At 72.1% G+C, this 57155-nt stretch carries 47 protein-coding genes and 7 pseudogenes (1 of these 54 only partly in view); 27 read left to right on the top strand and 27 right to left on the bottom strand.

Features of this window, described 5'->3' with window-relative positions; translation table 11 throughout:
* Positions 1-44: 44 nt before the first annotated feature.
* Together ABT154_RS22250 and ABT154_RS22255 are read right to left on the bottom strand one after the other, a co-directional pair.
* Positions 45-797, bottom strand: coding sequence for a hypothetical protein (locus tag ABT154_RS22250; RefSeq protein WP_351858571.1), 753 nt, complete (start codon positions 795-797; stop codon positions 45-47).
* A 118-nt stretch (positions 798-915) separates the two neighbouring features.
* On the bottom strand, positions 916-1584 hold the full coding sequence (locus ABT154_RS22255) for a beta-glucanase (protein WP_351858666.1): 669 nt from the start codon (positions 1582-1584) through the stop codon (positions 916-918).
* Between the two features lie 240 nt (positions 1585-1824).
* Between ABT154_RS22255 and ABT154_RS22260 the strand changes: the two genes are divergently transcribed.
* The 8 genes and pseudogenes from ABT154_RS22260 to ABT154_RS22295 all read left to right on the top strand — a co-directional run bounded on the left by ABT154_RS22260 (position 1825) and on the right by ABT154_RS22295 (position 8691).
* The gene (locus ABT154_RS22260; RefSeq protein WP_351858572.1) at positions 1825-2472 is read left to right on the top strand and encodes a TetR/AcrR family transcriptional regulator; all 648 of its coding nucleotides are present in this window, start codon (positions 1825-1827) and stop codon (positions 2470-2472) included.
* A gap of 164 nt (positions 2473-2636) precedes the next feature.
* Positions 2637-3410: an SDR family NAD(P)-dependent oxidoreductase gene (locus tag ABT154_RS22265; protein ID WP_351858573.1), complete on the top strand. Its 774-nt coding sequence runs from the start codon at positions 2637-2639 to the stop codon at positions 3408-3410.
* A gap of 54 nt (positions 3411-3464) precedes the next feature.
* Positions 3465-4505, top strand: coding sequence for an NAD(P)-dependent alcohol dehydrogenase (locus tag ABT154_RS22270; protein ID WP_351858574.1), 1041 nt, complete (start codon positions 3465-3467; stop codon positions 4503-4505).
* Between the two features lie 225 nt (positions 4506-4730).
* Positions 4731-5408: a hypothetical protein gene (locus tag ABT154_RS22275; RefSeq protein WP_351858575.1), complete on the top strand. Its 678-nt coding sequence runs from the start codon at positions 4731-4733 to the stop codon at positions 5406-5408.
* A gap of 498 nt (positions 5409-5906) precedes the next feature.
* Positions 5907-6281 carry a VOC family protein gene (locus tag ABT154_RS22280; protein WP_351858576.1) on the top strand — a complete coding sequence of 125 codons (375 nt, stop codon included), beginning with the start codon at positions 5907-5909 and terminating at the stop codon, positions 6279-6281.
* A gap of 477 nt (positions 6282-6758) precedes the next feature.
* Positions 6759-6861, top strand: a pseudogene (locus ABT154_RS22285) (GNAT family N-acetyltransferase); the annotation flags it as partial.
* A gap of 3 nt (positions 6862-6864) precedes the next feature.
* Positions 6865-7059: pseudogene (locus tag ABT154_RS22290) on the top strand (GNAT family N-acetyltransferase); the annotation flags it as partial.
* 765 nt (positions 7060-7824) lie between these two features.
* Positions 7825-8691, top strand: coding sequence for a GNAT family N-acetyltransferase (locus ABT154_RS22295; protein ID WP_351858577.1), 867 nt, complete (start codon positions 7825-7827; stop codon positions 8689-8691).
* Positions 8692-9067: 376 nt separating this feature from the next.
* Here the strand turns inward: ABT154_RS22295 and ABT154_RS22300 are convergent.
* Positions 9068-9320, bottom strand: a pseudogene (locus tag ABT154_RS22300) (transposase); the annotation flags it as partial.
* Positions 9321-9426: 106 nt separating this feature from the next.
* On the opposite strand from ABT154_RS22300, the gene ABT154_RS22305 reads away from it, so the two are divergent.
* Positions 9427-9939, top strand: a complete 513-nt coding sequence (locus tag ABT154_RS22305; protein WP_351858578.1) for a DinB family protein — start codon at positions 9427-9429, stop codon at positions 9937-9939.
* 7 nt (positions 9940-9946) lie between these two features.
* Here the strand turns inward: ABT154_RS22305 and ABT154_RS22310 are convergent, their stop codons facing one another.
* The 4 genes from ABT154_RS22310 to ABT154_RS22325 all read right to left on the bottom strand — a co-directional run bounded on the left by ABT154_RS22310 (position 9947) and on the right by ABT154_RS22325 (position 15292).
* A complete protein-coding gene (locus ABT154_RS22310; protein ID WP_351858579.1) occupies positions 9947-11080 on the bottom strand; it encodes an IS630 family transposase in 1134 nt (377 codons plus the stop codon).
* A 247-nt stretch (positions 11081-11327) separates the two neighbouring features.
* Complete coding sequence (locus ABT154_RS22315) at positions 11328-12710, bottom strand: amidohydrolase (RefSeq protein WP_351858580.1); 1383 nt, start codon at positions 12708-12710, stop codon at positions 11328-11330.
* Between the two features lie 334 nt (positions 12711-13044).
* A complete protein-coding gene (locus tag ABT154_RS22320) occupies positions 13045-14364 on the bottom strand; it encodes an amidohydrolase family protein (RefSeq protein ID WP_351858581.1) in 1320 nt (439 codons plus the stop codon).
* Positions 14365-14524: 160 nt separating this feature from the next.
* Complete coding sequence (locus tag ABT154_RS22325; RefSeq protein ID WP_502969563.1) at positions 14525-15292, bottom strand: GntR family transcriptional regulator; 768 nt, start codon at positions 15290-15292, stop codon at positions 14525-14527.
* Between the two features lie 186 nt (positions 15293-15478).
* Here ABT154_RS22325 and ABT154_RS22330 point away from each other — a divergent pair, with 186 nt between their 5' ends.
* A complete protein-coding gene (locus tag ABT154_RS22330) occupies positions 15479-16495 on the top strand; it encodes an aminoglycoside phosphotransferase family protein (RefSeq protein ID WP_351858583.1) in 1017 nt (338 codons plus the stop codon).
* Positions 16496-16641: 146 nt separating this feature from the next.
* Positions 16642-18381: a BCCT family transporter gene (locus ABT154_RS22335; RefSeq protein ID WP_351858584.1), complete on the top strand. Its 1740-nt coding sequence runs from the start codon at positions 16642-16644 to the stop codon at positions 18379-18381.
* 66 nt (positions 18382-18447) lie between these two features.
* On the opposite strand, the gene ABT154_RS22340 is transcribed toward ABT154_RS22335, so the two are convergent.
* From ABT154_RS22340 to ABT154_RS22355, 4 genes are all read right to left on the bottom strand, one after another.
* Positions 18448-19737 (bottom strand): sugar ABC transporter permease, encoded by a 1290-nt coding sequence (locus tag ABT154_RS22340; RefSeq protein WP_351858585.1) that lies wholly within the window; start codon positions 19735-19737, stop codon positions 18448-18450.
* The gene (locus tag ABT154_RS22345; protein ID WP_351858586.1) at positions 19734-20513 is read right to left on the bottom strand and encodes an ATP-binding cassette domain-containing protein; all 780 of its coding nucleotides are present in this window, start codon (positions 20511-20513) and stop codon (positions 19734-19736) included. The genes ABT154_RS22340 and ABT154_RS22345 overlap by 4 nt, the downstream gene beginning before the upstream one ends.
* A 102-nt stretch (positions 20514-20615) precedes the next feature.
* Positions 20616-21707, bottom strand: coding sequence for a sugar ABC transporter substrate-binding protein (locus tag ABT154_RS22350; RefSeq protein ID WP_351858587.1), 1092 nt, complete (start codon positions 21705-21707; stop codon positions 20616-20618).
* 123 nt (positions 21708-21830) lie between these two features.
* Positions 21831-22346: a hypothetical protein gene (locus tag ABT154_RS22355; protein WP_351858588.1), complete on the bottom strand. Its 516-nt coding sequence runs from the start codon at positions 22344-22346 to the stop codon at positions 21831-21833.
* A 299-nt stretch (positions 22347-22645) separates the two neighbouring features.
* On the opposite strand from ABT154_RS22355, the gene ABT154_RS22360 reads away from it, so the two are divergent.
* The 5 genes and pseudogenes from ABT154_RS22360 to ABT154_RS22380 all read left to right on the top strand — a co-directional run bounded on the left by ABT154_RS22360 (position 22646) and on the right by ABT154_RS22380 (position 27759).
* Entirely contained in the window at positions 22646-23035 is a 390-nt protein-coding gene (locus ABT154_RS22360) for an SRPBCC family protein (RefSeq protein WP_351858589.1), read from the top strand.
* Positions 22983-23669: pseudogene (locus tag ABT154_RS22365) on the top strand (SMP-30/gluconolactonase/LRE family protein); the annotation flags it as partial. The gene ABT154_RS22360 and the pseudogene ABT154_RS22365, both read left to right, overlap by 53 nt.
* A gap of 351 nt (positions 23670-24020) precedes the next feature.
* Positions 24021-25433 carry a family 2B encapsulin nanocompartment shell protein gene (locus tag ABT154_RS22370; protein ID WP_351858590.1) on the top strand — a complete coding sequence of 471 codons (1413 nt, stop codon included), beginning with the start codon at positions 24021-24023 and terminating at the stop codon, positions 25431-25433.
* Between the two features lie 121 nt (positions 25434-25554).
* Positions 25555-26859: a family 2 encapsulin nanocompartment cargo protein terpene cyclase gene (locus ABT154_RS22375; protein WP_351858591.1), complete on the top strand. Its 1305-nt coding sequence runs from the start codon at positions 25555-25557 to the stop codon at positions 26857-26859.
* 15 nt (positions 26860-26874) lie between these two features.
* Complete coding sequence (locus ABT154_RS22380) at positions 26875-27759, top strand: geranyl diphosphate 2-C-methyltransferase (RefSeq protein WP_351858592.1); 885 nt, start codon at positions 26875-26877, stop codon at positions 27757-27759.
* An 84-nt stretch (positions 27760-27843) separates the two neighbouring features.
* Here the strand turns inward: ABT154_RS22380 and rox are convergent, their stop codons facing one another.
* The gene (gene rox, locus ABT154_RS22385; RefSeq protein WP_351858593.1) at positions 27844-29274 is read right to left on the bottom strand and encodes a rifampin monooxygenase; all 1431 of its coding nucleotides are present in this window, start codon (positions 29272-29274) and stop codon (positions 27844-27846) included.
* A gap of 315 nt (positions 29275-29589) precedes the next feature.
* Here rox and ABT154_RS22390 point away from each other — a divergent pair, with 315 nt between their 5' ends.
* Entirely contained in the window at positions 29590-30714 is a 1125-nt protein-coding gene (locus tag ABT154_RS22390; protein WP_351858594.1) for a chitinase, read from the top strand.
* 14 nt (positions 30715-30728) lie between these two features.
* On the opposite strand, the gene ABT154_RS22395 is transcribed toward ABT154_RS22390, so the two are convergent.
* Positions 30729-31565 carry a dienelactone hydrolase family protein gene (locus ABT154_RS22395; protein WP_351858595.1) on the bottom strand — a complete coding sequence of 279 codons (837 nt, stop codon included), beginning with the start codon at positions 31563-31565 and terminating at the stop codon, positions 30729-30731.
* A 134-nt stretch (positions 31566-31699) separates the two neighbouring features.
* Here ABT154_RS22395 and ABT154_RS22400 point away from each other — a divergent pair, with 134 nt between their 5' ends.
* Both ABT154_RS22400 and ABT154_RS22405 read left to right on the top strand, forming a co-directional pair.
* Positions 31700-32761 carry a GlxA family transcriptional regulator gene (locus ABT154_RS22400; RefSeq protein WP_351858596.1) on the top strand — a complete coding sequence of 354 codons (1062 nt, stop codon included), beginning with the start codon at positions 31700-31702 and terminating at the stop codon, positions 32759-32761.
* A 311-nt stretch (positions 32762-33072) separates the two neighbouring features.
* Positions 33073-33196: pseudogene (locus ABT154_RS22405) on the top strand (DUF1684 domain-containing protein); the annotation flags it as partial.
* Positions 33197-33373: 177 nt separating this feature from the next.
* Here the strand turns inward: ABT154_RS22405 and katG are convergent.
* From katG to ABT154_RS22420, 3 genes are all read right to left on the bottom strand, one after another.
* Positions 33374-35563 (bottom strand): catalase/peroxidase HPI, encoded by a 2190-nt coding sequence (gene katG / locus ABT154_RS22410; protein WP_351858597.1) that lies wholly within the window; start codon positions 35561-35563, stop codon positions 33374-33376.
* A gap of 214 nt (positions 35564-35777) precedes the next feature.
* Positions 35778-37358 carry a mucoidy inhibitor MuiA family protein gene (locus ABT154_RS22415; RefSeq protein WP_351858598.1) on the bottom strand — a complete coding sequence of 527 codons (1581 nt, stop codon included), beginning with the start codon at positions 37356-37358 and terminating at the stop codon, positions 35778-35780.
* Between the two features lie 6 nt (positions 37359-37364).
* Positions 37365-39512, bottom strand: a complete 2148-nt coding sequence (locus ABT154_RS22420; protein WP_351858599.1) for a DUF4139 domain-containing protein — start codon at positions 39510-39512, stop codon at positions 37365-37367.
* 265 nt (positions 39513-39777) lie between these two features.
* Here ABT154_RS22420 and ABT154_RS22425 point away from each other — a divergent pair, with 265 nt between their 5' ends.
* The 5 genes and pseudogenes from ABT154_RS22425 to ABT154_RS22445 all read left to right on the top strand — a co-directional run bounded on the left by ABT154_RS22425 (position 39778) and on the right by ABT154_RS22445 (position 44435).
* Positions 39778-41256, top strand: coding sequence for a glutamate-cysteine ligase family protein (locus tag ABT154_RS22425; RefSeq protein WP_351858600.1), 1479 nt, complete (start codon positions 39778-39780; stop codon positions 41254-41256).
* Between the two features lie 86 nt (positions 41257-41342).
* Positions 41343-41558: pseudogene (locus ABT154_RS22430) on the top strand (trehalase-like domain-containing protein); the annotation flags it as partial.
* A gap of 215 nt (positions 41559-41773) precedes the next feature.
* Positions 41774-42343, top strand: a complete 570-nt coding sequence (locus ABT154_RS22435; protein WP_351858601.1) for a PadR family transcriptional regulator — start codon at positions 41774-41776, stop codon at positions 42341-42343.
* A gap of 55 nt (positions 42344-42398) precedes the next feature.
* Positions 42399-43364: pseudogene (locus ABT154_RS22440) on the top strand (acyl-CoA dehydrogenase family protein); the annotation flags it as partial.
* A gap of 249 nt (positions 43365-43613) precedes the next feature.
* A complete protein-coding gene (locus ABT154_RS22445; protein ID WP_351858602.1) occupies positions 43614-44435 on the top strand; it encodes a DUF4389 domain-containing protein in 822 nt (273 codons plus the stop codon).
* A 116-nt stretch (positions 44436-44551) separates the two neighbouring features.
* Here the strand turns inward: ABT154_RS22445 and ABT154_RS22450 are convergent, their stop codons facing one another.
* The 6 genes from ABT154_RS22450 to ABT154_RS22475 form a co-directional block, all read right to left on the bottom strand.
* Entirely contained in the window at positions 44552-44977 is a 426-nt protein-coding gene (locus ABT154_RS22450; RefSeq protein ID WP_351858603.1) for a DUF7144 family membrane protein, read from the bottom strand.
* 33 nt (positions 44978-45010) lie between these two features.
* The gene (locus ABT154_RS22455) at positions 45011-45466 is read right to left on the bottom strand and encodes an SHOCT domain-containing protein (RefSeq protein WP_351858604.1); all 456 of its coding nucleotides are present in this window, start codon (positions 45464-45466) and stop codon (positions 45011-45013) included.
* 114 nt (positions 45467-45580) lie between these two features.
* Positions 45581-46243, bottom strand: coding sequence for an HdeD family acid-resistance protein (locus ABT154_RS22460; RefSeq protein WP_351858605.1), 663 nt, complete (start codon positions 46241-46243; stop codon positions 45581-45583).
* 59 nt (positions 46244-46302) lie between these two features.
* Complete coding sequence (locus tag ABT154_RS22465; protein WP_351858606.1) at positions 46303-46503, bottom strand: DUF8691 family protein; 201 nt, start codon at positions 46501-46503, stop codon at positions 46303-46305.
* Between the two features lie 112 nt (positions 46504-46615).
* Positions 46616-48271 (bottom strand): MFS transporter, encoded by a 1656-nt coding sequence (locus ABT154_RS22470; RefSeq protein ID WP_351858607.1) that lies wholly within the window; start codon positions 48269-48271, stop codon positions 46616-46618.
* A gap of 182 nt (positions 48272-48453) precedes the next feature.
* The gene (locus ABT154_RS22475) at positions 48454-51324 is read right to left on the bottom strand and encodes a winged helix-turn-helix domain-containing protein (RefSeq protein ID WP_502969564.1); all 2871 of its coding nucleotides are present in this window, start codon (positions 51322-51324) and stop codon (positions 48454-48456) included.
* A 214-nt stretch (positions 51325-51538) separates the two neighbouring features.
* On the opposite strand from ABT154_RS22475, the gene ABT154_RS22480 reads away from it, so the two are divergent.
* Together ABT154_RS22480 and ABT154_RS22485 are read left to right on the top strand one after the other, a co-directional pair.
* Positions 51539-51985, top strand: coding sequence for a DUF6325 family protein (locus tag ABT154_RS22480; protein ID WP_351858608.1), 447 nt, complete (start codon positions 51539-51541; stop codon positions 51983-51985).
* A 56-nt stretch (positions 51986-52041) separates the two neighbouring features.
* Positions 52042-52326, top strand: coding sequence for an SHOCT domain-containing protein (locus tag ABT154_RS22485; protein ID WP_351858610.1), 285 nt, complete (start codon positions 52042-52044; stop codon positions 52324-52326).
* On the opposite strand, the gene ABT154_RS22490 is transcribed toward ABT154_RS22485, so the two are convergent.
* On the bottom strand, positions 52323-52874 hold the full coding sequence (locus ABT154_RS22490; protein WP_351858611.1) for an NADPH-dependent FMN reductase: 552 nt from the start codon (positions 52872-52874) through the stop codon (positions 52323-52325). The genes ABT154_RS22485 and ABT154_RS22490 overlap by 4 nt on opposite strands.
* A gap of 210 nt (positions 52875-53084) precedes the next feature.
* Between ABT154_RS22490 and ABT154_RS22495 the strand changes: the two genes are divergently transcribed.
* The gene (locus tag ABT154_RS22495) at positions 53085-53780 is read left to right on the top strand and encodes a phosphatase PAP2 family protein (RefSeq protein WP_351858612.1); all 696 of its coding nucleotides are present in this window, start codon (positions 53085-53087) and stop codon (positions 53778-53780) included.
* 48 nt (positions 53781-53828) lie between these two features.
* Here the strand turns inward: ABT154_RS22495 and ABT154_RS22500 are convergent, their stop codons facing one another.
* The 4 genes in view from ABT154_RS22500 to ABT154_RS22515 are tightly spaced (at most 7 nt apart) and all read right to left on the bottom strand, a layout consistent with a single transcriptional unit that may run on beyond the window.
* Complete coding sequence (locus ABT154_RS22500) at positions 53829-55148, bottom strand: glutamate-1-semialdehyde 2,1-aminomutase (protein ID WP_351858613.1); 1320 nt, start codon at positions 55146-55148, stop codon at positions 53829-53831.
* A gap of 7 nt (positions 55149-55155) precedes the next feature.
* The gene (gene rfbC / locus ABT154_RS22505) at positions 55156-55707 is read right to left on the bottom strand and encodes a dTDP-4-dehydrorhamnose 3,5-epimerase (protein ID WP_317878347.1); all 552 of its coding nucleotides are present in this window, start codon (positions 55705-55707) and stop codon (positions 55156-55158) included.
* On the bottom strand, positions 55704-56924 hold the full coding sequence (locus ABT154_RS22510; protein ID WP_351858614.1) for a polysaccharide pyruvyl transferase family protein: 1221 nt from the start codon (positions 56922-56924) through the stop codon (positions 55704-55706). The genes rfbC and ABT154_RS22510 overlap by 4 nt, the downstream gene beginning before the upstream one ends.
* Positions 56921-57155, bottom strand: the end of a protein-coding gene (locus ABT154_RS22515) for a glycosyltransferase family 2 protein (RefSeq protein WP_351858615.1). 713 nt of this gene lie beyond the right edge of the window; 235 of the gene's 948 nt are visible here — the last part of the coding sequence; the start codon falls outside the window, past its right edge; the stop codon is at positions 56921-56923. Before ABT154_RS22515 ends, ABT154_RS22510 begins: the two co-directional genes overlap by 4 nt.

Here is a 57155-nt window from a genome sequence, read left to right on the forward strand (position 1 = left end):
GGGCGGGCGGGCGGGGTACGGGTCGGCGTGCCGCCGCCGCTCCCTCAGACGGGCGAACCCCAGGCGGAGGTCAGCCCGTCCAGCCACGCGGGTGGCAGCTCGGCGGCGTCCCACTCCTCGTGCAGGGCCGAGGGCGTCGCCGCGAGCCGCTCCAGTACGGCGACGCTGGTGGGGGAGTGGACGAGGGAGTACCGGCCGTGGACGGCGATCGGGCTGCCGGGCCCGTACTCCGCGTACAGCCGCTCCAGATGGCCGTGGTGGGCCGACGCGAATTCGGTGAGGCGCCCCGGGTAGCCCGCCCGCTGACGGGGGCTCATCGTACGGAGGACGGCGCCGAGCACCTGCTCGGTGACCTCGGGGTCGAGGTCGGAGACGTCGCTGAACGAGAGGTACAGCGGCGTGACCGCGACCTTGGTCCGCTCCATCTCCGCCCTGCCGACGGGGGAGTGCTCGTCACCGGCATCGGACGACGGGCCCGCGGTGACGGCCCGGATCAGGGCCTGCTCGGCGAGGATCCCGAGCGCGTCGGCGGCGGTCCGTACGCCGTCGGCCCACCCGGACGCGTAATCCTCCCCGTTCCCGCTCTCCTTCCCCGTCTCCTGCGGGGGGTTCTCCCGGATCCCCGAGAGCTCCGCGTGGGCGAGGGAGAGGGCGCCGGCCTCGACGAGGCCGATGAGCTCCTCGGCGTCGCCGGTGTAGACGCCCGCGCGGGCGAGCAGCTGGAGGAGCGTCTTCTTGGCATTGATGACGCTGGCCGCGTCCAGCTGCTGCTGCCGTCCCTCGTCGGCGGTGTTCATGGGGGTCCTCCTCGTCGTACGGGCAGCGCGGTGCGCGGGCGCGGAACGCTCTCTTCGAGCCTACGCAACACCCGTTCCCGCGAAGCCCGCTGCCCCCTGCGACGCGCGCGACGACGTGTCAGTCGCGGTACACGCGCAACTCCGCGACCTCGTACGACATCTCCGACGCGTCGGCGTCCGGGGCCGGATGGTACCGGCCCGCGCAGACCGAGAGGTTGACGATCAGATGGGCCCGCCATGAACGTCCGACCCCCCGGCGGTCCTCGAAGACCCGCGCGCCGTTCACCCACCAGACGACGTTCCGTGAGCCGAAGTCGACCCGCAGGTCGACCCACGCCCCGGGGCGGACGGCCGGGTCACGGAAGTAGTGGTGGCGGCCCCGGATCCGGTTCGACAGTTCGAGCAGGTCGGGATTGTCGGGGTGGTACTCGAAGACGTCGATCTCCTGCCCGCCGTCGAGCCAGGTCCAGATCGCCGGCCAGGCGCCCGTCTCCTCGGGCAGGCGCACCCGGGCCTCCAGGACGTCACCCGCGCGCACGAGGAAGCCCTCCGGGCTGCCCTCCGTCGTGAGCAGCCCCGCGTCCCAGTACCCGTCGCTCCGGCGGGTCGCCCGGAAGAGCCCCGTCCGGCTGTACGTGGGGTCGTCCACGAGGTGGTCGAGTTTGTTGTCGCCCGGATTGGTCGGCCCGCCGTCGGGATAGGCCCAGGAACGGCCGGCGGTCCACTGCGCGGCGGAGGAGAAGTCGGCGTCGAGGACGAGGGTCCCGGGCGACCTGGGGCGCCCGATGCCGCCGGGGCCGGGGCTGGTTCCCGTGACGGGGCCGGATCCGGCACCGCGTCTCAACAAGCGGTCGAAGAGGTCGGACAGCACGGCACGCTCCTTCCGGTGGGGCAACCCCCACCATGCACTGCGCAGACCATCGAAAACGGTGATTGGCGACAAGTCGTCACGGGTCCGTCGTCCGTCGGGGTTACCCGAGTTATCCGGAATGTCCCACTGCGACATTAATAGATGTACGGTGCAAATATGAGCACGGAGCGAGAACGCCGAAGCCCGAGGCGCGGCCCGAAGGGGACGCGGACCCGCGAGGCACTCGGTGAGGCCGCGCTCCGGCTCGTTCTGGAGCGAGGAACGGCCGGCGTCTCCGTCGAGGACGTCACCGACGCGGTCGGAGTCTCCCGGCGCACCTTCAGCCGCTACTTCGCCTCCAAGGAGGAGGCCGTCCTCGACGGCATCCGCGCCGACTGCGTACGGATCAACGACGCCCTCGCCACCCGTCCGGCGCGCGAGACCCCGCTCACCGCCTACCGGGCGGCCCTGCGGGTCTGGCTCTCCGACCCGGCCGTCCCGGCCTGGCACCGCAGGACGGGAGTACGGGAGGTCTTCCGTCTCGCCGAGGACGAAGCACCCCTGCGTGCCGTGCTCGGGCGCATCCTCCTGGAGGGGGAGGCCGCCTCCGTGCGGCTGGTCGCCGCCCGGATCGACGCCGACGCGGCCCGTGACCTGCGGCCCGCCGTGGCCGTCGGCTCCGGCGCGGCGACGCTCATGGCGGCCACCCGCGCCTGGGTGACCTGCGGCGCCCCGGAAGCGCTGCCCGACCTGGTGGAGGAGGCCTTCGCCCTCCTCGCGACAGAGCCGCCACCGGGCGCGCTGTCACCGGCTGAGCCGCCGTAGGCCGAGATGTCACCGACGAATCCGCCCCAGGCCGGGCCGCCACCAACCGAGCCGCCGGGGGAAGGGCAGGGGTCAGGCGCCCCGAAACCCCTCCCACCCACCTGAATCGCCATCCCACCCACCCGAACTACCATCCCGCCCACCGCCCGCTTCCAAGGACCGAAATGACCCATTCCCCGACCACCCACCCCCAGGAGTTCGCCGGCCGGATCGCGCTCGTCACCGGCGGCGCCTCCGGTATCGGACTCGCCGTCGCCCGCCGTCTCGCCCACGCGGGTGCGGCCGTGGCCGTCGCCGACCACGACGCCGACCGCGCCACCGCCGCCGTCGCCGAGCTGACCGAGGACGGCGCCCGCGCCCTCGCCGTACGGATGGACGTCACCGACGACGCCTCCGTACAGACCGGCGTCGAGGCCACGGTCGCCGCCTTCGGCGGCCTTCACCTGGCGGTCAACAACGCCGGTGTCGCCGGCGCCCCCGTCCCGATCGTCGAGACCCCCGCAGAGGAATGGCGGCGCGTCGTCTCCACCAACCTGGACGGCGTCTTCTACTCGCTCCGCCACGAACTGCCCGCGATCCTCGCCTCCGGCGGCGGCGCCGTCGTGAACATGGCCTCCATCCTCGGCACGAACGGCTCCGCGGGCAGCGCCGCCTACGTCGCGGCCAAGCACGGCGTCGTCGGCCTCACCAAGACGGCGGCACTCGAACACGCCTCCCAGGGGGTACGTATCAACGCCGTCGGCCCCGGATACATCGACACGCCCCTCCTCGCGGGGATCGGCGAGGAGGCGCACGAGGCCCTGGTGGCCCTGCATCCGGCGGGGCGGCTGGGCCGGGCGGAGGAGGTCGCCGAGCTCGTCGCGTTCCTGCTCTCCGAGCGGGCGTCCTTCGTGCACGGCAGCTACCACCTGGTCGACGGCGCCTACGCGGCCCGCTGAGGCCGCCCGGCACCGGCCGGGACCGCACACGAACGAACTGGAGAGGAAAGCGTCATGAAGGCACTGCAGTACCGCACGGTGGGAGCCGCGCCCGAGGTCGTCACCGTCCCCGACCCGGAGCCCGGGCCCGGCCAGGTGCTCCTGAAGGTCGCCGCGGCCGGGGTCTGCCACTCCGACATCGCGGTCATGAGCTGGTCCGCCGACCAGCTGCCGTTCCCGCTGCCGCTGACCCTCGGACACGAGGGCGTGGGCACCGTCGCGGCCCTCGGCCCCGGCGCCGAAGGCTTCGCCGTCGGTGACGCCGTCGCCGTCTACGGCCCCTGGGGCTGCGGAACCTGCGCGATGTGCGCCCAGGGCAAGGAGAACTACTGCCTGCGGGCCACGGAGCTGGGCATCATGCCGCCCGGACTCGGCGCCCCCGGCGCCATCGCCGAGTACATGATCGTCGACAGCCCCCGTCACCTGGTGCCGCTCGGCGACCTCGACCCCGTGCGGGCCGTACCGCTCACGGACGCCGGCCTCACCCCGTACCACGCGCTCAAGCGGTCCCTCCCGAAGCTCGTCCCCGGCAGCACCGCCGTCGTGATCGGCACGGGCGGTCTCGGCCACGTCGCCATCCAGCTCCTGCGCGCGATGACCGCCGCCAGGGTCGTGGCCCTGGACGTCACGGAGGAGAAGCTCGCCCTCGCCCGCACCGTCGGCGCGCACGAGACGGTCCTGTCCGACGCGGCTGCCGCCGCCTCGGTCCGTGAACTGACCGGCGGCAGGGGCGCCGAGGTCGTCCTCGACTTCGTGGGGGCCCAGCCCACGGTGACGTCCGCCGGCGCGATGGCCGCGGTCGAGGGGGACGTCACCATCGTCGGACTCGGCGGCGGCGCGCTGCCCGTCGGGTTCGGGGCCCTTCCGTACGAGGTCTCGGTGACCTCCCCGTACTGGGGCAGCCGCGCCGAGCTCATCGAGGTGCTCGACCTGGCCCGTTCGGGTGCGGTGGACGTCCACGTCGAGACGTACAGCATGGACGACGGGCCGAAGGCCTACGAGCGGCTGCACGAAGGGCGCGTGAACGGGCGCGCGGTGATCCTGCCCAACGGCTGAACGCGACCCGTGCCGATTGCCCCGTCGAGCGTCTCGGATGCGCTGAATCCGAGACACTCGACGGGGCGCGTGCACAGACCTGTCCCGCAGGTCGACACGAACACGAACCCCTGATCGCCCTGGCGTCGACGAGGGCCACCACGGACCGCGCGACGCAGCCGCCCTCTCCGGCACGGCTGACGGCGACGTACGCAACGATCCCCGCTCCGGCTCGTTGGTCACGCCATGAAAGACGTCACCCCCCGCCGCCCGTTCCGCCTGCTGACCACAGGCGTAGCCGCCCTCCTGCTCGGGATCACCGGCGCGCAGAGCACATACGCGAGCCCTGTCCTCCCCGGATGCCCGGCGGCGGAGATCTTCGCGACGGACAACACCGCGATCATCACCGACCCGGACGACCCCCGGCTCACGACCCGGCTGCGCCACTTCGACCACGAGGTACGCGGGATCATCCGCGCCCACGGCGCCAGGCCGGGCGACTCGACGCTCCTCGACGGCGTCTTCTGGTCGGACGAGCTGAAGCAGACGACGTACGAACGCTCGCGGGAGTTCGACGTCAACCGGGTCGGCCCCGAAAGGCTGCGGGACATCGCGGGCATCATCGCGAAGCAGTACGACCAGGAGGCCGTGCTCACCTTCCGCTGCCTGCCCCGAACCTCGCCGGAGACCGACGCGGTCGAGATCGAGGTGCCCGGCGTCAGGGCGAGCGACCTGAGGAAGGGCCTCGTCGCGGACCCGGAGGCCCGGGGGAAGCTGGGCGGCGGCTCGGTGACGCTCGACGGACGGCTCGTACTGGTCGCGGAGCTCGCCGACCTGCCGGTGGCCCGGAGGTTCACGGAAGCTCTGGGTGCGGACTGGGGAGAAGCCCAAGTGCAGTATGGCGATCGGGAGTTCGTGGGCTGAGGGCTGAAGGCTGTGGGCTGAAGGACGGGAGCCGGGAGCTGAGGCCTGATCGGCTTCGGCTCGTGATGGCCGATGCCTGCTGTTGCCCCGTGACGGTACGCCGGTCCGGTGCAGGGAGACCCCGACCGGACCGACGAGCGAGGCGTCGACACGGAACCGGCCGGACCGGCCGGTGACCAAATAGGTGCCGGGGTCGGCGTTCAGCACGTCGCTGTAGCTCGTGTCGTCGGCCTGGCGGGACGACAGGGGGACCCGGGGGAGTGGCAAGGTCCCCTGCGTGCCGGGATACCGCCTTGCCACGGCGAGATCGGTGAAGTAGCGTCGCTCGACGTGAACACCGGACCGGCGCTTCGACGCCACGCACAGACGGGCCATCCGGTGGACGACTGATCGCTCTGCGGGTGCCGCGAAGGCACCCCGGCGGATCGGCGCGCGGACCCCCCAGTGCTCCAGCACTGAGAGTCCCTTTCAAGCCGAATCCACAGCGAGGTCATCCACATGGCAGTCAGCTTCAACCACACCATCATCGCGGCGAAGAACCGCGAGGAATCGGCGCGCTTCTTCCGGGAGTTGCTGGAACTCCCCGAGGCGCCGTCCTGGGGTCCCTTCCTCAACGTCCAGCTTGCCGACGGCGTACTGATCCAGTTCGCCGAGCCCCCGGTCGAGATCCAGATGCAGCACTACGCGTTCCTCGTCGACGACGAACTCTTCGACCGGGCGTACGCGCGGCTGTGCGACCAGGGCATCGAGCACTGGGCCGACCCGCAGATGAAGCGCCCCGGCGAAACGAACACGGGACACGGCGGCCGAGGCGTCTACTTCAAGGACCCGGCAGGGCACGCTTTCGAACTGATCACGCGGCCGTACCTCTAGAGCAGGCGGGGGTCCGGATCGGGTGAACAGTCGCGCCCGACGGACGGGTGGCCACTGAAGGCGGGGGCGTACGCCCCGGACCCGGCACCGGCACTGGTCGGCGTCTGCGACTGACTCATCCCGCAGACGCCGACCGGTCGGCCCGGGCACCATCGGAACACGACGTCGTGGGTGAAGCCGGAGGGCCGGCCGAGCCCTGTGCGGTCGAGAGCGGAAGCGAGTTCGGGCCGGGAGGTGACGTCCGGGCAAGTACCCGGTGGAGTGGTTGGTCACCCTCGCGCACGGCCCACTGGCCTGCTTCGCGCGCGCAGCGGATCTCGCCGGCGCCCAGAACCCGTGCTCCGCCGACGCAAGCCACATGCTCGCGCCGCCAGCCGAAGCGCACCGTCCGTACCGACCACGAAAATGAACGGTTCGGCCAGCTCCGCCGCTGATAGCTCAGCCATCTAGCCGCCGAAGTCATCCGCCGATGAGCGAAAACATGGCACGGCGCGGACTGCAGTGATCGGTGCGAACGCCATGATCTCCGAGCAGGACGCCACGGCGCTTCTGCTCGCAGCCGGCTACCGACGTGTCTACGGTGCGGATCAGCCGATGGGCATTGAACGATCTGGGCCTCCACCGCCTACGACTGTGCCACTCGGTGACCAACCCGGCATCGTGCAGAGTGGCGGATAAGGTCGGCTACTCCCTAGAAGGCACGATGCGGAGCGCACTGCTGCACGCGGACGGATGGCACGACGAGCATCTGCATGCCCTGGTACAGGGCGACATCTGAGCCTGTGGGGAGTGGTCACGGCATGATGCCGTGAATCGAGAACGCTGTCCGTGGCGCTCATCAGTAGCTGCGGGCGGTGCGAGACGCATGAGCTGGGAGTGGCGTGGGCCGTCTCTTCGACTTCGAGGACTGCTGGCGCCTCTCCGGCACGCAAACCTGGCAACTGACCGACGACGACGGCGGACAGGTCGTCCGACTCGCACCGACAGCCGTTCCCCGGTGACGGCCACTCACACCTCGACTCCTGAACCCCCAGCGACGCACGCGTGGTCCTTCTACGTGGACCGCGATCAGCACGACGAGTTGAAGCTGTTCTTCTTCCACGGCGATCCCGGCATCGGGAACACCTACGTGATGACGCGCGAGACAGGGGCCCAGGCATTCGTTGATCGCTGAGACGAACACCGTCGCCTCGTATCGGACCGCCGGCTTGTCGTAGCGCGTGGCGACAGCGCCGTGCCTCTTGAGGCGGTTGATCCCGCACCCGACCGCATGACGCTCGCGAGAGTCGGCCGGACTCAAGAGCGGCGGCCCGGCCGTCGCGGAAGCCGGGCTTCTGACGGTTGCGGGCCTGGTCGGCATGTTCGACGGCGAGATGTGACGTGGCGGTGAATCCGCCGCGCGAGCGTCCCAGCCCGTGATCACCGGGCTCGGTACACACGCCGCCGGGTGGCTCCTTCTGCAAGTTCGTAGGGCAGCTGCGGGTGCACTACTGGGCCGGATAACCGGTTGCGGACCCTCGGGATGGGGTGTCTGATCCCGGCTATGACGATTGTGCTGGGAACGCCGGCGTTCGACGGGGTGCGCGAGGTCATGGCCGCGCTTCGGGGATGGCAGTACGACGACGCGCCGATGCAATTGCATCCGGGGGACATCGGCTGGAACTACCGCTTCGGAACGGCCGAGACGGCCGCGGTGGTGCGGACCTGGAGCCGGGACGGACAGATCCTCGCGGTCGGGATCCTGGACTCGCCGAGGGTGGTGCGGATGACGGTCGCTCCGGACGCCTTCCGCGACGAGGGCTTGGCGCGGAGGCTCGTCGAGGACTTCTCGCTGCCTGAGCGCGGCGTGCTGCCGGAAGGAGCGGTGTCGATCGAGGCGCCGCCGGGCCTGCTGCTTCACGACCTGTTGACCAAGGAGGGCTGGGGCGTCGACGAGCCGTGGACGCCGCTCTTCCGCGACCTCACGGGGCCGGTGGAGGAACCCGGTGTGCGGATCAGGGCGATCGGCCCGGAGCAGGCGCGGGATTTCGCCGACGTCCTGCGGTCCGCGTTCAACACCTCGAGGCCTACGCGCGAGTACTGGCACGCGATGTCGACGGGACCGTTCTATGACGAGGCCCGCTGCCTGGGTGCCTACGACGACCAGGGCAACGCGGCGGCCGTGGTGACGGTGTGGTCGGCCGGCCCGGGGAAGCCGGGGCTGGTCGAGCCGATGGGCGTACACGAGGACCACCGTGGGCGCGGCTACGGCCGGGCGATCACCGTGGCCGGCGCGGCCGCGCTGCGGGAGATGGGCTCGTCGAGCGTCCGCGTCTGCACGCTGAGTTCCAACGTCGGTGGCATCGCCACGTACAAGGCGGCCGGGTTCGAGGCCCGGCCGGAGGTGCGGGACCGGATCCGGACCAACTGACAGCATGCGGCTACTTGCCAAAGAGGGCCTGGTTGCCCGGCGATCGCTGAATCGCGATTCCGGACTCCGGCCGCCTGTCGCCGGGCCACGCGCGATGGTGTGATTCAACTACCGGGCGCTCGTGCCGGCCGTGATTGGGGTCGGTGCGGAGTTTCGTGAAGTGATCCTGTCATTCAGGGGACGAAGCCGTGTTAGACGGGGGCGTCGGCGGCGGTGATGTCGTGGGCACGCTCCAGTCGCGGGGTCCTCGTGCCGAGCAGGCCGATCAGTGCCGACGCCCCGTGGAACAGAGCACCTATCGGCTCAGCCGGTTCGTGGCAGACACGGTGCTCGATTCGGACCGCGGGTCTGCTGGAGCACGTGCGGGTTCGTGACGATGCCGGCGTGCCCGGTTGATCGTGGAGTCGACCGAGACGGTCCGTTCCACCCGGCCCACCGCGTCGCCATGGACCCGGACGTGCTCCAGCCGACTCGCCCAGGTCCCGTCCGCTTCCGAGCGGTAGTACCGCTCATGGACGGTCTGCCACGGCCCGTACCCTCCGGGAGGTCACGCCCGAGCCCCGGCCCGCAGACGCCACCGCGCCGTTGACCATCTGGCGGTGGTCCCGCCACGGACGCCAACGCCCGTCTTGGTGATCACAACCAAATACGCTCCCTGGCGCCGCATCAGGCAACGTTCGCCCTGTAGTGAGGCCCCGCCTGCCGACGGCTTCGGACGCTGGCGATAATCAACCGATGAGCGCCTTCGATCGCCCTATGCCGCCCCTGAACGCCGACGAGCGCACGACGCTTGAAAGCTGGCTCGACTTTCACCGCACCACACTGGCCATGAAGTGCCAGGGGCTGGACGATGAGCAGGCCGCCGCGGCGTCCGTGCCGCCGTCCGGCTTCACGTTGACCGGCCTGGTCCAGCATATGGCGGAGGTGGAGCGGAATTGGTTCCGCCGCGTGTTCGCCGGGGAACAGGCTCCGCCCATCTACGACCCGCAGGCCGACCCGGATGGCCCCGACGGTGGTTTCGACGTGGCTGAGGGCGCCGCCCTGAGCGACGCCCTCGCCACCTGGCACGCGGAGATCGCCCGCGCCCGTGAGCACTGCGCCGAGCATGCTCTGACCGATACGGGTCGCTTCATGGAGCAGGACGTCAACCTTCGCTGGATCTACGTCCACATGATCGAGGAGTACGCCCGCCACAACGGCCACGCCGACCTGGTCCGGGAACGCATCGATGGCACTACCGGCGTGTAGCGCCGGATCACGCAGCGTTGGCCCTGTCGTCCATGGCGCGTAGGCGCTGGTTGTCGGCATGGCGGTTTCGCCAAACGACGTAGCGGCGGATCATACCGCCCTGCTCCTTGTGGCTGGCGTGCTCGGTGCCGTCGAGGATGAAGTAGCGCAGCGCGGTGAACTGGGCCTCGATGCGGTTGAGCCAGGAGCTGTTGGTGGGGGTGTAGGCGATCTCGACGTTGTTCGTAGCGGCCCAGGCACCGACCCGCTGGCATCTCTTCGTGGTCAGGTGCGGGGAGAAGTTGTCACAAACGATCGCGATGCGGACCTGCGGCGGGTAGAGGCTGCGCAGGTAGCGGCAGAACTCCAGGAACTGCGTCCGCCTCTTGACCGGCTTGATGTGCCCGTAGAGCTTGTCCTTGGCCAGGTCCAGGGCGGCGAACGGGTGTCGTACTCCGCCGTAGCGGTTGTAGGTCGCCCGGCGCCGTCGGCGAGGTTCACGGTCGGGGTCCTTGTCCTTGCCGGCGCGCTCGGCCCACTGCCGCCCCGGGTGTGGCATCAGGTTGAGCGGCCCGAACTCGTCCATGCAGAAGATGACTTCGGGTTCACCCTTGTCGGGTATGACCTCGGCGGCGGCGATCGCGTAGAGGTGCTCGACGCGGGCCTTCTTCGCCGCGTAGTCAGGGGCCTTGGAGGTCTTCCAGGTCTTCAGGCGTTGAAAGGAGACGCCCTCCTCGCGGAGCAGGATGCGCAGGCCCTCATGGCTGATGTCGTCGGCCACCCCCTCGGCGACCAGGAAGTCCGCCGGCTTGGTCAGGCTCCACGTCGAAAACGGCAGGTCGTGCTCGGCCGGCTTGGACTTCGCGATCTTCTTGATCTCGCGCCGCTCAGGCAGGGTGAAGGTCTTGGGTCGACCGCCCTTGTACTTCGGATATAAGGAGTCGAAACTGTCGGCGTTGAAATTGTGGATCACATCCCGGACCCGATCCGCGCTCGTTAACGTCACCTCGGCAATCTTCGCCACGGGCATACCCTGCGCGGACAGCAGGACCATCTGGGCGCGCCGCCAGGTCACCACCGACCCAGTGCCTCTGCGGATGATCCGCAACAGGCGCCGCCCCTCGTCGTCATCGATCTCGCGGACACGTACTCGTTCTGCCACCCGGGAAGCCTGGCGACACCGCGCCGTCCGGACCAGCATCCGAACGGCGCGTCACGTCACTACGGGGCAAAGGTCGTCTGATGCGGCACTAGCGAACTTGCCGGCGGTCGCGCCGCACCGCTCCGGTGTCTTGCCGACGAGCACGACCACGTCGTCGGTCCGGCCGTGGCTGCGGTCGCCGTCGCAGTTGGCCGGGCGCGGCCGGGCGGGCATTCGTGAGTGTGTCCGTCCGGCCGGCCTGGGTTCGTCAGTCGAGGAACTCGCCGTCGCGGGCCACCACGACGCCCCCGTGCACCACCATGTCCCGCCGGGGCATGTCCACGACCACCTGGGGCAGGCACTCGCCCCTGACCAGGACGAAGTCGGCCGGGGCGCCCGCCTTGAAGTCGGCGTGCGCCAGGCCCATCACGTCCGCGCCCCCGTCCGAGGCGACGTCGTAGCAGTCCTTCAGTTCCTCGTCCAGACGGACGTCCGTCACCCATCCGAGGATGTGCGCGCGGTGCACCATGTCGGCGTTCCCGAACGGGCTCCACGAGTCCCGCACCCCGTCGGAACCCAGGCCCACCCTCACCCCGTACTCCCGCAGGCGCGCGATCGGCAGCACCAGGGAGTCCGATGGCGCGACCGTCGTGAGGGCGATGTCCTGGTCACCCAAGTCAGCCGCTATCGAGCCGAGTTCAAGATCGCTGAGACCCGGAAGGCAGAACACGTGGCTGACCGTCACCTTGCCTGCGAGCGAGAGCGCACGGGTCCGTTCCACGATGCCACGCATCGCCCGCATACCCTTCTCGCCCCGGTCGTGCAGGTGGATGTCCACCCCGACGCCCTGCCGGTCCGCGATCCCGAAGACGATGTCCAGCTGCTCGTCGAGCGCCTGGTCGAAACCGATCGGGTCGATGCCGCCGATCATGTCGATCAGCCCCTCGCGCGCCGCCTGCTCCAGCAGCGCGGCCGTACCCGGGGTACGGGCGACACCGTGCTGCGGGAACGCGACGATCTGCACGTCCAGCGCGTGCCGCAGCCGCTCACGCGCCTCGGCCACGCCCTCCGCACCCGCCAGACCGTACGCCGGGGCCACGTCGGCATGGGCGCGCATCGCCCGCGTGCCACGGGACACCGCGTGGGACATCAGCCCGTACGCGCGTTCCGCGACGGGGCGCCGCTGGGCGCGGAACAGCTCCACGTCCTGGGCCACGTAGTCGGCGATGCCGCTCGCCGGCTTCCGCGACACCCAGGAACCGCCCCAGGTCGTCTTGTCGGGGTGGATGTGCGCGTCCACGAGCGACGGCAGGGCGATTCGGCCCCCGCCGTCGACGACCTTCGTGCCCCGAGGGGCCGGGCCGTCCGAGATGCGTCCGTCGACGACGACGAGGTCCGTGGCCTTTGCCGCGCCGAAGGGGCGAACGTTACGGAACACCACAGTCCGCCCCCTGCGCCCGGTAGCACCGGGAGCCGATCCGGCAGCGGTGGAGGTGGCGGCGGAGGCCGCGTTGGCGGGTGCGGCGGCGGTGGCAGCCGCCGTGGCCGTCGCACCGGCGAGCGCGGCGGCCCCGGCCAGCATCGTGCGGCGGGAGAGCGCACCGGAGGGGGAAGGGGAGGGGGAGGGGGAGGAAGGTGAGGACGGCTGCATGGGGACTCCTTGAGGGGACGGGCTGGTGGGGGAGCGGTTGAGAGATGAGGAAGGGGGCGTCGCACGGTGGTGGTGTGCGCGGCGACGAGGTGGGGGTGGGGTGTCGCCGTGTGTGGGGTCAAGTCCGATACCGCAAAAGAGGTTTGAGGCCGGGCGCACGAGTGCGCATAAGGGCAGGGGCACAGACTCGGAGAGCTGTGGCTGGGGGTTGCCACCACTGGGCAGGAGCCAAGTCCGCCCTGTGACCGGGTGGTTCGTGTCAGGGCGTGAAGCCGTCACCCAATTGGGGCCCTACGCACCTCGGCGAGCAGGTCTAGGTTGGACCGATCGCGCCTCACACCACCACCCCCGCCCGCACCACCCCCACCGGCTGCCTCAGCACCGTGACGTCGTTCAGCGGGTCGCCCGACAGCAGGATCGCGTCGCCCGCGTAGCCGCGGGCCAGGCGACCGGCCGTGTCTGCCAGGCCCAGGAGGCGGGCGGCGCCGGTCGTCGCGGTGCGGATGGCGTCGAGCGCCGGGAGGCCCGCCGCGTGCATCAGTGCGACCTCGCCGCCGATCGGGTCCACCGTGCCGCCGGACGAGTCCGTACCCGCGGCGAGCGGAACACCCAGCTCGTACGCGGCGAGGACGGCTCGCTTCAGTACCGGCAGATAGGTGCGGCCCCGTTCCGCGAGGACCGGGTCGGTCGACTCGGCGAGGCCCGCGATGGCGGTCAGCGTGGGGGTGAAGTACGTGTCCCGGCGGCGCATTTCGCGCAGGGTGCGCTCGCCGACGAAGGCGCCTTGCTCCAGGGACCGGATGCCCGCCGTGACGGCGTCGTGGCAGCCCTTCTCGCTGTAGCCGTGACAGAGGACGCCCTTGCCGCGCCGACGCGCCGCGGCGACGATCTCGGCGAGTTGGCCGTACGAGTACACCTGGGCGAGCGGATCCTGCTCGGGGAGTCCGGCGCGTTCGTTCACACGGGTCTTGATCACGTCCGCGCCACGGGCGAGATTGACCTCGACCACGCGCCGCAGGGCCTCGGCCGAGCGGACACCGTCCTTGAGCCGGGCGAGCGGGGTGAGGTCGGGGTCGGCGAGCACCGTGTCACCGAGATTCGGGGTGACGAAGACCCCGGCGGCCCTCAGACGGGGCGCGAGCGCCGGACTGTGCCGGGCGAGTTCGCGGACGGCGATGTCCTGGTAGAACGAGGTCGATCCGCTGCGCGCGCTCGTCGCACCCCTGACGACCGCGTCGCGGGCCTCCGCCGCGGTGCTGAGGTGGATGTGCGCGTCCACCAGACCCGGCAGGACCCAGCGCCCGTCCGCGTCGAGTACCTCGGAACCCTGCGGCACGCCGACACGGCCGCGACGGCCCGCCGCGCGCACGGTGCCGTCCACGATGACGACGACGGCGTCCTCGGTGACCTCACCGGTCGCCGGGTCCAGGAGGATGCCCCCCTGGATGACGAGGTTCCCGCCGCGCGCCGGGGCGCCGGCGGCGTGCTGGGCGGAGGTCGTCGCGTCGTCCCCCGAGGTTGTGGAGTCGGCCGACCCGGCCGAGGCCGCCGCAGGGCCTGCCGAGGCCATGGTGCCGGCGAGGGCAGCCGCTCCCGCGAGGACGCCGCGACGGGTCAACCTGCTGGAGGGCGGCGGAACTGCTTCGACGCACATGGGTGCTCCTTGGGGAGGGGGGCGACGGCTTCCCTGTTTTGTATACCAAGCCCAAGGTGGCGGACAAGGGTGATGGGCAGGAGATGCGGAAACACCCGTTCCATTCCCTTGGGATCAGCGTCGGCGCTACCTGGACACCCGTCTTGGTATACGAATACCCTCAGGCGTCTCCGGGGGCGTCGCCCGAGATCTCCGCTGACGCGTCCCCCGAGTCCGCCCCCGACGCGTCCCCGAAGAGGGAGCGCAGAGCCACGGCCCTGCTGTCCCGTACGTGCAGCAGCGTGCTCGCCGCCGCTGCCTCCGCGTCCCCGGCGGCGATGTGCCGGTACATCTCGGCGTGCTGGGCCCGCATGTGCGCGGGCTCCTCGCGCAGGCCGAACACCAGCCGCAGCTGCCAGCTCAGCTGCTCCATCGTCCGGGCGAGCAGCGGATTGCCCGACATGGCCACGACGCACTCGTGGAACGCCGTGTGCGCGGCCACCTCGCGCGTCCCCTCGTCCGCCGCCGCCGCTGACTCCGCCTGGTGGAGCGTGGCCGCGAGGACAGCGAGTCCCTGGTCGTCGCCCGCCGCACGCGCCCGTGCCGCGAGCCGGGACGCCTGGACCGCGAGCGGCTCCCACACCTCGTAAAGATGCTCCACGTCGAGGCGTTCGAGCCGTCGCACGCGAACCCCGCTGTGCGGGAGCAGTTCGAGGAGGCCCTCGGTGACGAGCGCGCGCAGTGCCTCGCGCACCGGTACGCGGGACATGCCCAGTTCCTCGGCGACCTCCCGTTCGACGAGACGCGCGCCCTGCGCGTACCGCCGGTCGACGATCCGCTGCAGGACCGCCTCGCGCGCGCGCGTTCCGAGCGACACCGGGGGCTGGGGCTGCGGCCGGCTCTGGGGCGGGGTCCCGGCCGGCGAGCCGTTCCTGCTTCTGTCCGCCACCTGTTCCGACCTCTTCCGTACGCGTTGGGGTGCCCGGGCCGAGGATACGTCGAGCCGACCGCGAGCCGTCTGCGAGCCGTGGGCATCGCGACACTCGCGCCCACTCCCACTCCCGGTCCGCCCACCTCCCCCTACTCCCGCCGAAATTCGCGTGCCCCCCACGCCCCCCGGTGGTCGAATCATCCGATGTCACATGAGATCTCCATGACGGTCGACCGGAGTCGGTTCGCGGACGCGGTCACCCCCTGGGAGGACGCGGCCTGGCGGGCCGCCGCCCTCGGCTGGTCCGAGCGGGAGCTCGCCCGGCACGGCCTGCGCGAGTCCGGACCCCGCGAAGTCCGGGTCAGGCCCTGGTCGGTCATCGTGCGGTTCCGGACCGGAGCCGGAGAACGGGACGCGGTGTGGTTCAAGGCCAGTGCTCCGGCCGCCGCGTTCGAGGCCGCACTCGGCGGCGCGCTCGCCGAGTGGGTGCCCGAGCACGTCGTGACGCCGTTGGCGGTGGACGCCGGGCAGGGCTGGATCCTCCTCCCCGAGGGTGGGCCCCTCTTCCGGCACGTCCTCGACGCGGGCGGCGCGGGTGCGGAAGACTGGACGCGGGCGCTCGGTCAGTACGCGCGCATGCAGCGGGCGCTGATCCCTTACGCGGACCGCTTGGCCGCCCTCGGTGTGCCGCGCGCCCGAACCGCCGCGCTGCCCATTCTGTTCGACAGCCTCGTCGAGGACAACGCGAGCCTGGACCCGGCCGCCCGGACCGCCTTTCGGGAACAGCGGCCCCGACTGCTCGACTGGTGCGCGGAACTCGACGCGTACGGCGTCCCGGACTCGCTGGACCACTGCGACCTGCACGACGCCCAGGTCCTGGCCCCCGCGCCGGGCCGCTTCTCGTTCTTCGACTGGGGTGACGCCCTTGTCGCCCACCCCTTCGCCAGCCTCCTGATCCCCGCGCGCGCCGTGCGGGAGCGGCACGGCGCCGCGTACACGCACCGGCTGCGCGACGCGTACCTGGACCCGTGGACCGGTCTCGGTCACTCCCTTCCGGAGCTGCGCCGCGCGGTGGCGCTCGCCACCCGCCTCGCCGCCATCGGCCGGGCGGCCTCGTGGTTCCGCCTCTTCCCCGGAACCCCGACGACCGGATGCGCCGAGGCGAGCGCCTACTGGATGCGTGAACTCTTCGCCCCGGCCCCCGTGTTCTGGTCGCCGTAGCCCTGAGGGGGAGGGTTCCGGTTCCCCGCCCGTCAAGCCCCGGAGGCCTGTTGATCCCTGGAGTTCGGCCCCGCCTGTGGTACTGCCTTGCAGAGACATCGTCATGTATGTGATGAAATGCCACATTGTCGCGAAAGGTGTCATCTGTGTCGCAGGAAGACGAGAGGCCGGACGGGCGCCGAACCGGTGCCGAACGGGGTGGCAGGGAAGGGCTGCCGGTCACGGCGGACCTCCCCTGCCGCCCCGATCACCACCATCACGCCCGCACCGACCGGATCGTGTTCGGCGTCAGCGCCGTCCTCACCGTGGCGTTCGTCGTCTGGGGTGCCACGGCCACGGACAGCCTGGAGAGTGCGTCGAGCAGCCTGCTCGACGGGCTGATCCGCAACGGCGGCTGGGCCTTCATGCTCGCGGCCTCCGGCTTCGTCGTCTTCGCGCTGTGGCTCGCCATCAGCCGCTACGGCCGGATCGCCCTCGGCCACGAGGGCGAGGGGCCGGAGTTCCGGACGGTGTCATGGATCGCCATGATGTTCAGCGCGGGCATGGGCATCGGCCTGATGTTCTACGGAGTGAGCGAGCCGCTCGCCCACTACGGCACTCCGCCGCCCGGCACCCACCCCGCCGACTCGGCGGAGCGGATGCGGACCGCGATGGCCACCACCCTCTTCCACTGGACGCTCCACCCATGGGCGATCTACGCCGTCGTCGGACTCGCCATCGCGTACTCGACGTTCCGGCGGCGCCGCCGCCAGACCATCAGCGCGGTGTTCGTCCCGGTGATGGGGGAGCGGCGGGCGTACGGCGGACCCGGGCGGTTCATCGACATCCTGGCCATCTTCGCCACGCTCTTCGGCTCCGCGGCCTCGCTGGGGCTCGGCGCGCTCCAGATCGGCAGCGGCTTCGAGGAACTGGGCTGGATGGAGAAGGCCGGCACCGGGCTGCTCGTCGCCATCATCGCCGTACTGACCGTGGCCTTCGTCCTCTCCGCGGTGTCCGGTGTGGAGAAGGGCATCCAGTGGCTCTCCAACATCAACATGGTGCTGGCGGCGGTGCTCGCCGTCTTCGTCTTCGTGGCCGGCCCCACCATCATCGTGCTCGATCTGCTCCCCACCTCCATCGCCGCGTACGTCGGTGACCTGGCCCAGCTGGCCGGTCGCACCGAGGCGACCAGCGGCCAGAACATCCATAGCTGGCTGGGCAGTTGGACGGTCTTCTACTGGGCTTGGTGGATCTCCTGGACGCCCTTCGTCGGGATGTTCATCGCCCGGATCAGCAGGGGCAGGACCATCCGCCAGTTCATCGGCGGGGTCATCCTGGTCCCCAGCACCGTCAGCCTCGTGTGGTTCGCGATCTTCGGCGGTACGGCGATGAAGCTCAGCGAGCGGGGCGAACTGGCGGGGGAGGCCACCCCCGAGGGGCAACTCTTCGCCGTGCTGAAGGAGTTCCCGACGGCCGGCGCGATGAGTCTGCTCGTGATGGTCCTCGTCGGGATCTTCTTCGTGTCGGGCGCCGACGCCGCATCGATCGTCATGGGCACGCTCTCCCAGCGCGGCGCCTTCGAACCCGCCCGCCTCGTCGTGGTGTTCTGGGGTGTGGTGACCGGGGCGGTCGCCGCGATCATGCTCCTGATCGGCGACGGGCAGGGCGACGCCCTCGCGGGCCTGCAGAACCTCACCATCCTGGTGGCGGCGCCGTTCGTCCTGGTGATGATCGGCATGTGCGTGGCCCTCATGCGGGACCTGCGTAGGGACCCGCTGATCGTGCGCGGCGAGGTGGGGGTCGAGGTCGTCGAACTCGCCGTGATCGCGGGCCACGAGCAGTACGACGGCGACTTCGAGCTGCGTATCGGCCCCGGCTCCCCGGACTCGGCGGACGACACACTCTAGGTGGCGTAGGAAGGGCCCGCCTGGCACGCACGCTCCGACCACCGGCCGCGCACCCCACCCCTTCCGTCACGCCCGCCCCGCTGCCTTCTGGGTTCGGCGGGACAAGGAGTCGACGACCACGGCGGCCAGCAGCACCGCGCCGGTGATCATGAACTGGACGGCGTTGCTGACGCCCATGATGTTCATGCCCGACTGGATGGACCCGATCACCAGCGCGCCGAGCAGCGCGGACCACACGGAGCCCCGGCCGCCGAACAGGCTCGTGCCGCCGATGACGGCGGCGGCGATGACGTTCATCAGGAGGTTGCCGCCGCCCGAGGTCTGGCTCGCCGACTGGATCTGGCCCGCCAGGAAGAGGCCGCCGATCGCGGCCATCGTCCCGGCGATCGAGAACACGGTCATCCGCACGAACGGCACGCTGATGCCCGCCCTGCGCGCGCCCTCGATGTTGCCGCCGACGGCGAAGATCCGACGGCCGTACATGGTGCGCCGGAGCACGAAGTCCAGGAGCACCAGCAGGATCAGGAAGATGAGAAGCGCGAGCGGCAGGCCCTGGTACCGGTTGAGGATGTACGCGGCGGCGAACGCGATCGCCGCGAGCACGACCGTACGCAGTACGATCTCGGCGACCGGCCGGAACGGCACCCGGGCCCTCCGGCGCCGGTTGGCGTCCAGCAGCGAGGCGGCCAGGAACAGTCCGACGCCCACGGCCGCCGCCACATAGGCGGCGGCCGGGCTGTGGTAGATCGTCGAGTAGAGCTTCGAGACGATGCTCTCGTTGGGGATGTTGACCGTGCCGCTGCTGCCGAGCACCTGGAGCATCAGCCCGTTCCAGGCGAGATTGCCCGCGAGGGTGACCACGAAGGCCGGCACGCCGACCTTCGCGAAGAAGAACCCCTGGATGAGCCCGACGGCCGCGCCGCCCGCGATGGCGACGAGCAGCGCCAGCCACTGGTTCATGCCGTTGATGACGTTGAGCACGGCGAAGATCGCCGCGCACAGACCACTCACGGATCCGACCGAGAGGTCGATCTCGCCGAGCAGCAGCACGAAGACGATGCCGACGGCGATCATGCCGGTGCCGACGATCTGCTGGCTGAGGTCGGAGAGGTTCTGGGCCGAGAGGAAGGTGCTGTTCAGGCTGCCGAACACCGTCCAGATGATGATCACGGCCAGGACGACGGGCAGCGAACCCAGCTCTCCGCTCCGCATCTTGCGGCGGAACTCGTCGACGTACCCCTTGATGCCCTCCTCGCGGACGAGGAGACGGGTGTCGACGGCCGGCACGGCACCGGACGCCGGTTCGCGGGAGGCGTCGTCGGTGCCGGAGGGGCCGCTGCCCCGGTCGCGTCTCATCGCTCTTCCTCCCGCTTACGGGCCTTGCGGCGGGTGACGGCGCTGTCGGTGGCCCCGGTGATGGCGGAGATGATCTCCTCGGTGGTCGTGGAGCGCTTGTCGAAGAAGCCGTTGTTCCGGCCGAGGCGCATCACCGCGATGCGGTCCGCGACGGCCATCACGTCCACCATGTTGTGGCTGATCAGGATCGTCCCGAGACCCTGCTCGCGGAGCCGCTCGACCAGGTCGAGGACCTCGGCCGTCTGCTCCACGCCCAGCGCGGCGGTGGGCTCGTCCAGAATCACCACCTTCGGCGACCCGATCAGGGAACGCGCGATGGCCACCGTCTGGCGCTGACCGCCGGAGAGCGAGGCGACGGGGATACGGACGCTCGGGATGCGGATCGACAGCGTGTCGAGCAGCTCGCGCGCCCGCTGGTCCATCCGCACCTCGTCCAGGACGCCGAAGCGGCGCAGCTCGCGGCCCAGGTACAGGTTGGCGACCACGTCGAGGTTGTCGCAGAGCGCCAGGTCCTGGTAGACGGTGGCGATGCCGAGGTTCTGGGCGTCGTGGGGCCGGCTGATGGAGACCGGTCGGCCCTCCCAGGTGATCACGCCCGCGTCGGGCGGGTTCACCCCGGCTATCGCCTTGACGGCGGTGGACTTGCCGGCGCCGTTGTCGCCGACCAGCGCGACCACCTCACCGGGATGCACGTCCAGGTCGAAGCCCTGCAGCGCCTGGACGGCGCCGAACCGTTTGGAGATTCCCCGCAGGGTGAGCACGGGTGACTCCGGCAAGGGAACCGCCTCCTGGAGACGTGCGTCGACCGCTCGCGGCCGACGGCTGCTGGTGCCCGGCGTCCGATGCCGGCCGGCACCCGGGGCCGGCCGGCGGACCGGCTACTGGAGTCCGGCGTCCTTGCAGGCCGCGGCATAGGTCGGAGTGCAGATCTCCGCGACGGTGTACAGCCCGTCCTTCACGACCGTGTCCTTGATGTTGCCCTTGTCGACCACGATCGGCGTGAGCAGGGTGGCCGGGACCTTCTGGCCGCTGCCGCTGGTGACGGTCGTGGGCGTCAGGTCGGCCGGCAGTGGCTTGCCCTGGGCGAAGTTGACGGCCATGGTCGCCGCGATGTCCGCCTCCGGCTTGTACGGCTTCTCGACCGTGATCGTCTGGGTGCCGAGCAGAATGCGCTGGATCGCGTCGAGCTGCGCGTCCTGGCCGGTCAGCGGCACGTTCATGCCCGCCGCCTTCAGAGCGGTGGCGATACCGGCCGCCAGGCCGTCGTTGGCCGAGTAGACGCCGACGATCTTGTCCTTGCCGAGCGCGCTGATGGCGCCGGACATCTGCTGGTTGGCGTTGTTCGGGTCCCAGTTCGGTGTGTCGTACTCCTTGCCGATCTTCACCTTGCCGTCCAGCACCGAGTGCGCGCCGGCCTTGAACTCGGCCGCGTTCGGGTCGGTCGGCGACCCGTTGTGCATCACGATCTCGCCGCTCTTGGCCTTGTCGCCCAGCGCGGCGAGGAGGGCCTTGCCCTGGAGCTCGCCCACCTTGTGGTTGTCGTACGAGACGTACGAGTCGACCGGACCCTGCGCCAGACGGTCGTACGCCACGACCTTCACGCCCGCGTCATGGGCCTTCTGTACCGAGGACTGGATCGACTTGGCGTCCACGGCGTCCAGGATCAGCACCTGGTCGCCCTTGGCGAGCGCCGTGTTCACCTGCTGCTGCTGGGTGGTGGCGCTCTCGGCCGCGTTGTAGTAATCGACGTGCGCCCCGGGAGCCAGTTCCTGGATCTTGGCCTCGATGTACGGCCGGTCGAACTTCTCGTACCGCGTGGTCTTGCTCTCCGGCAGCAGCAGGCCGATCTTCACTTCGCCCTGCCGTGCCGGGGCCGCGCCCGGCTGGGCCGCCCCGCTGGTCGCCACCGCGCCCAGACAGAAGGCCGTGGCCCCGGCCAGGGCTATCGCGCCCCGCAATGTACGGGTCATGGGAGGCTCCTTTCGCACTCCCCTTCCCACCGCTCGCGAGCGGTGGGAACGAGGATGCACATCTGGCCTATATATCGACATTAGCGTCAAGCTGGAGACCGGCAAGCGGGTGACTCCACCCCCTCACTGGCCGTGCACCGCCGTGCTCGGTGCGACGTCCCGCGCGTCGGTGGCCCGGAGAAGTCTCAGGAAGTCCTTCAGGCCGGAGATGATCTCACCGTTGTCGGCGAGCCGGTTCACCGTCGCTTCGAACTCCCGCCCGAGCGCTTCGATCCGCCGGTCGGTGTCGTCGGCGCGGCCGTGCGGGGAGAGCCCCACCGCGTCCACGGTACGGCGCAGCTCCGCGAGGGCCCGGTACTGCTCCTCGGCCTTGGCGTCCAGGACCGTGGCCCCGTTCTCCAGGGCAGCCACCCGGCCCGTCGGCGCCACCACGTCGTCGCGCGGGAACGTCACTTCCCTGAGCAGCGCCCGGAGCCTGCGCCGCAACTGTCCGAAGTACGCGCCCGCCGGCCGGTAGAACGTGCTCAGGAGGAAGAACCCGGCGAACCAGTAGCCCGCCCCGCGGCCCGTCGCGGCGGCGACGCCGAGCGCCACGACGGCTGTCACCGCATGCCCGGCGACGGCCGCCCGCAGCATCACGCGGGCGATGCGCCGCGCCTCACCGTCCCGCTCCCCGGAGCCGTTGATGCCCTTCTCCCGGCTGGCCGCCCCCTGCCGTACCGATTCCCCGGTCTGGCGCCATGGTCCCGCCGCAGACCGGCTCCGGCGTGAGTACCCCTGCTCGGATCCCCGCGACGCCCCGCCGCCCGTTGCCGGGCCCTCCCCGTCCGTGGGACCGTTTGTACGAAGCGCCGACGAGCCCCGCGTCGGGGGAGGTTTCGAGGGACGCGCCGAGAAACACGTACCGGCGGGGACTCCTGTGGGACGAAGAGGGCAACATGCCTGTCATCACGGAAACCATCGGCATCTCCCGGCGGCCGACGGAGGTCTTCTCCTACGTGACCGACCCCGAGCACCTGCCCGAGTGGCAGGAGAGCGCGGTCTCGGTCCGCCGGATCGGGCACGAACCCCTGGCGGTCGGCTCGAAGGTCGCGGTCACCCGGCGGCTCGGGCCGCGGGTGATGACCTCGACCATGCAGGTCATCGAACTCGACCCGCCGCGGTCCTGGCGCGTGCACGGCATCGACGGACCGGTGCGCGGCGACATCCGGGGCACGATCACGCCGCTGGAGGACGGCGAGCGCTCACGCGTGACGCTCTCCCTCGACTTCGAGGGGGCACGTCAACGGCAACACCCTCGACCGCGAGGGCCGGCTGATCAGCTGTGAGCAGGGCAATCGGCGGGTGACCCGTACCGAGCACGACGGACGCGTGACCGTCCTCGCCGACCGCTTCGAGGGCAAGCGCCTCAACAGCCCGAACGACGCGGTCGTCCGCACCGACGGCTCGATCTGGTTCACCGACCCGGACTTCGGCATCGCCAGCGACTACGAGGGCCACCGCGCCGACAGCGAGATCGGCAGCTGCGACGTCTACCGGATCGACCCGGTCACCGCCGAGGTGCGCCGCGTCGCGGACGGCTTCGGCGGTCCGAACGGCATCGTCTTCTCGCCCGACGAACGACGGCTGTACGTCGCCGACACCCGGGGCCGCCGGATCCGCGCCTTCGACGTGCGCGAGGACGGCACCCTCTCCGACGGCACGGTCTTCGCCGAGCGCGCCCAGGGCGGCTTCGACAACATCCGCTTCGACGACGGGGGCCGGCTGTGGGCCGCCGCCTTCGAGGACGGCGTCCACTGCTACGACCCGGACGGCACCCTGATCGGCCGGCTGCGGGTGCCCGAGCCGGTATCCAACATCACCTTCGGCGGGCCGAAGAACAACCGCATGTTCATCACGGCCACCAGCTCCCTCTACTCTCTGGTCATGAGCGTCACCGGACTTCCCCGCGTGGCCCGCTGACAAGCGGGTTCTCCGGGCGGTGGCGGAGCCCCGCCCACCCCGATCCGGCCGTCCCTCCACGGAGGGGCGGCCGGATCCGTAGGTGTGCGAACTCGCCGTGTGCGCCCGTGTATCGGTGAACTCTCGGCCAAGCCGACCGAATACCGCTGTTCGCCCGCTTAAACCTCTTACGGAGCAAGATCGCCGTTTCGAGGTAATGCCCTCGATCTGATGGGGTGTACGGCGGTCACCGGCCGTTACTGTTCCCCGGGATCTGGACGGATTCCCAGAGATTCCTCCCCCTTTCTCCTCATTCCGACCCGGCACAGCCATGTGCCCGTCAACACCCCCCTCCCAAGGAGAGCCCGCCCCATGAGCGTTGACACGAGCCCGGAAGCACAGCTGGACGCGCCGAAGCAGTCCAGCCTGAGCACCGCGGCTGCCCGGAACCTCGCCACCACGACCAAGTCCGCGCCCCAGATGCAGGAGATCAGCTCCCGCTGGCTGCTGCGGATGCTCCCCTGGGTGGAGACCAAGGGTGGCGCCTACCGGGTCAACCGCCGGCTCAGCTACACCGTCGGGGACGGGCGCATCGAGTTCGTCCAGGACGGCGCCCACGTCCGGGTCATCCCGCGCGAGCTCGGCGAACTCGCCCTGCTGCGCGGCTTCGAGGACGAGGACGTGCTGAACGCCCTGGCCGGCCGCTGCGTCCAGCGCGACTTCAGCGCCGGAGAGGTACTGGTCGAGCGCGGCACGCCCGCCGACGAGATCTACCTGATCGCCCACGGCCGGATCAACCAGACCTCGGTCGGCAAGTACGGCGACGCCGTGGCCGTGGCCGTGCTCGCCGACGGCGACCGGTTCGGTGAGAACGCCCTTCTGGACGCCGACGCCCGATGGGACTACACCGCCACCGCCGAGACCTCCGGCACGCTGCTCACCCTCTCCCGGGCCGAGTTCGCCGCCGTCCAGGCCTCGGCGCCGGGCCTGCAGGCCCACCTCCAGGAGTTCAGCTCGCTGCCGCTCCAGCGGCAGAACCGTCACGGCGAGGCCGAGATCGCGATGTCGGCCGGCCACACCGGCGAGGTCGCGCTGCCGGGCGCCTTCGTCGACTACGAGCTCAAGCCGCGCGAGTACGAACTCTCCGTCGCCCAGACCGTCCTGCGGGTCCACACCAGGGTCGCCGACCTCTACAACGGGCCGATGAACCAGACGGAGGAGCAGCTCAGGCTCACCGTCGAGGCGCTGCGCGAGCGCCAGGAGCACGAGCTCGTCAACAACCGCGAGTTCGGCCTCCTCCACAACGCCGACTTCAAGCAGCGGATCCAGACCCACTCCGGCCCGCCCACCCCGGACGACCTCGACGAGCTGCTCTGCCGCCGCCGCGGCACCAAGCTCTTCCTCGCCCACCCCAAGGCCATCGCGGCCATCGGGCGCGAGTGGAACGCCCGCGGGCTGTACCCGGACACCGTCGACCTCGACGGGCACCAGGTCCCGAGCTGGCGCGGGGTCCCGATCCTCCCGTGCAACAAGATCCCCATCAGCCAGGAGAACACCACCTCGATCCTCGCGATGCGTCTCGGCGAGGACAACCAGGGCGTCATCGGCCTGCGTCAGACCGGCCTCCCGGAGGAGTACGAGCCCGGCCTCTCGGTTCGCTTCATGGGCATCAGCGAGCAGGCGATCATGTCCTACCTCGTCACCACCTACTACTCCGCCGCCATCCTCGTGCCCAACGCGCTGGGCGTGCTGGAGAACGTGCAGATCGCCCGCAGGCGCGACTAGGGCCTGTCTGACGGAGACGCCCGCCGGCCGCCGCGGCGGCCGTGACAGTCCGGATCTTCCCGGGCCGGCCGAGAGTGCCCGGGGTCCGGGACAGTCCACCCATCTCACCGAGGAGTCAAGGATGCCCGAACCCGGGCCTTCCCCTCTGCAGTCGAGCCTGCCCTCCGCCGCGGCCCACTTCGGGGCACATGTGCTCGCCCAGTTCAAGACCGCGACGCCCGTGGGGGAGGGGTCCGTCGTCGCCACGCCGACGACGGCCGCCCCGGCCACGCCGGGCGTCGTCTCCGCCCCGTCGGCCGAGGCCGTCGACGTATCCGCGCCGGGGGCCCCCGCCCCGGCGTGGGTCCTGAGCGGACCCACCGGACTGGGCACGGCGGCCCTGTCCCTGGCCCGGCGCCCGGAGGCACCGGCCGCGCCGGAGCCTCCGGCGCCCGCCGCCCCGGTGCAGGGCCGCCCGATCCCGGGCCTCTACTTCCACCCCGTCGCCGAGCCGGACCCGGTAAGGGTGGACGAGGTCAGCCGCAGGATCAAGGCCTGGGCCCTGGACGAGGTGCAGCTCTACCCCGACGACTGGGAGGGCGAGTTCGACGGCTTCTCCGTCGGGCGCTACATGGTGGCCTGCCACCCGGACGCCCCGACGGTCGAGCACCTGATGGTCGCCACCCGTCTGATGGTCGCCGAGAACGCCGTCGACGACTGCTACTGCGAGGACCACGGCGGCTCGCCCATCGGACTCGGCGGGCGGCTGCTCCTCGCCCACACCGCCCTCGACCCCCTGCACACGACGAGGGAGTACGAGCCCGGGTGGGCGGAGTCGCTCCACGCCGATGCCCCGCGCCGCGCGTACCGCTCCGCCATGGACTACTTCGTCAAGCAGTCCACCCCCTCCCAGGCCGACCGCTTCCGCCACGACATGGCCCGGCTCCACATGGGCTATCTCGCGGAGGCCGCCTGGTCCGAGACGGACCACGTGCCGGAGGTGTGGGAGTACCTGGCGATGCGCCAGTTCAACAACTTCCGCCCCTGCCCCACGATCACGGACACCGTCGGCGGCTACGAACTGCCGGCGGACCTGCACGCCCAGCCGGCCATGCAGCGCGTCCTCGCCCTGGCCGGGAACGCCACCACCATCGTGAACGACCTCTACTCGTACATGAAGGAACTCGCCAGTCCCGGCACCCATCTGAACCTGCCCGTGGTGATCGCGGACCGGGAGGGCCTCTCCGACCGGGACGGCTACCTCAAGGCCGTCGAGGTCCACAACGACCTGATGCGCGGCTTCGAGGCCGAAGCCGCCGCCCTCGCCGAGGCCTGCCCCGTCCCGAGCGTGCTGCGCTTCCTGCGGGGAGTCGCCGTGTGGGTCGACGGCAACCACTACTGGCACCAGACCAACACCTATCGCTACAGCCTGCCCGACTTCTGGTAAGAAACGGAATCATCTGTGACCAGCACCGAGTTCACCACTCTCAACGGTACTTCCGCGTTCGTCCCGTCCCCGGCGACGCCGTACCAGGGTGACATCGCCCGCTACTGGAACGCCGAGGCCAGGCCGGTGAACCTGCGCCTCGGTGATGTGGACGGGCTCTACCACCACCACTACGGCATCGGCGCCGTCGACCACGCCGCGCTCGGGGACACCGAGGACAGCGAGTACGAGAAGAAGCTGATCGCCGAGCTGCACCGCCTGGAGTCCGCGCAGGCCGAGGTCCTCCTGGACAACCTCGGCACCATCGGGCGGGACGACACACTGGTGGACGCGGGCTGCGGTCGCGGCGGTTCGAGCGTCATGGCCCACCAGCGCTTCGGCTGCAAGGTCGAGGGAGTCACCCTCTCCTCCACGCAGGCCGACTTCGGCAACCGGCGCGCGAAGGAGCTGGGCATCGACGACCACGTCCGCGCCCAGGTCTGCAACATGCTCGACACGCCCTTCGAGAAGGGCACCGTCGCCGGGTCGTGGAACAACGAGTCGACCATGTACGTCGACCTCGACGACCTCTTCGCCGAGCACGCGCGCTTCCTCAAGGTCGGTGGCCGCTACGTGACCATCACCGGCTGCTGGAACCCGCGCTACGGGCAGCCCTCGAAGTGGGTCTCCCAGATCAACGCGCACTTCGAGTGCAACATCCACTCCCGCCGCGAGTACCTGCGCGCCATGGCGGACAACCGCCTCGTCCCGCAGGCCGTCATCGACCTGACGCCCGACACGCTGCCGTACTGGGAGCTGCGTGCCACGTCGTCGCTGGTCACCGGCATCGAGGAGGCGTTCATCGAGTCGTACAAGGACGGCTCCTTCCAGTACGTCCTGATCGCGGCCGACCGGGTCTGACCGGACGCCCCCGACCGGAGGGCCGGACCCGTCGCCCGACGGGTCCGGCCCTCCGGCGCGTCTCCTTACGCCGAGACCTCGGGACTACCAGGTGCTGGGCGCGCCGAACCACCTGGGCAGGTGGGCGTTCAGGTCCGCCTGGTCCTCGCCGACCCACGCCACGTGGCCGTCCGGGCGCAGCAGCACCGCCGGTACGTCGAGTTCCTCGGCGGCGTCGACGACGTGGTCGACCCGGTCCTCCCAGCCCGTCACAGAGAGGCGGCCGGTCCGGTCCAGGAGCAGTCCGTGCCCGGCGTGCGTCATCCCGTAGAGGTGGCCGCCCTTGAGTTCCACGTCCCGCAGACGCCGGCCGAGGAGTTCGTGGCCCTCGCCGAGGTCGTAGCGGACAGCGATGGCGGTGATCTTCTCGATCAGGTAGCGGTTCACCTCCTCGATGGCCACCAGCTCCGTGAGGAGCCGGCGCACCGACCGGGGGCCCGGTTCCGTCGACATCAGCTGGATCTGCGCGCGGGTGTTGTCGAGCACGTCGGCGGCGACCGGGTGGCGCTCGGACTCGTAGCTGTCGAGAAGTCCCTCGGGCGCCCAGCCGGTCACCTCGGCGGCGAGCTTCCAGCCGAGGTTGAACGCGTCCTGGATGCCGAGGTTGAGCCCCTGCCCCCCGGTCGGCGGGTGGACGTGCGCCGCGTCGCCGGCGAGCAGCACCCGGCCTACCCGGTAGTGCTCGGCCTGTCGGGTGGCGTCGCCGAAGCGGGAGAGCCAGCGCGGCGAGTGCGCGCCGAAGTCGGTTCCGGCGAACGCCCGCAGCTGCTCGCGGAACTCGTCGAGCGTCGGTGTGGCACCGCGCTCGCCGGCGACGCCCTCGGCGGGCACGACGACGCGGTACACCCCGTCCGCGAGCGGCATGGCGCCGAACCGCTGCTGGGTCCTGCGGACCTCGGCGATCGTGGCGGCCAGCTCCTCGGGCGTGACGTCGAGTTCCATCTCCCCGAGCAGGGTCTCGACGCGGGAGGGCTCGCCGGGGAAGCCGACACCGAGCTGCTTGCGGACCGTGCTGTGGCCGCCGTCGCAGCCGACGAGGTACCGCGCGCGCAGCCGCGTTCCGTCGGCCAGCTCGGCGGTCACCCCGTCGGCGTCCTGGCTCAGCGCGACCAGCTCGCAGTCGCGCCGGATCTCGGCGCCCAGTTCGACGGCGTGCTCGGTGAGCAGGCGCTCGGTGTCGGCCTGCGGGATGGCGAGGACGTACGAGTGCGCGGTGTCCAGGTGCTCGGGCCACTCGGGGGCGAGTCCGGCGAAGAACCCACCGGCCCGGATCTGCCGACCGTTCGCGAGGAACCGGTCCAGCAGGCCGCGCTGGTCCATCACCTCGATGCTGCGGACATGGAGCCCCTGGGCGCGGGACTGCACGGTCGGCTCCGTCTCCTTCTCGAGGACCAGCACCTCCACACCGTGCAGCCGCAGCTCGCCGGCCAGCATCAGACCGGTCGGCCCGCCACCGGCAACGATCACGTCGATCATGAGAAAGGCCCCGTTCGAGAAGTCGTCTGGTCCGCAAGGGCACATACTCCGCGAATCGATGAACTTCGCAGGTGGTGGCTTTGCCCGCAGATTCTGACCCATGGCCGGGGCCTTGCCGCAAGGCCCCCCTTGTGCTATATCTTGAGAGTGGCGAGGAGTCCCTGACTTCCTTGCCCTTTTTGTTGCCCGTCCGCCGTGGGGCCGTCCGGCGGGGGCAAGGGCTCTCCGGGGTGGTTGACGAAAGGTCTGGACCAACTTACGGTCTGCTGGAACGCGCGCCATGCCTAGGACCCCCCCACGTCCCAAGGAGCACGCATGCCTGGCCTCCGGATCCCCCGTGTCCTCGGAGCGGGTCTCACCGCCCTGCTCACGGCAGCCGCCCTCGCCGCCCCGGCCCTCGCGGCCCCCGCCTCCGCCTCCACGTCGTCCCCACCCTCAGCGCCCCTCGCCTCCGCCGGGTCCTCCGCGTCCGATACAGCGGCGGAGACCTGCGCCCTCAAGCCCAAGCCCGCAGGCAAGGTGCTCCAGGGGTACTGGGAGAACTGGGACGGCGCTGCCAACGGCGTCCACCCGCCCTTCGGTTGGGCTCCCATCGACGATCCGCGCTTCGCCGCCCACGGCTACAACGTCATCAACGCCGCCTTCCCCGTGATCCGTTCGGACGGCACCGTGCTGTGGGAGGACGGCATGGACAGCACCGTGCGGGTCGCCACCCCGGCGGAGATGTGCCGGGCCAAGGCCGCCGGCGCGACCCTCCTGCTGTCGATCGGAGGCGCCGCCGCCGGGATCGACCTCAGCTCCCGTGCCGTCGCCGACCGGTTCATCGAGACCGTCGTCCCGATCCTGAAGACGTACAACTTCGACGGGATCGACATCGACATCGAGACCGGCCTGGTCGGCAGCGGCAGCATCGGCACCCTCTCCACCTCCCAGGCCAACCTGGTGCACATCGTCGACGGCGTCCTCGCCCGCATGCCCGCGGGCTTCGGGCTGACGATGGCCCCGGAGACCGCGTACGTCACCGGGGGCAGTGTGGCCTACGGCTCGATCTGGGGCGCCTACCTGCCGATCGTCAAGAAGTACGCGGACAACGGGCGCCTGTGGTGGCTCAACATGCAGTACTACAACGGCAGCATGTACGGCTGCTCGGGCGACTCGTACTCCGCCGGGACCGTCGCCGGGTTCGTCGCGCAGACCGACTGTCTGAACAAGGGCCTCGTGATCCAGGGCACCACCATCCGGGTGCCGTACGACAAGCAGGTCCCCGGCCTCCCCGCGCAGCCCGGCGCGGGCGGCGGCCACATGGCACCGTCCGCGGTCGCCCAGGCCTGGAACCACTACGGCGGTGGGCTCAAGGGCCTGATGACCTGGTCGGCGAACTGGGACGGGTCGAAGGGCTGGACGTTCGGCGACAACGTCAAGGCGCTCCAGGGTCGCTAGGCCTGTATTCCGGATCAGGCCGGCTCCCGGGACGGTCCCGGGAGTCCGTGCGGGTGCAGGCGGTCGGCGAGGAAGGCCAGGATCTCGTCGCGGGCCCGGACCGTGGGATGGCCCGCCTCGTCGACCAGGTGGGCGGTGACGACGCTGTGCGGGGCGCCGACCACCTCGCCGAAGAACGGCGGCGGCGCCGGGTTGGCGGCGCCGTCCGGGAGGACGCGCCCGTCGAAGGCCTCGCCGAGCAGCGCTCGATAGGCCGCGAAACGCTGCCCCGTGCACCAGCGGTCGCCCTCGAAGCGGTAGGCGAGGACGGTCAGTCCGTCCCGGGCGAGGCGGTCGCGCACCGCGCGCGCGTCCGCCTCGTCTAGTTCGAGCCCGCCGGGATCGTCGAGCGGCAGCGACGGATGGTTGACCACCGGCGCGATCACCGAAGGCTCCAGGGCCATGGTGAGCGCGAAGTTGCCGGTGAAGCACAGGCCGATCGCGCCCACCCCCGGCCCGCCGCATGCGGCGTGGGCCTGACGGGCGAGGCCGCGCAGCCAGCGGGTCACCGGGCTGGTGCCGCCCCCGGCGAAGGCCCGGAACTCGGCGCTGACACAGGCGCGGCGGACGACCTCCTGACCGCCCTCGACCGTGGGGAAGGCGCCGTCCGTCCCGAACAGGGAGGGCACATGGACGGTGAAGCCCGCGTCCCGCACCCAGCGTGCGAGCCGCAGCACGTCGGGACTGATGCCCGGCATCTCGGGCAGCACCACGACCGCGGGCCCCGCCCCGGCCACGTACACGGTCTTCTCCACCCCCTCCACGGTCATGCCCCGGCGGGTGAAGTCGTCGATCGGATCGTCTTCTCTCATGCGGTCAGCCTGGCCCCGGGGCCGCCCGCCGCGTGAGGGGCGGGATCGCCTGGGTCGGGGGTAATCTCGCCACGCGAGGGGGAGCCGAGCGGCACGGGCTCGGTGCCGGGGCCGTGGAGCAGGAGGCAGGGGCGATGGTGGAGACGACCCGGCAGGTGAGGGAGAGCCTCGGGGCGGACCTCGTACCGGCGGACGCCGGTGCGGGCGCGCTGCGCATCGGGATCCTGGCCTACCCGGACTGCTTCGCTTCCGAAGTGTTCGGCGTCCCCGACCTGTTGACGATGGCCGGGCACATCGACGGGCCCGACGCGCCCGGCTACCGGGTGACGGTCGTCTCGCCGCGCCGCCGGGTCACCGCCTCGGGCGGCGCGGTCCTGGACGTACGGCCGCTGCGCGAGGTCGACGTCCTCGTGGTCCCCGGCTTCGAACTCCGGCTGGACGCGGACCTCGACGAACGGCTCGTCCGGCTCGCCCCCGAGATCGCGGCGATCCGCGCGCAGGCCGCGAGCGGCACCGCCGTCGTCTCCCTCTGCGTCGGCGCGTACCTGCTCGCCGAGGCCGGGCTCCTCGACGGCCGCCGGGCCACCACCTCCTGGCTGCACGCGGACGAACTGGCCAGGCGCTGCCCGGAGGCCGACGTACGGCCCGAGCACCTGGTCGTCACCGACGCCGGGGTGACCACCACGGCCGCCTTCAGCGCCATGTACGACTTCGCGATGGACCTGATCCGCCGGCACAGCGGCGCCCGGGTCGCCCGTAGCACCGCACGCCTGACCCTCGTCGACGACGCCCGGACCTCCCAGACCCCGTACGTCGACCCCCGGCTCCTCCCTCAGCCGGGCCGGGAGTTCTCCCGGCGGGTCATGCGGCGCCTCGACCAGAACCTTGCCGAGCGCTACGACCTCGCCGCGCTCGCGGACGCCTTCCGGGTGAGCACCCGCACCCTGCTGCGCCGCTTCGCCGAGGAGACCGGACGCAGCCCGCTCGCGCATCTCCAGGCCTCCCGGGTGCGCCGCGCCCGCCACCTCCTGGAGACCACCGACCGCACCGTCGCCGCCGTCGCCGCGGCCGTCGGCTACCAGGACCCCGGTACCTTCGCCGCGCTCTTCGCCCGCCACACCGGCCACCGGCCCAGCGCCCACCGGGCCGCCTTCCGCCGCACGGCCGGGACGCCCGCCCCGGACGACGGCGTCTAGGGGACCCGGACGACGGCGTCTAGGGGATCGTCCATTCGGGAAGAACACCGCACGACGGTGCGGGAGTTGTGCTTTGCTGGTCGTATGACCCCGCTCGTGACGCGCCGACACGTGGACTACGTGCGCGTCACGACCACGTCCTGTTCCGGCTGACAGCGAGGCCCTCGTCCCGGCAGTCGGCCGTCGCCCACGCGACCACCGCGCCCCCGGCGCACCCTGAGCTCGCCCTTCGGACGGACCCGTGCGGAACCCCGTACGGACCCGTCGTCGTCTTCGGCGCGAGCGGCCTCCCCGTGCAGCGAGCCACGGCCCGCGCGACCAACCTGCCCTGCGCCTGCACCGACTTCGCGACCTGCCCGCTGCCGCCGGCCGAGAACCGGCTCCCCGTCGCCGTCGAAGAGGGGGGAGAGGATCCCCCACGAGCGGGGCCCGTGAACCCGTGACCCCGTGAGCGCACGGCCCCGGCCGGCCGACATACGGCCGACCGGGGCACTGCTCTCGACTCGGAGCGCCGATCTCGACCCTGAGCGGCGGTCTCGGGCCGGAGTGTCTGCCTCAGTCGAGAGCACCGCTCTCGGACCGGATCAGCGGTCTACGATCCGAGCGGCGCTCTCAGGCGAGGTCGAACCGGTCGAGGTTCATGACCTTGTCCCATGCCGCCACGAAGTCGCGGACGAACTTCTCTCCCGCGTCCTGGGACCCGTACACCTCCGAGAGGGCCCGGAGCTGGGAGTGCGAGCCGAAGACGAGGTCGGCGGCGGTGGCCGTCCACCGGACCTCGCCCGTGGCGCGGTTCCGGCCCTCGTACACGTTCTCGGTCGCCGTCGACGGCTTCCACTCCGTGCCCATGTCCAGCAGGTTCACGAAGAAGTCGTTCGTCAGCGCCCCCGGCCGGTCCGTGAACAGACCGTGCCGGGAGCGCGCGAAACCGGTGTCCAGGACCCGCATGCCGCCGACCAGGACCGTCATCTCGGGGGCGGTGAGCGTCAGCAGGCTCGCACGGTCCAGCAGCAGCGTCTCCGGCGAGAGCTTCTCGCCCGCCCTGAGGTAGTTGCGGAAGCCGTCGGCCCGGGGTTCGAGCACGGCGAACGACTCGACGTCGGTCTGCTCCTGCGAGGCGTCCGTACGGCCCGGGGAGAACGGGACGGTGATGTCGTGCCCGGCGTTCCGCGCCGCCTGCTCGACGGCCGCGCAGCCGCCCAGGACGATCATGTCGGCGAGCGAGATCCGCGTCCCGCCGGACTGCGCGTCGTCGAACTCCTGGCGGAGCCCGTCCAGGGTCCGCACGGTCTGGGCCACCTCGGGAAGGTCGTTGACCTCCCAGTCCTTCTGCGGCGAGAGCCGGATGCGGGCGCCGTTCGCCCCGCCGCGCTTGTCGGTGCCGCGGAAGCTCGCCGCCGCCGCCCAGGCGGTGGTGACCAGCTGGGCGAGCGAGAGCCCCGAGGACAGGACCGCGCTCTTGAGCGCGGTGACCTCGGCGTCGCCGACCATCGGGTGGCCGGCCTCGGGGACGGGGTCCTGCCACAGCTGAGGCTCGGGGATCCACGGGCCGAGGTAGCGCGACACGGGTCCCATGTCACGGTGCAGCAGCTTGTACCAGGCCTTGGCGAACGCGTCCGCGAGCCGCTCCGGGTTCTCGTGGAAGCCCTTGGCGATCGGACCGTAGACCGGGTCCAGCTTCAGCGAGAGGTCCGTCGTCAGCATCATGGGCGCGTGCCGCTTCGACGGGTCGTGGGCGTCGGGCACGGTGCCCTGGGCCGAGGCGTCCGTGGGCGTCCACTGCTGGGCGCCGGCCGGGCTCGTCGTCAGCTCCCAGTCGTAGCGGAACAGGTTGTCCAGGTAGCCGTTGTCCCACTTCGTCGGCTCGGAGGTCCACGCGCCTTCCAGGCCGCTGGTCAGCGCGTCGGCGCCCTTGCCGCTGCCGCAGGTGTTCCGCCAGCCGATGGCCTGCTGCTCGAGGGGGGCGGCCTCGGGCTCCGGACCGATACAGGAGGGGTCGACCGCGCCGTGGCACTTGCCGAAGGTGTGGCCGCCGATGATGAGCGCGACCGTCTCCTCGTCGTTCATCGCCATGCGGCCGAAGGTCTCGCGGATGTCCCGGGCGGCGGCGACCGGATCCGGATTCCCGTTGGGGCCCTCGGGGTTGACGTAGATCAGACCCATCTGCACGGCGCCGAACGGGCCGGTGAGATCCCGGTCGCCGCGGTAGCGCTCGTCGCCGAGCCAGGTGTTCTCGGGGCCCCAGAAGACCTCCTCCGGCTCCCAGATGTCCTCCCGGCCGAACCCGAAGCCGAAGGTCTTGAACCCCATCGATTCCATGGCGCAGTTGCCCGCGAACACCAGGAGGTCGGCCCAGGAGAGCTTCCGGCCGTACTTCTGCTTCACCGGCCACAGCAGACGGCGCGCCTTGTCGAGGCTCGCGTTGTCCGGCCAGCTGTTGAGCGGCGCGAACCGCTGCGCACCGGAGCCGCCGCCGCCCCGCCCGTCCTCGATGCGGTACGTGCCCGCTGCGTGCCAGCTCATCCGGATGAACAGCGGCCCGTAGTGGCCGTAGTCGGCGGGCCACCAGTCCTGCGAAGCCGTCATCACCTCGATGACGTCCCGCTTCAGGGCTTCGACGTCCACGGTCGCGAACTCCGTCGCGTAGTCGAAGCCCTCGTCCATGGGATCGGCCAGGGGCGAGTGCTGGTGGAGCACCTGGAGGTCCAGCTGGTTCGGCCACCAGTCGCGGTTCGTCCTGGGCCGGGTATCCGTGGGGGTGGGGGAGGGGATTGCCGGGTTCTCGCTCTCGCTGCCGGACACGTCCGTCCTTCTTCCTGTCGCGGTGGTTCCGTCCGCCGGCCGCCCGTCCCGGCACCGGCTGCGCCACCGGTGTCGGCTGCGTCTTCGGTGTCGAGCGCGCGACGCGGCGTCCGTATGGTCGCTCACGGCGGACCGCACGACGGAGAGAACACGCGGAGGCAGCCCAAGGCGACGGTCAGTCACCCCCGGACGCGCGAGCGGCCGGGGGCTGACGTCAGAGCCCGGCGACCTTCGCGCTCGCCGTCAGCTCGTAGACCAGTGTGACCGTACGACGGCCGCCCGGTGGGAGGGTGACGTCCCAGCGGACGATGCCCTCGGCGTCGACCGCGTCGGGTGCCGGGGAGCAGGACTCCCCGCGCAGCCGTACCTCCACCGCCGACACCTCGGAGACCGGGATCCGCTCCCGCAGCACGACCGTCCGGTCCTCGCGCTCCCCGGGGGCGGAGAACCGGGACACATGCAGCCGGACCGTGCGCGTGACCACGGTCCGCTGGGTCAGCCCGGTCGTCTCGCGGGACTCCTCGGTGCGACGGACGACCCGGTGGTCGTCACGGCTGCCGAAGGCCAGCTCGACCGGGGCGCCGGGCGTCGTGAAGTCCAGGGTGCCGCGACCGCTGAAGCCGCCGCCCCTGACCAGGTCCACGGGGCCGGCGAGCAGGGCGTGCCCCGACCGGTTGTCGAACCGCACCACCTGGCTGACCAGCGGCGACACCTCGGGCGAGCAGTCGTACTCACTGCTCGCGGCCGTGGTGAACGCGGACAGCGGCACCCGGTGGGCGCGGCCGTCGGAAGGCACCGAGACGGGCGCCGGGGAGTGCAGCACACGGGTCTCGCCGCCGTCGTCGACCCCGGGGAGACCGAGCACGGTGGCGGCGGGGCCGAGCGTGCCGATCTCCTCCTCGCGCAGTTCCACGTCGACCGTACGGCGCTCCGCCGCCGTGCGGTCCTTGAGCGTCAGCCGGTCCTCGCCGAGGTGCGGGGGATCGGTGGCCAGCGCCGACCGGGCCGTCGACAGCGTCAGGCGTACGTCGGACCAGTCCTCGCCGGTGCGCTGCCAGACCACCGCCTCGGACTCCAGGGTCAGGGAGTCGCCGTCGAGCACGGCCCGGTAGGCGGGGCGCCAGAGCGCGCACGGGGTGAGATGGCTCAGGTGCAGCCCGACCGGCCCGGCGGCGGAGACGTCCACGGTCAGTTCGACGTGGGCCACCAGGTCGGCGGGCTCCTCCTCGGCCAGCTCCATGGCCCTCTGGACATCGGCGAGTTCTCGGGCGAGCGAGGCGAGCCGGGCGTCGGCGGTACGCAGCCGCTCGCCGTACGTGTCGCGCTCGGTGTCCACCCGGTCCAGCTCGGCGGCCCAGCGGGCCCCCTCCGTCTCGCCGTGACCGGCGCCCTCGCGGATCTCCCGGAGCAGGTCGGTGGTGAGGCTGTTGAGCAGGTCCAGCCGGGTGTGGAGCCGGTCGCGGCGCTGCTCCAGGCCGCGCCGTTCCTCCTCCAGGGCGTGGGCGCGGTGGCGCAGGGCCGAGTCGTCGTCGGCCGGGGGGCGCGGCCCGCGCGGGGTCCAGGCGCGCACGACACGGGCGTCGAGCACCGTGGCCGCAGGGCCCGAGGCCGGTTCGGCGTGGAGCGTACGGTCGACGGCGGTCGCGGCGATCGGTCCGAGGCGCAGCCGCTGGACCCCGGCCTCCAGGTCGAGGACGACGGTGCGCTCGATGTGGGCGCGGTCCTCAAGGCAGGTGACGGCGGTGACGGGGAGGGGGAGGGCGGTGACGGCGATGGTCTTGGTGGCCGTGGACATGGTGTCTCAGCTCCTGCGGTTGCCGCCGACCAGGGCTTTGCCGGCCGGGATGCGGATCTCGTAACGGCCGTCGAGGACGGTGGTGGCGCCGGCGGGCAGCTCGACCCGCCAGAGTCGGGTGCCCGGGGCGTGCTGTTCGGGTCCGGCGCCGTCGTCCGGAGCGACCCAGTCGGCGGCCTCCTCGATCCGGACGTCCGGATCGGAGGTCACCGGCACCCGCTCGCGGACCTCGACGGCGGCGGGCCCCTTGAGCCCGTTGGCCAGTTCCACGTGGACGTGGTGGTCGAGCACGGTGACGTTGTTGCGCAGGCCCGCCGTGGACTCGCGCAGGTTCGCGCGGCGGGTGACCCGGATGCCCTCGGCCGGGCCGAGCCCCACCCGGCTGACGCCGCCGGGGGCGAGCGTGGGCAGAGCCGCGGTCAGCAGGAACTCGTCGTCGACGGTGACCTCGACCGGGCCCGCGAGGAGGGCCTGACCGGTGGCGTTGGAGAGCACGAGCGTCGCGTACACGGTCTGTTCCACGGAGGGCGCGCAGACGTACTCGGTGCGCAGGCCGACGGGGATCTCCGCGACGGTGACGGTGTGCCAGGTGCCGTCCGAGGGGACGTCGACACGGGCGACGGCGTCGAAGCGGTGGTCGAAGGAACCGGCCGACTCGCGCGGGCGCACGGCGTGTCCGGGCAGCGGCAGGAAGGCCACCGCCTCGGCACGGCGGCGGTACTCGACGGCCACCGCGTCGAAGCCGGTGCCGGGGAACAGCCGGCCCCGGTGCTCGCCCGGACCGTCGGGGCCGCTCAGGACGAGGGAGGCGTAGTCGAGGTCGTCCGCGCTCGGCTGGGGCGGACCGGGAACCGGCGGCGGGGGCGGCGGCACCGGCATCCCGCCGGGCGGGGCGGGAGCGGGAGCGGCGGCGGGGGCCCGCGGCGGCCCCCCGAAGGCGGGGAGGGATGCCCGGGCCCGGCCGGGTGCGGAGGGGCGCGGGTGGGCGAGGTCGGGCGACTCCGCACCGCCGAAGGCGTCGGGTGCGGCGCCGTACGTGCCGCCGGGGACGGGGAGCCCGGTCGACTGCGGCGGGTACGGGCCGGGTGCGGCGCCGCCGACGGCCATGCCGGTGTCCCCGGCCGGGGCGGGTGCGGAAGCGGCAGCACCGATGGCGAAGCCGCCTGCCGTGCGGGGCCGGGGGCCGGCGGCCTCGTATCCGGTGAAGAGGTCCGCGAGGCCTGTTGGAGGCTCACGCCAGCCGGACGGAGCGGGGGCCTCCTGACGGCGGCCGATCCTGATCGAGCGGAGCTTCGGCAGGTCGGTGCGGCGCCGGAGGTCGGCGGTGGCCAGGGCGAGGCGCACCCCGGTCCAGTCCTCGCCGGTGCGCTGGGCGACCGAGGCGCGCAGTACCAGCCGCCCGGTGCCGTCGCCCTGACGGTGGGTGAGCCGGTACGCGGGGACCCAGACGGCGCCCGGGACGCCGTACTCCACCTCCAGCTCCACCTCCTCCGCCTCGGTGTCGGATCCGCCCCCGACGGTGAGGACCGCGGAGACCGTCGTCTCCACGTGCGCCTGCGGAGCGTCGCCGGAGGCGCGGGCCAGCCGGTCCGAAGCGAGGTCGAACGCGTGGTCGGCGTGCTCCAGGGCCATTTCGAGCTCGCCGAGCCGGGCGTGCAGTCCGGCCAGCCGGGCGTCGACGAAATCGGCGAGTTCCAGCCATGCGTCGACGGGTGTGCGGCGGTGCGGGTCGTCGCGCTTGCGGGCCGGGGCCACCGGGTGCAGTCCGCCGGCCTCGGCGATCAGGCCCAGCTGCCGGTCCCGGCGTCCCCGCGCGGCCGAGGCCGCGTCACGCAGCCGCTCCACCTCGTGCCGCAGGGCGTCCCGGGAACCGTCGTCCGTGTCGAGCGGCTCCGCCCCGACCTCGATCCGGGCCTCGGTCACCCGCAGGCCGGAGGCACCGAGGACGCGGGCGCGGAGCGAGCCGGGGTCCAGGGTGCGGGGGAGCCCGGTCACCCGTACCCGACCGTCGGACGGTACGGCGCCCCGGGCCAGTCGGCGGCACAGCGCGCCCTGGGCGTACACCACGACCGAATCCAGGGCCGAGCCCCACGTCCCCGCTGTGCCCGCCGCCGTTCCCGCCGTACCCGTCGTCCGTCCCGTACCGGCCGTCATCGCCCCGCCCCCGTCCAGCCCCGCCCGGCCGGGTCAAGACCGGCCCGTGCCCCACAGCGTCCCTTCCGGCGAAGCCTACGCCGGGGCCGTACGTGGGCGGACGGCGACCGGAGGACCGGAGCCGGGGACCTGCCCCGAACCCGGCCCGGACCCGGCGTGACGTGACGGGACGGGAGGGCGCCGAGCCGGGCTTCGGTGGTTGGGCGGCCTCCGGAGTGGGACGCTGAGGGGTGGGGGTCCGTGCCGACGAGACCCGGAGGGACCGATGGGACGTGATGTCCCGGCGCTGGATTTCACCCGTGAAGACCGTCGCCGGTTCCGGAACAAGACGCACTCCTGCCTGGACGTGTTCGCGCGGATGCTGCGCGAGTCGCGCTTCGACTTCGAACGGCCACAGGTGGGTCTCGAGATCGAACTGAACCTCGTGGACGGAGCAGCCGAGCCCGCGATGCGCGGACCGGACGTGCTGGCGGCGATCGCGGACCCCTCCTGGTCGACCGAGCTGGGCCGGTTCAACCTGGAGATCAACATCGAGCCCCGGAGGCTGGCGGCGGGCGGCCCCGACTCCTGGGAGCGGGAGATCCGCGGCGCGCTGAACCACGCCGAGGAGAAGGCGGCGGCGATCGGCGCGCACCTGGTCATGATCGGGATCCTGCCGACGCTGGAGCTGAAGGACACAGGTCCCGAATCGCTGTCCGAGAACCCGCGCTACCACCTGCTGAACGAGCAGATCTTCGCCGCGCGGGGAGAGGACCTGCTGATCTCGGTCGACGGCGTGGAACGGCTGCGGACCTACGCCGGGACGATCACGCCCGAGGCGGCGTGCACCAGCACCCAGTTCCATCTGCAGGTCGCCCCGGACGAGTTCGCCGGCTGCTGGAACGCCGCGCAGGCCGTGGCGGGCGTGCAGGTGGCCCTGGCGGCGAACTCGCCCTTCCTGTTCGGCAAGGAGCTGTGGCGCGAGACGCGCGTCCCGCTGTTCGAGCAGGCCACCGACACCCGGCCCGACGAGATCAAGGTGCAGGGGGTCCGGCCGAGGGTGTGGTTCGGCGAGCGGTGGATCACCTCCGTCTTCGACCTCTTCGAGGAGAACGCGCGCTACTTTCCCGCGCTGCTGCCGCTCTGCGACGACGAGGACCCGGAGGAGACGCTCGCGCGCGGCGGGACCCCCGCTCTCTCCGAGCTCACCCTGCACAACGGGACGGTCTACCGCTGGAACCGGCCCGTGTACGACGTGGTCGACGGCGTCCCCCACCTGCGGGTGGAGAACCGGGTCCTGCCGGCGGGCCCCACGGTGGCCGACGTGCTGTCGAACGGCGCGTTCTACTACGGCCTGGTCCGCGCCCTCGTCGACGAGGACCGGCCGGTCTGGTCGCGGATGTCCTTCGCGGCGGCGGAGGAGAACCTGCACACCGCCGCACGGCACGGCATCGACGCGCAGCTGTACTGGCCCGGGGCGGGCGAGGTCCCGGTGACGGAGCTGGTGCTGCGGCGCCTGCTGCCGCTGGCGGACCGGGGCCTGGAGCGGATGGGCCTGGACGCGGCCCGGCGGGAGCCGCTGCTCGGGGTCATCGAGCAGCGGTGCGTCACCGGCCGCAACGGCGCCGTGTGGCAGGCGGAGACGGTCCGTCACCTCCAGGAGCACGGGCACGCCGACCGGCACGAGGCCCTGCGGCGGATGACTGAGCAGTACGTCGAGTACATGCATCTGAACGCTCCGGCCCACACCTGGCCGGTGGACTGACGGGGGTCGTCGCGAGGAGCGCCGCGACGGCCCCCGTCCCGCCGCCCTCCCGATGACCAGGGTCCGCAGGAGAATCGAGGTCGCTCGTGCCCGAGTACCCCCCGATCGCCGGCCACGGGCTGATCGGCGACCTCCAGTGCGCCGCCCTGCTCTCCGCGGGCGGCGCCGTCGACTGGTTACGGGCGCCCCGGTTCGACTCGCCGAGCGTCTTCGCCTCGCTGCTCGACCAGGAGCGCGGCGGGCACTTCACCATCGCTCCCGTCCTCCTCGACGAGATGACCGTCCGACAGCTCTACCTGCCCCCTGTTCCTGATCGGCGCCGACCCGCTGGCCGGACTGTCCGAGGGCTCCTGCCTCCTGCGCGACCTGGACCGTACGGCGAGCCGCCTGGCGATGCTCCGCCGCGGACGGCGCGCGGACGTCGCGCCGTAGCGGGCGGGCCCCTCCCGCGGTGAGCCGCGTCTCATCCGGCCGCGCCGACTTGCCTATGCAACGAGTTGCACAGAAAGATTCCGGTGTGGCGATCGAACACGCGATTCTCGTGTCCCTGCTGGAGAAGCCCGGGTCCGGCTACGAGCTGGACCGGCGCTTCGAGCGTTCCATCGGTTACTTCTGGACGGCCAGCCATCAGCAGATCTACCGCGTGCTCAAGCGCATGGAGGGCGACGGCTGGATCGACGTCCGGGACGTGCCCCAGCAGGGCCGCCCGGACAAGAAGGAGTACTCCGTCGCGGACCCCGGCCGCAGCGCCCTGTCCGCCTGGCTGCACCGGCCGGTCGAACCCGAGAGCCTCCGGCACGACCTCGCGGTGAAGATCCGGGGCGCGGCCTTCGACGACCCCGCCGCGCTGATCCACGAGGTGGAACGGCACCGGCAGGCGCACACGGAACGCCTCGCGCACTACCTCGCCGGTGAGGAACGCGACTTCACGGGACCCGATGCGCCCGGCGCGGCCGGAGGTCCGCCCGACGCGGGCCGGGAACTCCAGCACGTCGTGCTGCGCGGCGGCATCGCGTACGAGCGGATGACGCTCGCCTGGCTCGACGACGTCCTCGCCACGCTGCACCGGCTCGCCGCCGGGCACTGAGACGCGCCCTCCCGAACCCGACCGACCCCCCTCGTCCACCGGACCCGAAAGGCGGAACGTCGGCAGGTTCAACCTGTGCACCGCCTCGATCGGCATCTGCGAGCACGCGATGTACGAGGCGGTCACCCACGCCCACAACCGCGTCCTGTACGGCCGTCCCGTCACCGCATTCCCGCACGTGCGGCGCGAGCTGACCGACGCGTACGTCCGGCTCGTCGGCATGAAGCTGTTCAGCGACCGCGCCGTCGACCACTTCCGCTCGGCGGGAGCCGACGACCGCCGCTACCTCCTCTTCAACCCGATGACGAAGATGAAGGTGACCACGGAGGGCGAGAAGGTCATCGACCTGATGTGGGACGTCATCGCCGCCAAGGGCTTCGAGAAGGACAACTACTTCGCCCAGGCGGCGGTGGAGATCCGCGGCCTGCCGAAGCTGGAGGGCACCGTCCACGTCAACCTGGCGCTGATCCTCAAGTTCATGCGGAACCACCTGCTCGACCCGGCCGCGTACGAGCCCGTCCCGACCCGCCTGGACGCCGCGGACGACACCTTCCTCTTCCGCCAGGGCCCGGCCCGCGGCCTGGGGTCCGTACGCTTCCACGACTGGCGGCCCGCGTACGAGGCGTACGCCCATCTGCCCAACGCCGGCCGCTTCCGCGAGCAGGCCGACGCCCTCTGCGCGTTCGTCACCACCGCCGCGCCCGACGAGGAGCAGAGCCGCGACCTGGACCTGCTGCTCGCCGTCGGCCAGCTGTTCGCGCTCGTCGTCCACGGACAGCTGGTCCTGGAGCAGGCCCGCCTGACGGGACTCGACGAGGACGTCCTCGACGAGCTGTTCGCCGTACTCGTACGGGACTTCTCCGCGCACGCCGTCGAACTCCACGGCAAGGACTCCGCCACCGGGGCGCAGCAGGCCTGGGCGCTCGGGGCGGTCCGGCGCCCGGTCGTCGACGCGGCGCGCTCGGCCCGGGTCTGGAAGGACGTCGAGGCGCTCTCGGGCGCGTACGAGACGGCCGAGTAGGAGACCCGGCCCCTGCCCGCCGAGCCGCCGACGCGCGTCACGGTTCGAGGCAGGGCCGCCCTCACCCCTCTCCCCGCCGTCCCCCCCAGTGGCCGCTGTCCTGGTGCGGGGCCGGGCGGGCCGCGCCACCATCGAGGTGACCGCGGAACCGGATCACGGCCCGCTGGATCGCCGAGGCGTGGGCACGCGTACCGCCCCTCGCCGTAGACGACCATCGACCCGGAAATCCAGGAGGAGACGGAGCCGACCATGGCGACAGGCTGGGACCCCCGCACCTCGGACGATCTCGACGGCGGCGAATGGCGTCCGGTCCTCGACGTGCCCCCACCGGGCCGCCAGCGCCGTTGGACGGTGCTGCTGCGCTGGCTGCTGCTCGTGCCGCAGTTCATCGTCGTCGCCGTACTGTCCCTCGCGGCGTTCTTCGTCACGATCGCGGGCTGGTTCGGCGCACTCGTCCTGGGACGGCTCCCCGATCCGATCGCGTCCTTCCTCGGCTCGGTCCTCGCCTATCAGACACGGGTCCTGGCGAGCGCGACCCTCCTCGTCGACCGCTACCCGCCGTTCTCCTTCGAGGCCCCCGGCCACCCGGTCCGGATCGAGCTGCGCAGCACTCCGCTCAACCGCTGGGCGGTGTTCTTCCGGCTGATCCTCATGATCCCGGCCTCGATCGTCGCCAGCCTCGCGCAGACCGGCTGGTTCGCGATCGGCTGGGTGTTCTGGCTGATCGGCATCGTCCTGGGACGCCTGCCCGAGCCGGTCTTCGGCGCCACGGCGGCCGTCGTCCGGTACCGGATGCGGCTGACCGCCTACGCGATGATGCTGACGCCCGTGTACCCCAAGGGACTCCTGGGCGACACCCCCCAGCCCGCCGCCGCGCAGCCGGCGTCCGCTACCCGGCCGCTGCTCCTGGGCACGCCCGCACAGGTCCTGGTCTGGCTCTTCCTGCTCCTCGGACTCGCCGGACACATCACCTCCGGCACGGTCCGGAGCGACTCGGACGACTACCACGCGGCCTCCCCGAGCCCGGCCGGAGCGACGGAAGAAGCACAGGCGGCCGTCGGACATCGATGACTACCCTGATCTTGTGGCACCGCGCGTCCGCTCCGCGCACGCGCGGTGAGGAGACCGAGGAGCGGCGGTGAGGGTCGCCCTCACCGCCGCCCCGGCCGCCCCCGGTGCACTCCCGTTCATTCCGTCGTGGTCCCGTCCCCTCCGCCCACGCACAGTGCCCAGATGACGAACCCCGACATGGCGACCATGAGGATCGACCAGGCCGGGTAGTACGGCAGGGACATGAAGTTGGCGATGATGACGAGTCCGGCGATGCCCACGCCGGCCACCCGCGCCCACATCGTCGGCCGGAACAGTCCCAGGCTCACGATCACGGCGACGATTCCCAGGGCGAGGTGGATCCAGCCCCAGCTGGTCAGGTCGAACTTGAAGACGTAGTTGGGCGTGTTGACGAAGACCTCGTCCTCGGCGATCGCCATGATGCCCCGGAAGATCCCGACGATGCCGGTGATGCCGAGCATGACGGCGGCGAACACCGTCACCCCGCCGGCCCATGCCTGCTTCGTCGTGTGTACCGGGTGCGGAGTGTGCGTGGCGGTCATCTCGGTGCCTCGATTCGTGTGCCGGACAGGGGGTCAGAGCCCGGGGGCGGTCCCCGAGGGCGGGGAGCTCACGGTCGGGCCGTTCTCGGACAGGACCAGCGCCTTCGCCTGGCGGAACTCCTCGTCGGTGATGTCTCCCCGGGAGCGGAGTTCGGACAGCCTGGCCAGTTCGTCGACACTGCTCGGCCGGGCGGGGGCGGACGCGGTCTCGCGGATGTACGAGTCGAACTCCTTCTGCTGGGCCCGGGCCTGCGCTATCTCACGGCGTCCCATGCCCTTGCCGCGGGCGATCACGTAGACGAAGACGCCGAGGAAGGGCAGCAGGACCGCGAAGGCCAGCCAGCCCGCCTTCGCCCACCCGTTCATGTCGTCGTCCCGGAAGATGTCGACGATGATCCGGAAGAGGAGCACGAACCACAGGATCCACAGGAAGAACCACAGCAGGGCCCAGAAGGTGCTGAGCAGTGGAAAGTCGTAGGCCAGGTACATGTCTCCTCCGATCCGGCGGCCGACCTCCGGTCGGCTCTCCTCTTCAGCGTGCCCATGGCGAGGAGGCGGGTGCCTCACCCGGCACGGGTGAGTGGGCGGGGCCCCTGTGGATGATCAGGGGGCCGCCGTCCCGGTCTCGTCCCGGCTGCCCTTGACGCCCGCCCTGCGGAGCGTGGACCGCCACGACAGGGCGACCGCGGCCTCGGCCGCGCCGAGCAGGACGAGCCACAGGCCCAGCAGCCGCGTCAGGGCCTGCGCCGACTCGGAGGGCAGCGCGAGGACCACGATTCCCGCGACGATGCCGAGGATCCCGACGGCCATGACGGCACCGCGGTGCGGCAGGTTCCTGGTGGCGACGGCGGTGTAGAGGCTGAAGATGCCCGAGACCAGCCAGACGGCGCCGACGATCAGGGAGAGCGCGGCGATCGTCTGCAGCGGGTTCCGCAGGCACAGCACCCCGCCGAGGACGCACAGTACGGCCAGGAGCAGCCCCGGCAGACGCTCGCCGGCCTCCTCGCGCGCGAACACGGCCACGAACCGGAACACGCCGATCACCAGCAGATACAGACCGATCAGCACGGCCAGGACGTGCAGGGTCACATCGGGCCAGACCAGTGCCAGGATGCCCGGCACCAGGGTCGCGACGGCCGCGCCCATGATCCAGGTCCACGAGCGGCCGAGCCGCGCCAGCTGGTCCGCGGGGTCCGGCGCGGAAGGCGCGCCGCCGGCCATGGGTTCCGGTCCGGCGCTGGGCGCCGGGCCAGGCGACGTGGTCATGTCTCCTCCTCGTTCGGTCGGGATCACGGTTCTCGGTCCGCCCGATCGGGCCGGGCGGATCAGTGCCCCGGCAGCTGGCGCATCTCCACGAGGTGCAGGCCCAGCGACTGGAGGCGGGCCAGCAGCCCGTACAGGTGCGCCTCGTCGACGACGGGGCCGAACAGCACCGTCTGGCCGGCCATCACCACATGGCTGAACTCCGGGAACGCGTTGGCCAGCGTGTCCGACATGTGTCCCTCGACGCGGATCTCGTAGTGCATCAGCAGCTCTCCCGCGGTGGCCTGGGAGACGGACGGGCGACTCTCTCGTTACGAGCGTGCGCCGGTGACGCGCCCCCCGCCTCACCTCGTACAGGTGAGTCGGGGCCCGGTTTCAGGACACCGGCCTGTCCCCGCCCTCGTCCGCTTCCTCGTCGGGCTCGGGGCCCGTGCCGGGCGGGGCGGCGGCGTCCGGCCCGGCGGAACGGCGCGTCGGCAGGTGCCGGGTCACCGCGAAGCTCGCGAGCGCGATGCCGCCGGTGGCGAAGATCGCCGCCTTGAGCCCGTCGAGCTGCGCCGAGGCGTAGGAGTTCGTGACGGCGTCGACCTCCGAGGCCGGCAACCCGGCCTGCTCGGCCCCCGTACGCACCTGATCGGTGGAGACGAAGCTGACCCCGGCCTCCAGCGCCACACCGGTCTGATGGCGGGCCTCGTCGGACAGGCTGGGGTCCTTCGCCACCTGGGTGGTGAAGGCATTGGCCAGGGAGCCGATCAGGATCGAGCCGATGAGCGCGGTGCCCAGCGCGGAGCCGAGGTTCTGCGCCGTGAACTGGAACCCGCCGACCTCGCTGCGCTCGCCCTCGCCGACGCTGGACTGCACGATGTTGCCCAGCTGCGAGGCGAGCAGCCCCATGCCCACGCCCAGCACCGCCATGGCGCCGGCGAACTGCGCGTCGTCGATGACGGGGTCGATGGTGGCCAGCAGCCACACGATGGCGCCCAGCAGGGTCACCAGGGCCAGCCTGACCACCCGGCGCGGCCCCACCCACCGCCCGAGCGCCGTTCCGGACAGCGACACCACGACCATCGCGACGGACACCGGGAGCAGCCGCACGCCCGTCTCGAAGGCGTTGAACCCCTGCACCACCTGGAGGTACAGGGGGATCGTGAAGAACAGGCCGAGCAGGATGAGGTTCTGGCTCACGAGGGTCATCAGTCCGGACCGCAGCGTCGGCCTGCGCAGCAGGGACAGATGCACGAGGGGGTCGGCACCCTTCTCCTCGCGCCGCCGCTCCCAGCTCCTGAAGAGGAGCAGGACGGCGATCCCGGCGGCGACGACGAACAGCGTCGGCGCGAACCCGAGGATCGTGAAGGGCGGATTGCGCGGCTCCACCCACCCCCACGTGCTGCTCTGCAGTACGCCGAGCACACCGAGCCCCAGCCCCGCCGCCGAGAGCGCGGCGCCGACGCCGTCCAGACGGGGCCGCCGGCCGGTGGTCGGGGTCTTCGGGATCACCCGCTGCGCGCACAGGATGGCCACGACGACCACGACCTCGCCGGCGAAGACCAGCCGCCAGGTGAGGTACGTCGTCACCCAGCCGCCGAGCAGCGGGCCGATCGCGATTCCGGCGCCGGCGAGACCGCCGATGACCCCGTAGGCGACGGCCCGGTCCCGGCCCCGGTACGACTCCGCGACGAGGGCGGCCATCGCCGGCAGCACCAGGGCGGCGCCCAGCCCCTCGATGATGGACCAGCCGAGGGCGAGCACCCACAGGGTGGGCGCCACGGCGGTCAGTGCCGACCCCGTGGCGTAGACGACCAGCCCGAGGAGGAACACCCGGCGGCGCCCCAGGATGTCCCCGAACCGACCGCCGATGAGCATGAACGCGGCCATGACCAGCGCGTACAGCGTGATGACGGCCTGGATGGCGGTGACTTCGGTGTCGAAGTCCTCCACCAGCTGGCTGATGGAGACGTTCATGACGGAGGAGTCCAGCACCATCAGGAACTGCGCCGTCCCCAGCACGATCAGAGCGCTCCAGCGTCTCACCCTGTCCACCTCGCCCTCTCAGGCCGGGCCACGGACGGTGCCGGCCCTGCGGCGGCCCGGAGCGGCCTGCCGCCGGTCCCATTGGAGCGGAGGGACCGGCACGGCGCTTCACCCGTCGCGGGGGAGGCGGGGCGGTCGGAGGGAAGCGGGCGGACGCGGGATGCGGCGCGGGCGCCTCGGCCTCACAGCAGCCGGAGCTCGCGGGCACGGCGGACCGCGTCGTTGCGCCGGTTCACCGCCAGCTTCCGGTAGGCCCCCTTGAGATGGGTCTTCACCGTGTTCACCGAGAGGTACAGGTCGGCGGCGATCTCCTCCGTCGACATCATCAGGGCCAGCCGCCGCAGCACATCGCGCTCGCGCTCGCTCAGTTCCCCCACGGCGAGCGGGGCGGAACCCGCCTCACCCGCCCCCGGAGCACCGGCCGGCGCCGGGCCCGGGGCGAGCCACCCGGCGGCCAGCTCCCGCAGGGGCGGTACGGCCAGGAGGTGCCGTATCCACGGCCTGGCGTCCAGGAACGGCCGCCGCAGCCGCTCGCGCCGGGCGTCGAGGAGAGCCTGCGCGACGAGCTTGCGCGCGGTGTCGCCGTCCCCCGCCTCCTCCGCGATGTGCGCCCTGACCAGTGCCGCCCGGACGGTCACCGCCGGTCCGGCCCGGCCGCCGGCCCGGACGCCCTCGACGAGTTCGGCCGCCGCCCCGGTCCGGCCCGCGTCGAGCAGCAGCCGCGCCGCCTCCACGGCGCACGCCGGATGATCCATGGACACGCCGTCGAGTACCTCGGCGGCCTGCTCCGCCCGCCCTTCGGCCAGGTGGGCCGCTGAGACGAGCAGCGCCTCGTGGCTCGCCGCCCAGGGCGAGTCGACGGCGGCGGCGACCGCGGGGTGCGCCGCCGCGGCGGCGGCGCGCGGATGCCCCTGGACCAGCAGGAGACGGCCCAGGGCGAGGGCCTGTCCCGCCGCGGTCACCGGATCGTGCGCGGTCGCTTCGAGCTGCGCCGTCTCGTCGAGGAGCGCCCGCGCCCGGTCCAGCTCGTCCCGGTCCACGGCCACCGCCGCCAGGACGATGCGCCCGAGCCCCTGTCCCGGGCCGAAGCCGGGTCCCGGTCCGGCGCCGAGGGCCGAGTCGGGAGGCGGCTCGGGGGCGGGACCGCGCTCGGGGCCGGATCCGGGACCGGGTTCGGGTCGGAGGCCGGACTCGGCCCCGGACGACGGGGGCGGGCCGTGCCGCTCCGCCTCGGACGACCCCGCCAGCACCCTGCGTTCGGCCCTGCCCGGCCAGCCGTTCAGGTAGTCGATCAGCGCCAGGTGCTCTCTCGACTCCTCCAGGGGCCGCGCGACGGAGGCCGAGCGGGAGGTCTCGGACACGGCGGTCAGGGCGGCGCGCGCGTCCTCGAACCGCCCGGCCCACAGGAGCGCGGAGCCCAGATGCGTCCCCAGGAGCGCGCCGTGCTCGGGATGCCCGTCCAGGAGCCGGGCGGGCACCTCCTGCCCCAGCCGCACGGCCGCCTCCGCGGCCTGCTCGGCCCGTTCGGGACAGCCGGAGAGCCGGGCGGCCAGCGCTTCGAGGAGCGCCCGGCCGAGCTGCGCGGCGGGCGCGTCCGGGGCGGCGGAGGCCGCGAGTTCCTCCCCGGCCCGCCGCAGATGGGTGAGGCCGCGGGGGAGGTCGTACCGGGACAGGTCAAGGGCCGCCCGTACGAGCTCCGGCGCCGTGCCCGTGGCCTCGGGCGGCATCTCGGAGCACAGCCGGACCAGGTCGTCGGAGCGCAGGCCGGTGAAGAGCTGCCCGATGGCCAGGTCCTCGACGAGCGTGGCGGCGGTGAAGCCCCATTCGCCCGCGGCGGTGCTGTGGGCGAGCGTCTCGTACAGGGACCCGGAACGGCGTAGCCAGCGGGCGGCCCTGCGGTGCAGTTCCGGCTCCAGGGCGGGGAGGCGTTCGCGCAGATGGGCCCGGAGTATCTCCCTGAACAGCGGGTGGAGCCGGTACGAGGAGTGCCCGAGGGCCTCGACGAAGGCGTTATCGCGGACCAGCGCGCGCAGCAGCGGCTCGGCGTCGATCCGGCCGGTGAGGGCGTTCGCCAGGCCGGGGTTGAACCGGGTCAGGACACTGACCCGCAGCAACAGGTCCTGGGCCTCCTCCGGCCGCCCCTTGAGCACTTCCGCGAGCAGGAAGTCCGCCACCGTGCTCCGGTCCGCCTCGAATTCCTCGAGGTACGCCTCCGGGTCGGGGCTCTCGCGCGCGGCCAGGGCGCAGAGCCGCAGGCCGGCCGCCCAGCCGCGGGTACGGTCCACCAGGGAGCCCACCGCCTCGGCCGACAGGCTCAGACCGTGCAGGTCGAGCAGGGCGCCGGCCTCCTCACGGGTGAAGGCCAGCTCCGCGGCGCGGATCTCCGTCAGCCGGCCGGCCAGCCGGTAGCCGTGCAGGGGCATCAGGGGCTCGGTACGGCTGCCGATGACCAGGCGCAGGCCGAGGCCGGCGTGGCGCAGGACGAGTGCCAGCTGCTCCGCGACCTCCGGGGAGGTCACCCGGTCGAACTCGTCGATGACCAGCACCGCGGGCTCGGCGAGCTCGCTCAGCCGGGCCGCGAGTGCCTCCAGCAGCCTGGGGTCCACCTCGGCGGCGTCCGGCGGGACCGCCAGCGCGCGCGGCAGGGGGGTGCCGCTGCCGCGCAGGGCCCGTAGGACGTACGTCCAGAACACCGCCGGGCGCTCGTCCCCGGCCTCGGCGGTGAGCCAGGCGACCGGACGGCCCAGAGTGGCCGCCCAGTCGGCGGTCAGCAGGGTCTTGCCGGCCCCGGCGGGGCCGTTCACCAGCGTCAGGGGCGTTCCACGGGCCCGGCCGAGGCGCTCCACGAGCCGCTGCCGCCGCAGGAACGTGGCGGGCCGCGTCGGCGGCACGATCCGCGTCCGCAGGAAGGGGTCACCGAGGGGCGGGCCCGGGGGATCGCCGAGGGGGTCGCCCAGGGGATCGTCGAGCGGGTCGCCCGGGGGATCGGTCCGGGTGCGGGCGTCGCCCGGCGTGTCCTCGTCGGTCTCTGCCACGGCGCTCACCGTCACCATCCGTCGTACCGGTCGACCTTCGGAGTTCCCTCCTCCAGGATCCGTCGATACGCCGCTCCGCGCACGGGCCGGGCGGTAGGCGGGCCGGGCGGAAGGCGTCCCGCACCGGCTCCGAGGGGGAGGGACAACAGGTGCGAGGGATGGCGGGTGGTGTTGGAATGGCAGGGGTGATCCCGCGCCCTGGGGCGTGGGCCACGAAGGTGAAGGAGTGGCGATGAGCGAGGATTTCCCGGAGCTCCAGGACATGGGGCCCGTCGACTACCTGATCGTCGAGTTTCCCGGCAGCCGGATGACGGGTGAGGGGTTCCCCCTGCTCGTCGACCTGGTCGACCGGGGCATCATCCGGGTGCTCGACCTGCTGTTCGTCCGCAAGGGCGAGGACGGTTCGGTGTCCGTGCTGGAACTGAGCGACATGGGGGGCGAGTTCGACCTCTCGGTGTTCGAGGGGGCCTCGTCGGGGCTGCTGGACCAGAGCGACATCGACGATGCCGGTGGTGCGCTGGAGCCCGGCAACTCCGCCGGGATCATCGTGTACGAGAACCTGTGGGCGGCCCCGTTGGCACGGGCCATGCGGCGCGGTGGCGGCCAGTTCGTGGCCGGCGGGCGGATTCCCGTCCAGGCGCTGCTGGCCTCGCTGGAGGCGGCGGAGGAGGCGGCGTGAACCGTGCCGTCGTCGCTGCCCGCTCCGTATCTCGTGTTCCTGGGAGATGACTGAACATGCCCGGACTTCTTCGTGGCGTCGCCCGTACCGCCGTGGTGGCGGGTACGGCCACCGCCGTGTCCAACCGTGTGTCCCGCCGGCAGGCGGGACGCTGGGCGCAGCAGGAGGAACCGCAGTACCAGCAGCAGTACCAGCAGCAGCCCCAGCAGCCGCCACCGGCGCCCGCCGCTGACGACATGGGCTCCAAGATCGACCAGCTGAAGCAGCTGGGTGAGCTCAAGGAACAGGGCGTGCTGACCGCCGAGGAGTTCGAGGCGCAGAAGCGCCGCATCCTCGGCTAGCCGGTCGCGGTCGTCCCCGTGGCCAGCAGGTCCATCACCCGGGCGATGTCGCGGCGCACGTCCGGGTCGGTGATCAGACCCTCCGCGTCGACCGTCCCACGGTCGACCGGGACCTTCACACAGGCCGGTTCCACGATGTCGGCGCCGGTGTAGCCCAGTACGGTCCGCAGGGTGGCGTCCGCGCCCTGGCCCCGGCCGGGGGCGGCCGCGTTGATCCAGGCGGTCGGCTTGTCGCAGATCTCGGTTCCGCCGACCGTCCAGTCGAGCAGGTTCTTGAAGGAACCCGGCAGCGTGCCCGCGTACTCCGGGGCGCAGATCAGGATCCCCGCCGCCGCGTCGATCGCCGCGCGCAGCTCGGTCACGGGGGAGGGCAGCGGGTCGGCGTCCTCGTCGGGGTTGAAGTGCGGGAGCCGCGCCAGACCGTCGTACAGGGCGGTGCGCACCTGCACGGACGGCGCCAGGTCCTGCGCGGTACGCAGCACGGCCTCGTTGGTGGACCCGGAGCGCAGGCTTCCCGACAGCAGCAGAATCAAGGGCGAAGTGGTCACCGGCTCAACCTACCGTTCGAACGCTTCTCCGGGTGTGCGCTCCTTCGGGCCACCCGCTGTGCGCGCCCGCGTTGTTGGCTAGGGTGCCCGAGGGGACGGTCGGGGGACCATCCGTGGGGGACCGGGGGAGTGGACGTTGCTGCGCACGGCGGAGTCGAAGGTCACCGACAGCCGGAGGAACACCGTGGACCGACCGGGCACGGTGGGCCGGTGAACGGCCGTCCGGCGTCCCCGGTGCTGCCCGCGCCGCTGCGCGTGTGGCTCGGGCCGGTCGCGGCCCTCGCCGCGCTGGCGGTCCTCGCGCTCGGAGTGCTGTACGCGGGTGCCGGCGCGCCGGGCAGGGTGGACGCACGGATCCTGGCGGCGGTGGACGGAGTGGCGCCGCCGTGGCGGGACGTCGCACTGGCCGTGGACTTCCTGGGCGAGCCGGTGGGAGCGGCGACGCTGGTCGTGGCCGCGGTGACGGGCTGTCTGCTGCTGCGGCGGCCCCGCGCGGCGGCGCTCGTCGTCGGCGGCGTCGGCCTGGCGGTGGGGACGACGACACTCCTCAAGTCCCTGGTGGGTCGCACCATCCACGGCGAGGAGAACCTGTCCTTCCCGAGCGGGCACACCGCCTTCCTCACCGCGTTCGCCCTGGTGGTGGCGCTGCTCGTGACCGGTCGGCTCGGTCTCGGCAGAACGGCCGGCACCTCGCTCGTCCTCATCGTGGGGCTGCTCGCGGGCACCGCCATGGGCTGGGCGCAGGTTGCCCTGGGCGCGCACTACCCGACCGACGCCCTCGGCGGCTGGTCCACCGCGCTGGCGGTGGTTCCGGCGACCGCGTGGCTGGTCGACCGCACGGCCGACCGGTCCGCCGGACCCACCGCCGACCGGACGGCCGACACCGGCCGGCAGGCCCGCCGCTGACGTTTCCGCACGTCACAGCGGCGGCGCCGCACCTCACCTCATCTCACCTCACACCGAGCGGCGGAACACCGGCTTCACCGGCCGCCCGGCGAGCCAGGGGCCGGGGTCCCCGGCGTCCAGCGCCTTCCGGTACACCGCGCACGCCTGGGCCACCACGTCGACGGTCCGGTCGATGTCCTCCTCGCCGAGCGCGCCGCTCACCACGAACGACGGGGCGAGCACCCCGCCCGCGAGGAGCCGGCGCAGGAACAGGGTGCGGTACTCCTGCGACGGCCGCCCGCTCTCGTCGAGGGTCGCGAACACCAGATTGCTGGCCCGGCCCCGTACGACGAGGTGGTCACCGACGCCCATGGCGTCCGCCGCGCCACGGACACCGGCGGCCAGCCGCTCGCCGAGGGCGTGCAGTCGCGCGGTGACGCCCTCTTCGGCGTACGTGGTCTGCACGGCCATCGCGGCGGCCAGCGAGTGGGTCTCCGCGCCGTGCGTGGTGGACAGCAGGAACACCCGGTCGCCGGAGTGGCGCAGCCCGCCCCACTCCATCAGTTCACGGCGCCCGGCCAGCGCGGAGACGGCGAATCCGTTGCCCAGCGCCTTGCCGAAGGTGGAGAGGTCGGGGACCACGCCGTACAGGCCCTGGGCGCCCGCCTCCGACCAGCGGAAGCCGGTGATCATCTCGTCGAAGACCAGCACGCAGCGGTGCCGGTCGGCCAGCTCGCGCAGACCGGCGAGATACCCGGGCGGCGGCTCGGTGTGGGTGGCGGGTTCGAGGATCAGACAGGCGATCTCGCCCTCGTGCCGGGTGAGCAGTTCCTCCGTGGCCGGCAGGTCCCCGTACGGGAACGTCACCGTGAGGTCGGTGGCCGGGATGCCCGCCGACATCGGCGTCGTCCCGATGAACCAGTCGTCGACGGAGAAGAACGGATGGTTGCCGCAGAGGGCCACCCGGGGGCGCCCGGTGACGGCGCGGGCGAGCCGCACGGCGGCGGTGGTCGCGTCGGAGCCGTTCTTCGCGAACTTGACCATCTCGGCGGTCGGCACGGTGGCGAGGAAGCGTTCCGCCGCCTCGACCTCCACGATCGACGGCCGGACGAAGTTGCTGCCGCGGTCGATCTCCCGTCGCACCGCCTCGGTCACGCGCGGGTGGGCGTGCCCGAGGCTGACCGACCGCAGGCCGGAGCCGTACTCGATGTAGCGGTTTCCGTCGATGTCCCACACATGGGCACCCCGGCCGTGGCTGATGACCGGGGCCAGGCCCTCGGGGTACTGGTCGTCGCCCTTGGCGTAGGTGTGCGCGCCGCCGGGGATCAGGGCGTGCAGCCGCTCGTTCGCCTGCCGCGATCGGGGGAGCTCGAACTCTTCGGTGGTCACGGCGCTCTCAGCTCTCCTTCTGCTTGAGGACCTCGGCGAGGCTCGGCGCCTCCCGGTCCCGCCGGGACATCGAGGTGGCCGGAAGCGGCCACGGAATGGCGAGCTCCGGGTCGTCGAAGGCGATCGTCACGTCCTCGGCCGGATCGTGCGGCCGGTCGATCCGGTACGAGGTGTCGGCGGTGTCGGTCAGCGCCTGGAAGCCGTGCGCGCACCCCGCCGGGATGTACAGCGTCGTCTGCGTCTCGTCGGACAGTTCGAAGAAGGCCCGGTTGCGGTAGGTCGGCGAGTCCGGCCGCAGGTCCACGACGACGTCGAAGATCCTCCCGTACGAGCACCGTACGAGCTTGGCCTCGCCGTCGCCGGAGCGCAGGTGCAGGCCGCGCAGCACGCCCCGGACCGAGCGGGACAGGCTGTCCTGGACGAAGGCGCCCGGGTCGAGGCCGACCGAGCGGACCACGTCGGCGTCGAAGGTGCGGCTGAAGAAGCCGCGTTCGTCGGCGTACGGCGTCGGCTCGAACAGGTACGCGCCGGCGATCTCCGGTACTGCGGTCGCTTTCATGGAGCCTCTCGATACGCGGGTGCGTGGTGGGGGGCGGCCGGGAACAGGGCCGCGGTCAGTGCGTCGAACTGGTGCTGGAGGCGAAGGGCGGCGGCGAGGTTCCGCTCGGCGAGGGTCTGTCGCAGCTCGGCCGACCGCTTCTCCAGGGCTCGGAACTGTTCGAGCAGCCGGTCGGCGTCGACCTCGCGCGCAGGGTGGCAGTACGCGGCGAGGCCCATCCGGTCCATGAGCGCGTCGCTCTTCGCGGCGTAGCCGAGCGCGAGCGTCGGCGTTCCGACCTTCAGCGCGCAGACCAGGTTGTGGTAGCGGGTGGCGACCACGGTGTCGGCCGCCGCCATCTCCTTCATCAGGTCGGCGAGCGAGGCCGCGTCGGCGGCGGTGACCAGCGGTGAGTCCACCGCGTCGAGGATCGCGGCGACCACCGTCGCGTCGCACGCGTCGCCGGTCAGGAGCCGGACCGGTCTGCCCTCCCCGACGAGCGCCCGGACGAAGCGGGTCGTCCCTTCGACATAGCGCCGGTGGATCTCCTCGGCGCGGTCGCGGTCGTCGTTGCTCCCGTGGAAGTCCATGACGCCGACGCAGACCGTGCCCGGCGGACCCGAGGGCGCGCCCGACCGTGGCGTGGGCAGGGCGAACGCGAGGTCGGGGTAGACCTCGTCGCGCGCGGTGTCCACGCCCATCGCCCGTATCGCGTCGCGCGAGGGGGAATCCCGGTACGACCGGTACGAGGCGAGCCGGGCCGACCAGCGCACCAGGGCCCGCGTCGGCCGCTCGCGGATCGCGGCGGCGCCGACCCCGACCAGCGCGACCCGGGTGCCGAGCAGCCGGCCCGAGGCGCAGAGCAGGAACAGCGAGTACGGGAATCCCCACGGCCGCAGCGGCAGCGTGGCCTCCAGGACGCCCATGCCCGGCACGATCACCACGTCGTGCCGGCGCACCCAGGCGGCGGTGCGGAAGACGTCGACGAGTTTGCCCAGCCCCTTCCCCACGACCGCGCCCGCCCGCGACGCGGTCCGGTACTCCCCGCGGTACCAGTGCAGCCGCGTCGCGGGGATGCCGTACCGGGCCGCGACGGTCTCGGGGCCGCCGCACAGCGCGTCCACGGCCGCCTGCGGGTGCTCGGCGCGGAGGTACCCGAGCACGGCCTCCAGCGAGCCGTCGTTCCCGAGGTTGCCGGAGCCGAGCAGGCCGAACACCCCGACGCGCACCGGAGTCACGCCCGCCTCCCCTCGCGCCCGGCGACGATGGCGTCGAGGGAGACGGTGAGCAGCGCCGGATCGACCGGCGCGCGGTCCTCGACCCGCTCCCCGGCGCCGGGACGGGCCCGGCTGCCCGCCCACTCGGCCAGGTGCCGGTAGCAGGCGCGCCGGTCGGCAGGGGACAGCGGCGCCCGCCGGATCGCCGCGACGAAGCCCCAGACGTACTCGGCGAGCAGCCGGGGCGTCGGG

Origin of the sequence: Streptomyces sp. NPDC001728 (assembly GCF_040297565.1) — a bacterium.
GTDB lineage: Bacteria > Actinomycetota > Actinomycetes > Streptomycetales > Streptomycetaceae > Streptomyces.

What these genes read in the sequence shown, in the direction of transcription:
- ABT154_RS22250 (WP_351858571.1), bottom strand. Translation starts at nt 797, where the DNA reads ATGAACACCGCCGACGAGGGACGGCAGCAGCAGCTGGACGCGGCCAGC.
- ABT154_RS22260 (WP_351858572.1), top strand. Translation starts at nt 1,825, where the DNA reads ATGAGCACGGAGCGAGAACGCCGAAGCCCGAGGCGCGGCCCGAAGGGG.
- ABT154_RS22265 (WP_351858573.1), top strand. Translation starts at nt 2,637, where the DNA reads ATGACCCATTCCCCGACCACCCACCCCCAGGAGTTCGCCGGCCGGATC.
- ABT154_RS22270 (WP_351858574.1), top strand. Translation starts at nt 3,465, where the DNA reads ATGAAGGCACTGCAGTACCGCACGGTGGGAGCCGCGCCCGAGGTCGTC.
- ABT154_RS22275 (WP_351858575.1), top strand. Translation starts at nt 4,731, where the DNA reads ATGAAAGACGTCACCCCCCGCCGCCCGTTCCGCCTGCTGACCACAGGC.
- ABT154_RS22280 (WP_351858576.1), top strand. Translation starts at nt 5,907, where the DNA reads ATGGCAGTCAGCTTCAACCACACCATCATCGCGGCGAAGAACCGCGAG.
- ABT154_RS22295 (WP_351858577.1), top strand. Translation starts at nt 7,825, where the DNA reads ATGACGATTGTGCTGGGAACGCCGGCGTTCGACGGGGTGCGCGAGGTC.
- ABT154_RS22305 (WP_351858578.1), top strand. Translation starts at nt 9,427, where the DNA reads ATGAGCGCCTTCGATCGCCCTATGCCGCCCCTGAACGCCGACGAGCGC.
- ABT154_RS22315 (WP_351858580.1), bottom strand. Translation starts at nt 12,710, where the DNA reads ATGCAGCCGTCCTCACCTTCCTCCCCCTCCCCCTCCCCTTCCCCCTCC.
- ABT154_RS22320 (WP_351858581.1), bottom strand. Translation starts at nt 14,364, where the DNA reads ATGTGCGTCGAAGCAGTTCCGCCGCCCTCCAGCAGGTTGACCCGTCGC.
- ABT154_RS22330 (WP_351858583.1), top strand. Translation starts at nt 15,479, where the DNA reads ATGTCACATGAGATCTCCATGACGGTCGACCGGAGTCGGTTCGCGGAC.
- ABT154_RS22340 (WP_351858585.1), bottom strand. Translation starts at nt 19,737, where the DNA reads ATGAGACGCGACCGGGGCAGCGGCCCCTCCGGCACCGACGACGCCTCC.
- ABT154_RS22350 (WP_351858587.1), bottom strand. Translation starts at nt 21,707, where the DNA reads ATGACCCGTACATTGCGGGGCGCGATAGCCCTGGCCGGGGCCACGGCC.
- ABT154_RS22360 (WP_351858589.1), top strand. Translation starts at nt 22,646, where the DNA reads ATGCCTGTCATCACGGAAACCATCGGCATCTCCCGGCGGCCGACGGAG.
- ABT154_RS22370 (WP_351858590.1), top strand. Translation starts at nt 24,021, where the DNA reads ATGAGCGTTGACACGAGCCCGGAAGCACAGCTGGACGCGCCGAAGCAG.
- ABT154_RS22375 (WP_351858591.1), top strand. Translation starts at nt 25,555, where the DNA reads ATGCCCGAACCCGGGCCTTCCCCTCTGCAGTCGAGCCTGCCCTCCGCC.
- rox (WP_351858593.1), bottom strand. Translation starts at nt 29,274, where the DNA reads ATGATCGACGTGATCGTTGCCGGTGGCGGGCCGACCGGTCTGATGCTG.
- ABT154_RS22390 (WP_351858594.1), top strand. Translation starts at nt 29,590, where the DNA reads ATGCCTGGCCTCCGGATCCCCCGTGTCCTCGGAGCGGGTCTCACCGCC.
- ABT154_RS22395 (WP_351858595.1), bottom strand. Translation starts at nt 31,565, where the DNA reads ATGAGAGAAGACGATCCGATCGACGACTTCACCCGCCGGGGCATGACC.
- ABT154_RS22400 (WP_351858596.1), top strand. Translation starts at nt 31,700, where the DNA reads ATGGTGGAGACGACCCGGCAGGTGAGGGAGAGCCTCGGGGCGGACCTC.
- ABT154_RS22415 (WP_351858598.1), bottom strand. Translation starts at nt 37,358, where the DNA reads ATGTCCACGGCCACCAAGACCATCGCCGTCACCGCCCTCCCCCTCCCC.
- ABT154_RS22420 (WP_351858599.1), bottom strand. Translation starts at nt 39,512, where the DNA reads ATGACGGCCGGTACGGGACGGACGACGGGTACGGCGGGAACGGCGGCG.
- ABT154_RS22425 (WP_351858600.1), top strand. Translation starts at nt 39,778, where the DNA reads ATGGGACGTGATGTCCCGGCGCTGGATTTCACCCGTGAAGACCGTCGC.
- ABT154_RS22445 (WP_351858602.1), top strand. Translation starts at nt 43,614, where the DNA reads ATGGCGACAGGCTGGGACCCCCGCACCTCGGACGATCTCGACGGCGGC.
- ABT154_RS22450 (WP_351858603.1), bottom strand. Translation starts at nt 44,977, where the DNA reads ATGACCGCCACGCACACTCCGCACCCGGTACACACGACGAAGCAGGCA.
- ABT154_RS22455 (WP_351858604.1), bottom strand. Translation starts at nt 45,466, where the DNA reads ATGTACCTGGCCTACGACTTTCCACTGCTCAGCACCTTCTGGGCCCTG.
- ABT154_RS22460 (WP_351858605.1), bottom strand. Translation starts at nt 46,243, where the DNA reads ATGACCACGTCGCCTGGCCCGGCGCCCAGCGCCGGACCGGAACCCATG.
- ABT154_RS22465 (WP_351858606.1), bottom strand. Translation starts at nt 46,503, where the DNA reads ATGCACTACGAGATCCGCGTCGAGGGACACATGTCGGACACGCTGGCC.
- ABT154_RS22475 (WP_502969564.1), bottom strand. Translation starts at nt 51,324, where the DNA reads ATGGTGACGGTGAGCGCCGTGGCAGAGACCGACGAGGACACGCCGGGC.
- ABT154_RS22480 (WP_351858608.1), top strand. Translation starts at nt 51,539, where the DNA reads ATGAGCGAGGATTTCCCGGAGCTCCAGGACATGGGGCCCGTCGACTAC.
- ABT154_RS22485 (WP_351858610.1), top strand. Translation starts at nt 52,042, where the DNA reads ATGCCCGGACTTCTTCGTGGCGTCGCCCGTACCGCCGTGGTGGCGGGT.
- rfbC (WP_317878347.1), bottom strand. Translation starts at nt 55,707, where the DNA reads ATGAAAGCGACCGCAGTACCGGAGATCGCCGGCGCGTACCTGTTCGAG.